General features: G+C 68.3%; 52 protein-coding genes (2 of these 52 only partly in view). 32 read left to right on the top strand and 20 right to left on the bottom strand.

Annotated features, from left to right (window positions below):
- Window positions 1-995, bottom strand: the 5' portion of a protein-coding gene (gene nirK / locus AC1RHV_RS29660) for a copper-containing nitrite reductase (protein ID WP_125473100.1). Its footprint begins 88 nt before the window's first position; 995 of the gene's 1,083 nt are visible here — the first part of the coding sequence; the start codon lies at window positions 993-995; its stop codon lies off the left edge, out of view.
- A 156-nt stretch (window positions 996-1,151) separates the two neighbouring features.
- Between nirK and AC1RHV_RS29655 the strand changes: the two genes are divergently transcribed.
- Window positions 1,152-1,976: a Crp/Fnr family transcriptional regulator gene (locus AC1RHV_RS29655; RefSeq protein ID WP_054458157.1), complete on the top strand. Its 825-nt coding sequence runs from the start codon at window positions 1,152-1,154 to the stop codon at window positions 1,974-1,976.
- Window positions 1,977-1,993: 17 nt separating this feature from the next.
- Here AC1RHV_RS29655 and AC1RHV_RS29650 read toward each other — a convergent pair whose 3' ends face one another.
- Both AC1RHV_RS29650 and AC1RHV_RS29645 read right to left on the bottom strand, forming a co-directional pair.
- Window positions 1,994-2,875: a formylglycine-generating enzyme family protein gene (locus AC1RHV_RS29650; protein WP_119452058.1), complete on the bottom strand. Its 882-nt coding sequence runs from the start codon at window positions 2,873-2,875 to the stop codon at window positions 1,994-1,996.
- A gap of 79 nt (window positions 2,876-2,954) precedes the next feature.
- Window positions 2,955-5,240 carry a nitric-oxide reductase large subunit gene (locus tag AC1RHV_RS29645; RefSeq protein WP_492302539.1) on the bottom strand — a complete coding sequence of 762 codons (2,286 nt, stop codon included), beginning with the start codon at window positions 5,238-5,240 and terminating at the stop codon, window positions 2,955-2,957.
- A 239-nt stretch (window positions 5,241-5,479) separates the two neighbouring features.
- Here AC1RHV_RS29645 and AC1RHV_RS29640 point away from each other — a divergent pair, with 239 nt between their 5' ends.
- Both AC1RHV_RS29640 and AC1RHV_RS29635 read left to right on the top strand, forming a co-directional pair.
- Window positions 5,480-5,938, top strand: a complete 459-nt coding sequence (locus AC1RHV_RS29640; RefSeq protein WP_119452062.1) for a MarR family winged helix-turn-helix transcriptional regulator — start codon at window positions 5,480-5,482, stop codon at window positions 5,936-5,938.
- Window positions 5,935-6,639 carry an aspartate/glutamate racemase family protein gene (locus AC1RHV_RS29635; RefSeq protein ID WP_175182302.1) on the top strand — a complete coding sequence of 235 codons (705 nt, stop codon included), beginning with the start codon at window positions 5,935-5,937 and terminating at the stop codon, window positions 6,637-6,639. The genes AC1RHV_RS29640 and AC1RHV_RS29635 overlap by 4 nt, the downstream gene beginning before the upstream one ends.
- Before the next feature lie 10 nt (window positions 6,640-6,649).
- On the opposite strand, the gene AC1RHV_RS29630 is transcribed toward AC1RHV_RS29635, so the two are convergent.
- Complete coding sequence (locus AC1RHV_RS29630; RefSeq protein WP_054458159.1) at window positions 6,650-7,360, bottom strand: Crp/Fnr family transcriptional regulator; 711 nt, start codon at window positions 7,358-7,360, stop codon at window positions 6,650-6,652.
- Window positions 7,361-7,522: 162 nt separating this feature from the next.
- Here AC1RHV_RS29630 and AC1RHV_RS29625 point away from each other — a divergent pair, with 162 nt between their 5' ends.
- Both AC1RHV_RS29625 and AC1RHV_RS29620 read left to right on the top strand, forming a co-directional pair.
- On the top strand, window positions 7,523-9,178 hold the full coding sequence (locus tag AC1RHV_RS29625) for an acyl-CoA synthetase (RefSeq protein ID WP_492302532.1): 1,656 nt from the start codon (window positions 7,523-7,525) through the stop codon (window positions 9,176-9,178).
- Window positions 9,179-9,215: 37 nt separating this feature from the next.
- Window positions 9,216-10,985, top strand: a complete 1,770-nt coding sequence (locus AC1RHV_RS29620; RefSeq protein ID WP_125473105.1) for an acyl-CoA dehydrogenase — start codon at window positions 9,216-9,218, stop codon at window positions 10,983-10,985.
- Between the two features lie 980 nt (window positions 10,986-11,965).
- Here the strand turns inward: AC1RHV_RS29620 and AC1RHV_RS29615 are convergent.
- Window positions 11,966-13,213: an MFS transporter gene (locus tag AC1RHV_RS29615; protein ID WP_492302530.1), complete on the bottom strand. Its 1,248-nt coding sequence runs from the start codon at window positions 13,211-13,213 to the stop codon at window positions 11,966-11,968.
- Window positions 13,214-13,330: 117 nt separating this feature from the next.
- Here AC1RHV_RS29615 and AC1RHV_RS29610 point away from each other — a divergent pair, with 117 nt between their 5' ends.
- Window positions 13,331-13,786 (top strand): winged helix-turn-helix transcriptional regulator, encoded by a 456-nt coding sequence (locus AC1RHV_RS29610; protein WP_054458163.1) that lies wholly within the window; start codon window positions 13,331-13,333, stop codon window positions 13,784-13,786.
- 7 nt (window positions 13,787-13,793) lie between these two features.
- Here the strand turns inward: AC1RHV_RS29610 and AC1RHV_RS29605 are convergent, their stop codons facing one another.
- The 4 genes from AC1RHV_RS29605 to AC1RHV_RS29590 all read right to left on the bottom strand — a co-directional run bounded on the left by AC1RHV_RS29605 (window position 13,794) and on the right by AC1RHV_RS29590 (window position 17,489).
- On the bottom strand, window positions 13,794-14,765 hold the full coding sequence (locus tag AC1RHV_RS29605; protein WP_492302528.1) for a pyridoxamine 5'-phosphate oxidase family protein: 972 nt from the start codon (window positions 14,763-14,765) through the stop codon (window positions 13,794-13,796).
- A 29-nt stretch (window positions 14,766-14,794) separates the two neighbouring features.
- Window positions 14,795-15,433, bottom strand: coding sequence for a glutathione S-transferase family protein (locus tag AC1RHV_RS29600; RefSeq protein WP_492302526.1), 639 nt, complete (start codon window positions 15,431-15,433; stop codon window positions 14,795-14,797).
- 159 nt (window positions 15,434-15,592) lie between these two features.
- Window positions 15,593-16,498: a LysR family transcriptional regulator gene (locus tag AC1RHV_RS29595; protein WP_492302524.1), complete on the bottom strand. Its 906-nt coding sequence runs from the start codon at window positions 16,496-16,498 to the stop codon at window positions 15,593-15,595.
- A gap of 100 nt (window positions 16,499-16,598) precedes the next feature.
- Complete coding sequence (locus AC1RHV_RS29590; protein WP_054458167.1) at window positions 16,599-17,489, bottom strand: LysR substrate-binding domain-containing protein; 891 nt, start codon at window positions 17,487-17,489, stop codon at window positions 16,599-16,601.
- A gap of 128 nt (window positions 17,490-17,617) precedes the next feature.
- On the opposite strand from AC1RHV_RS29590, the gene AC1RHV_RS29585 reads away from it, so the two are divergent.
- On the top strand, window positions 17,618-18,289 hold the full coding sequence (locus tag AC1RHV_RS29585; protein WP_119451668.1) for a flavodoxin family protein: 672 nt from the start codon (window positions 17,618-17,620) through the stop codon (window positions 18,287-18,289).
- Here the strand turns inward: AC1RHV_RS29585 and AC1RHV_RS29580 are convergent.
- From AC1RHV_RS29580 to AC1RHV_RS29550, 7 genes are all read right to left on the bottom strand, one after another.
- On the bottom strand, window positions 18,208-19,041 hold the full coding sequence (locus AC1RHV_RS29580) for a helix-turn-helix transcriptional regulator (protein WP_054458292.1): 834 nt from the start codon (window positions 19,039-19,041) through the stop codon (window positions 18,208-18,210). The two genes, AC1RHV_RS29585 and AC1RHV_RS29580, sit on opposite strands and share 82 nt — an antisense overlap.
- A 21-nt stretch (window positions 19,042-19,062) precedes the next feature.
- Entirely contained in the window at window positions 19,063-20,022 is a 960-nt protein-coding gene (locus tag AC1RHV_RS29575; RefSeq protein WP_054458169.1) for a proline dehydrogenase family protein, read from the bottom strand.
- A gap of 72 nt (window positions 20,023-20,094) precedes the next feature.
- The gene (locus AC1RHV_RS29570; protein ID WP_054458170.1) at window positions 20,095-20,997 is read right to left on the bottom strand and encodes a DMT family transporter; all 903 of its coding nucleotides are present in this window, start codon (window positions 20,995-20,997) and stop codon (window positions 20,095-20,097) included.
- A gap of 154 nt (window positions 20,998-21,151) precedes the next feature.
- The gene (locus AC1RHV_RS29565; protein ID WP_054458171.1) at window positions 21,152-22,402 is read right to left on the bottom strand and encodes a D-amino acid dehydrogenase; all 1,251 of its coding nucleotides are present in this window, start codon (window positions 22,400-22,402) and stop codon (window positions 21,152-21,154) included.
- Between the two features lie 108 nt (window positions 22,403-22,510).
- On the bottom strand, window positions 22,511-22,948 hold the full coding sequence (locus AC1RHV_RS29560; RefSeq protein ID WP_054458172.1) for an Rrf2 family transcriptional regulator: 438 nt from the start codon (window positions 22,946-22,948) through the stop codon (window positions 22,511-22,513).
- A 61-nt stretch (window positions 22,949-23,009) separates the two neighbouring features.
- The gene (gene hmpA / locus AC1RHV_RS29555; protein WP_492302520.1) at window positions 23,010-24,227 is read right to left on the bottom strand and encodes an NO-inducible flavohemoprotein; all 1,218 of its coding nucleotides are present in this window, start codon (window positions 24,225-24,227) and stop codon (window positions 23,010-23,012) included.
- Window positions 24,228-24,315: 88 nt separating this feature from the next.
- Window positions 24,316-24,801 carry a 4'-phosphopantetheinyl transferase family protein gene (locus AC1RHV_RS29550; RefSeq protein WP_492302518.1) on the bottom strand — a complete coding sequence of 162 codons (486 nt, stop codon included), beginning with the start codon at window positions 24,799-24,801 and terminating at the stop codon, window positions 24,316-24,318.
- Window positions 24,802-25,084: 283 nt separating this feature from the next.
- Here AC1RHV_RS29550 and AC1RHV_RS29545 point away from each other — a divergent pair, with 283 nt between their 5' ends.
- The 19 genes from AC1RHV_RS29545 (at window position 25,085) to AC1RHV_RS29455 (ending at window position 40,996) form a co-directional block, all read left to right on the top strand.
- Window positions 25,085-25,810, top strand: coding sequence for a beta-ketoacyl synthase chain length factor (locus AC1RHV_RS29545; protein WP_492302516.1), 726 nt, complete (start codon window positions 25,085-25,087; stop codon window positions 25,808-25,810).
- A complete protein-coding gene (locus AC1RHV_RS29540; protein ID WP_119451677.1) occupies window positions 25,807-26,646 on the top strand; it encodes a lysophospholipid acyltransferase family protein in 840 nt (279 codons plus the stop codon). Before AC1RHV_RS29545 ends, AC1RHV_RS29540 begins: the two co-directional genes overlap by 4 nt.
- A 4-nt stretch (window positions 26,647-26,650) precedes the next feature.
- A complete protein-coding gene (locus AC1RHV_RS29535) occupies window positions 26,651-26,911 on the top strand; it encodes a phosphopantetheine-binding protein (RefSeq protein ID WP_054458177.1) in 261 nt (86 codons plus the stop codon).
- A 17-nt stretch (window positions 26,912-26,928) separates the two neighbouring features.
- Window positions 26,929-27,183, top strand: a complete 255-nt coding sequence (locus AC1RHV_RS29530; protein WP_013392999.1) for an acyl carrier protein — start codon at window positions 26,929-26,931, stop codon at window positions 27,181-27,183.
- The gene (locus AC1RHV_RS29525) at window positions 27,180-27,728 is read left to right on the top strand and encodes a COG4648 family protein (RefSeq protein WP_175162726.1); all 549 of its coding nucleotides are present in this window, start codon (window positions 27,180-27,182) and stop codon (window positions 27,726-27,728) included. Before AC1RHV_RS29530 ends, AC1RHV_RS29525 begins: the two co-directional genes overlap by 4 nt.
- A gap of 3 nt (window positions 27,729-27,731) precedes the next feature.
- Complete coding sequence (locus AC1RHV_RS29520; RefSeq protein WP_492302513.1) at window positions 27,732-29,432, top strand: ApeI family dehydratase; 1,701 nt, start codon at window positions 27,732-27,734, stop codon at window positions 29,430-29,432.
- Window positions 29,419-30,171 carry a glycosyltransferase family 2 protein gene (locus tag AC1RHV_RS29515; protein ID WP_119451660.1) on the top strand — a complete coding sequence of 251 codons (753 nt, stop codon included), beginning with the start codon at window positions 29,419-29,421 and terminating at the stop codon, window positions 30,169-30,171. The genes AC1RHV_RS29520 and AC1RHV_RS29515 overlap by 14 nt, the downstream gene beginning before the upstream one ends.
- The gene (locus tag AC1RHV_RS29510; protein WP_175162731.1) at window positions 30,168-31,091 is read left to right on the top strand and encodes a lysophospholipid acyltransferase family protein; all 924 of its coding nucleotides are present in this window, start codon (window positions 30,168-30,170) and stop codon (window positions 31,089-31,091) included. Before AC1RHV_RS29515 ends, AC1RHV_RS29510 begins: the two co-directional genes overlap by 4 nt.
- Window positions 31,084-31,527: an acyl-CoA thioesterase gene (locus AC1RHV_RS29505; RefSeq protein ID WP_054458182.1), complete on the top strand. Its 444-nt coding sequence runs from the start codon at window positions 31,084-31,086 to the stop codon at window positions 31,525-31,527. Before AC1RHV_RS29510 ends, AC1RHV_RS29505 begins: the two co-directional genes overlap by 8 nt.
- Window positions 31,524-32,141: an outer membrane lipoprotein carrier protein LolA gene (locus tag AC1RHV_RS29500; RefSeq protein ID WP_175182315.1), complete on the top strand. Its 618-nt coding sequence runs from the start codon at window positions 31,524-31,526 to the stop codon at window positions 32,139-32,141. The genes AC1RHV_RS29505 and AC1RHV_RS29500 overlap by 4 nt, the downstream gene beginning before the upstream one ends.
- Window positions 32,125-34,485: an MMPL family transporter gene (locus tag AC1RHV_RS29495; RefSeq protein WP_054458184.1), complete on the top strand. Its 2,361-nt coding sequence runs from the start codon at window positions 32,125-32,127 to the stop codon at window positions 34,483-34,485. Before AC1RHV_RS29500 ends, AC1RHV_RS29495 begins: the two co-directional genes overlap by 17 nt.
- A gap of 15 nt (window positions 34,486-34,500) precedes the next feature.
- Window positions 34,501-35,748, top strand: coding sequence for an NAD(P)/FAD-dependent oxidoreductase (locus tag AC1RHV_RS29490; protein WP_175162733.1), 1,248 nt, complete (start codon window positions 34,501-34,503; stop codon window positions 35,746-35,748).
- An 8-nt stretch (window positions 35,749-35,756) separates the two neighbouring features.
- Window positions 35,757-36,314 (top strand): DUF3261 domain-containing protein, encoded by a 558-nt coding sequence (locus AC1RHV_RS29485; RefSeq protein WP_492302510.1) that lies wholly within the window; start codon window positions 35,757-35,759, stop codon window positions 36,312-36,314.
- Complete coding sequence (locus AC1RHV_RS29480; RefSeq protein ID WP_492302508.1) at window positions 36,311-37,510, top strand: beta-ketoacyl-ACP synthase; 1,200 nt, start codon at window positions 36,311-36,313, stop codon at window positions 37,508-37,510. The genes AC1RHV_RS29485 and AC1RHV_RS29480 overlap by 4 nt, the downstream gene beginning before the upstream one ends.
- Window positions 37,507-37,962 (top strand): hotdog family protein, encoded by a 456-nt coding sequence (locus tag AC1RHV_RS29475; protein ID WP_054458187.1) that lies wholly within the window; start codon window positions 37,507-37,509, stop codon window positions 37,960-37,962. Before AC1RHV_RS29480 ends, AC1RHV_RS29475 begins: the two co-directional genes overlap by 4 nt.
- Entirely contained in the window at window positions 37,959-38,690 is a 732-nt protein-coding gene (gene fabG / locus AC1RHV_RS29470) for a 3-oxoacyl-ACP reductase FabG (protein ID WP_119451654.1), read from the top strand. Before AC1RHV_RS29475 ends, fabG begins: the two co-directional genes overlap by 4 nt.
- Window positions 38,690-39,913, top strand: coding sequence for a beta-ketoacyl-ACP synthase (locus AC1RHV_RS29465; RefSeq protein WP_054458189.1), 1,224 nt, complete (start codon window positions 38,690-38,692; stop codon window positions 39,911-39,913). The genes fabG and AC1RHV_RS29465 overlap by 1 nt, the downstream gene beginning before the upstream one ends.
- Window positions 39,914-39,960: 47 nt before the next feature.
- Window positions 39,961-40,401: an excinuclease gene (locus AC1RHV_RS29460; RefSeq protein ID WP_119451653.1), complete on the top strand. Its 441-nt coding sequence runs from the start codon at window positions 39,961-39,963 to the stop codon at window positions 40,399-40,401.
- A gap of 133 nt (window positions 40,402-40,534) precedes the next feature.
- Window positions 40,535-40,996, top strand: a complete 462-nt coding sequence (locus AC1RHV_RS29455) for a GatB/YqeY domain-containing protein (RefSeq protein WP_054458191.1) — start codon at window positions 40,535-40,537, stop codon at window positions 40,994-40,996.
- A gap of 65 nt (window positions 40,997-41,061) precedes the next feature.
- Here AC1RHV_RS29455 and dinB read toward each other — a convergent pair whose 3' ends face one another.
- Window positions 41,062-42,141 carry a DNA polymerase IV gene (gene dinB, locus AC1RHV_RS29450; RefSeq protein ID WP_492302504.1) on the bottom strand — a complete coding sequence of 360 codons (1,080 nt, stop codon included), beginning with the start codon at window positions 42,139-42,141 and terminating at the stop codon, window positions 41,062-41,064.
- A 102-nt stretch (window positions 42,142-42,243) separates the two neighbouring features.
- On the opposite strand from dinB, the gene AC1RHV_RS29445 reads away from it, so the two are divergent.
- Entirely contained in the window at window positions 42,244-42,666 is a 423-nt protein-coding gene (locus AC1RHV_RS29445) for a PaaI family thioesterase (protein ID WP_054458193.1), read from the top strand.
- Between the two features lie 36 nt (window positions 42,667-42,702).
- Here AC1RHV_RS29445 and AC1RHV_RS29440 read toward each other — a convergent pair whose 3' ends face one another.
- Entirely contained in the window at window positions 42,703-43,155 is a 453-nt protein-coding gene (locus AC1RHV_RS29440; protein ID WP_054458194.1) for a BPTD_2524 family lipoprotein, read from the bottom strand.
- A 67-nt stretch (window positions 43,156-43,222) separates the two neighbouring features.
- The gene (locus tag AC1RHV_RS29435; RefSeq protein ID WP_054458195.1) at window positions 43,223-44,038 is read right to left on the bottom strand and encodes an IclR family transcriptional regulator; all 816 of its coding nucleotides are present in this window, start codon (window positions 44,036-44,038) and stop codon (window positions 43,223-43,225) included.
- A gap of 108 nt (window positions 44,039-44,146) precedes the next feature.
- Here AC1RHV_RS29435 and AC1RHV_RS29430 point away from each other — a divergent pair, with 108 nt between their 5' ends.
- The 3 genes from AC1RHV_RS29430 (at window position 44,147) to AC1RHV_RS29420 (ending at window position 49,254) form a co-directional block, all read left to right on the top strand.
- Window positions 44,147-46,219, top strand: a complete 2,073-nt coding sequence (locus AC1RHV_RS29430) for a metallophosphoesterase (protein ID WP_492302501.1) — start codon at window positions 44,147-44,149, stop codon at window positions 46,217-46,219.
- A 29-nt stretch (window positions 46,220-46,248) separates the two neighbouring features.
- Window positions 46,249-47,214, top strand: a complete 966-nt coding sequence (locus AC1RHV_RS29425; protein WP_492302499.1) for a Bug family tripartite tricarboxylate transporter substrate binding protein — start codon at window positions 46,249-46,251, stop codon at window positions 47,212-47,214.
- A gap of 123 nt (window positions 47,215-47,337) precedes the next feature.
- Window positions 47,338-49,254, top strand: coding sequence for a S9 family peptidase (locus AC1RHV_RS29420; protein WP_492302498.1), 1,917 nt, complete (start codon window positions 47,338-47,340; stop codon window positions 49,252-49,254).
- Here AC1RHV_RS29420 and AC1RHV_RS29415 read toward each other — a convergent pair.
- Complete coding sequence (locus tag AC1RHV_RS29415) at window positions 49,244-50,455, bottom strand: GGDEF domain-containing protein (RefSeq protein WP_310535115.1); 1,212 nt, start codon at window positions 50,453-50,455, stop codon at window positions 49,244-49,246. The genes AC1RHV_RS29420 and AC1RHV_RS29415 overlap by 11 nt on opposite strands.
- Before the next feature lie 555 nt (window positions 50,456-51,010).
- On the opposite strand from AC1RHV_RS29415, the gene pgaA reads away from it, so the two are divergent.
- The gene (pgaA, locus tag AC1RHV_RS29410) at window positions 51,011-53,482 is read left to right on the top strand and encodes a poly-beta-1,6 N-acetyl-D-glucosamine export porin PgaA (protein ID WP_054458200.1); all 2,472 of its coding nucleotides are present in this window, start codon (window positions 51,011-51,013) and stop codon (window positions 53,480-53,482) included.
- Window positions 53,483-53,502: 20 nt separating this feature from the next.
- On the top strand, window positions 53,503-55,225 hold the 5' portion of the coding sequence (gene pgaB / locus AC1RHV_RS29405; protein WP_310535111.1) for a poly-beta-1,6-N-acetyl-D-glucosamine N-deacetylase PgaB. The gene runs 311 nt beyond the window's last position; the window shows 1,723 of its 2,034 coding nt (coding positions 1-1,723); the start codon lies at window positions 53,503-53,505; its stop codon lies beyond the right edge, outside the window.

Genomic DNA, 55,225 nt, shown 5'->3' with positions numbered 1-55,225 from the left:
AGTTCGAAGGCTTCGATCAGGTTGTGGTTCAGGTAGGCGTACACGCCGGGCTGCTTGAAGGTGTAGAGCGCCGCGCCCGCCGAACCGCCGCGGATGAACCAGGTCTCCAGGTCCTTCTGCGGCGGGTTGGCGAACTTGCCGGTTTCCCAGACCCAGTCGCCATGGCCGCCGATCAGATGCGGGCGCGTATCGCGATTGGCCTGCGAATGGATCAGGAGCACCGTCTCGCCGACCTTGGCCGTGAGCGCGTTCGCCCCCGTCAAGGCCCCGACCTTGCCATTGAAGACGATGTGCGACGGCGTCAGCGTGCGCATGACTTCGACCGTGTCGCCATAGCTTTCCGCCAGGGTCGCGTAGTCCCTGTATTTGCCGTTCGCGTCCTTGGGGATGTACAGGTCGAACTCGCCTATGGTGTAGGCACGGTCGTAGCGCAGCGGCTTGCCCTGCGGATCCTTCAGGCCTTCGCGCGGCAGCACCATCAGCGTGCCGCTCATGCCCGCCACCACGTGCCAGGGCACCATGCCTTCGGGCGCACAGTGGTAGACGAAGGTGCCGCTGCGATCCGCCTTGAAGCGCAGCGTGGCCTGCTCGCCCGGGTTCACGTTGGTGAGCTTGGCCCCGCCCAGCGCGCCGGTGGCGGCGTGGAAATCCACGTTGTGCGGCATGGCGTTGGTGGCCGGATTGACCAGGGTCAGTTCGACATAATCGCCTTCATGCACCACCAGGGTCGGACCGGGCATGGACCCGTTGAACGTCATTGCCTGCAAGGTCGTGCCCTTGTCATCGATGACCATCTTCTTCTCCTCGATGGTCATCGTGAATTCGATCACCTTGGGACCCGAACGGGCCACCTGCTCATGCGGGTGGACCATGGGCGGGGCGACCAGCGCAACCTTGGCGCGTTCCAGCTGATCGGCGTTCTGGGCGGCTGCCGGGCCGCCCGCCATCGCTGCGATCAATGCCATGGCAAGCAAGGTGGGGCGCAAAGCGTTCATGTGCAACTCCTGTTCGGGTTTCTGCAACGCCGAGTCTGTCGGCGCTTCCATTGAAGGCTCGCCACCTTTTGCGTTCTTTGCTGTAGCGCAAACTTCAGACCAGCTTGCGAGCCGCCGTGCATTGCCGCCGCGCGGCCGCGATGTCACCATCAAGGCATGGACCCTCCACACGCTTCCGGGCAGCCTGCGGCGTCGTCGCCCCTGTGCCATGCCCTGCTTCGCAACCTGGATCTGTTCAGGCCCTTGTCCGATGCGCAGCTGGACGCCGCGCTGCGCGGCGCGGTGCCTTGCCGCCTGGAGGCCGGCGCATTGGCCTATCGCCAGGGCGCCGCTGCCGCGCATTTTTTCGTGCTGCTGCATGGCTGCCTGAAGGTGGCGCAGCTGACGCCGGAGGGCGAACAGGTCGTGGTGCGCTACGTGAATCCCGGCGACATGTTCGGGCTGGCCTGCGCCATGCGGCAGCCCTGCTATCCGGCTACGGTGCAGACCGTGCAGGAAAGCGTCTGCCTGGCGTGGCCGGCCACGGCCTGGGAACGCTTCATCGCCTGCCATCCCCAGTTGGGAGCGGCCGCACTGCAAACCATGGGACAACGCCTGCAGGACGCGCACGTCCGCATCCAGGAGCTGTCCACCGATGAAGTCGAGCAACGGGTCGCGCGCGCCATCCTGAGGCTGGTGCAGCAATCCGGCCAGCCCATGCAGGACGGCATCGGCATCGGCTTTCCCATCACCCGCCAGGACATCGCCGAAATGACCGGCACCACCTTGCACACGGTCAGCCGGCTGCTCAGCGACTGGAAGCAGCGCGGCATCGTCTCGGCCGGACGCAAGCGCGTGGTGCTGCGCTCGCCCGCCGCCTTGGCCCGCCTGGGCGAGCACGCCGCGCCCGCCGTGGATTGCTCGGCCTGCCTGTCCTGTCGCCACGGGTCGCCGGCCGCGGACGAGGCCTGCGACGCGAGCGCCGAGCTGGCCGGCGCATAGCGCGCAGGCAACGCGGCCTAGCCGGGTTCCAGCACCAGCCGCAGCCCCAGGTTGGCGGGCGGCACGCCGACCGAACACGCGCCGCCCTTGGGGTCGCGGATGAAATCGGGCAGATACGCGACGTGCCTGCCGGCCGCGACGCGTATGCCGCAGTTGCGGCTTTCCTGCTCCTGCTCCTGCGCCGCATTGCCGCTTGCGCCATCGCGCAGCCCGTCCAGCACGCGCCGCGCATGGCAATCGTCGGTCCAGTCCCACACGCTGCCCGCCATGTCCATCAGGCCGGCGCGGTTGCGGCCATAGGCGCCGAAGGCGCGCACCGTGACGTCGCCCTGCGCGCCGCGCAGGCTCTGTTGTTCGTATTCCGCCAGCCAGCGCTGCGCCGGGTCGCTGCCATCGGGCAAGGCCGGCAAGACGTCCGCGCGATAGGCTTCGCCCGCCGCGTAGACCCATTCGGCATAGCTGGGCAGGCGCAGGCGCCTGCCGGTGCGTTCGGACAGCCACGCAGCATAGGCAACCGCGTCGGTCCAGCTGATGCCTACCGCGGGCAGGTCGGGCGCAACCGCCTGGCGCTGCGCGGGATCCAACGCCTTGCATGCGCCGGCCTCCACGCACGCTGCGTATTCGGCCTGGCTGACCTGTCGTGTCATGATGACCAGGCCATCCGGATAGCGCGCGACGCGCGGCGCGGGCGTGGCGGGATAGCCGTTGCGCAAGGCCTCGCCCGGCGGCACGTAGCTCACCTCGCCCGGCGGCAGCCGCGTGATTTCCGGCAACGCAAAACGGGCCCCGTCCTGGGGCCCGCAAGCGGTCAACAGCAATGAAACGATGACGGTCGGCAGGATGCGCATGCGGCGGTTCTCCGGAATGCCCGCGCCGGTCGGGCGCGGGCTGGATTCCATTGGACCGGCTGCCGCGGCCGGGCTCTTTGCGCTGAAGCAAAGAGCCCGACGCTCGCCGCGCGCCGCTCGCCGCGCGCCGCTACCCGCGCGCCGCCTTGGCCTGCAGGCGCGGCTCGGCCAGCGCGGGCTTGCCGCTCAGAAGGCCCAGGATCACCTGCATCACGATGGCCAGCGCGCCCAGCAGGAACACCACGTCGCCGAAGGTGCGGCCCCAGCGCAGGTTCTGCAGCAGCTCCTGCTGCATGAAGCCTTCGCTGCGGGCGTACCACATGCCCTCGCTGACGCTGGCGTGGAACTGGATCAGCCCCACCGGCAGCAGGCTGGTGAAGATCATCAGCGCGAGGCCCAGGTTCATGCCCCAGAACGCCAGCTTCATCAAACTGGGGCTCAGCGCGTACTGCGGACGGATGTAGCGCAGCACCAGCAGGGTGAAGCCCAGCGCCAGGAAGCCATACACGCCGAACAGGGCCGCGTGCGCGTGCACCGGCGTGGTGTTCAGGCCCTGGATGTAGTACAGCGAAACGGGCGGGTTGATCATGAAGCCGAAGACGCCCGCGCCCAGCATGTTCCAGAAGGCCACGGCGACGAAGCACATCAGCGGCCACTTCAGGTTTTCCATCCAGGGCGCGCGGGTCTTCAGGCGCCAGTTCTCCCAGGCCTCATGCCCCAGCACGATGAGCGGCACCACTTCCAGCGCTGAGAAGCTGGCGCCGATGGCCATCACGGGCGTGGTGGTGCCGGCGAAGTACAGGTGGTGGAAGGTGCCGGGTATGCCGCCCAGCATGAAGAGCGAGGCCGAGGCCAGGCTGGCCGTGGTGGCCATGCGGCGCGACACCAGGCCCAGCGTGGAGAAGATGAAGGCCAGCGCCGTGGTCGCGAAGACTTCGAAGAAGCCTTCCACCCACAGGTGCACGATCCACCAGCGCCAGTACTCCATCACCGTCAGGTGCGTGCGTTCGCCGTAGAAGAAGCCGGCGCCATAGAACAGGCCGATGGCGCCGACCGAAGCGGTCAGGAGCGCCAGCAGGTTCTTGTCCCCGCCCGGCGTGCGCAGCGCCGGCACGATGCCGCGCAGCATCAGCACCAGCCAGAAGCAGATGCCGGCGAACTTGCCGATCTGCCACAGGCGGCCCAGGTCCACGTATTCATAGCCCTGGTGGCCCAGCCAGAAGTTCAGGTCCGGCGGCATGATCTGCGCGATCGCGAGGTAGTTCCCGGTGAACGATCCGACCACCACCAGCACCAGCGCCCAGAACAGGATGTCGACGCCAAGCTTCTGGAACTTGGGATCGCGCCCGCCGTTGATCAACGGCGCCAGAAACAGGCCGGCGGCCAGGAAGCCCGTGGCGATCCAGAACAGCGCGCTCTGGATATGCCAGGTGCGCACCAGCGAATACGGGAACCACTGCGACAGGTCGACGCCATAGAACTTCTGCCCTTCGACGGTGTAGTGCGCGGTGAAGGCGCCCAGCAGCACCTGGAAGCCGAACAGCGCCACCACCAGGAACAGGTACTTGCCCAAGGCGCGCTGCGACGGCGTCAGGGCGAAAGTGGTCAGCGGGTCCTTGGCGGGCGCCAGCGGCTCGTCGTCTTCCTTGCCGCGCAGGAAAGCCCAGGCCCAGACCAGGAAGCCGATGCCGGCCAGCAGCACCACCACGCTGAGGATGGACCACATGACGTTTTCGGCGCTGGGCACGTTGTCGATCAGGGGTTCATGCGGCCAGTTGTTGGTGTAGGTGACCGCCTTGCCTTCGCGCTCGGTGGCCGCGGCCCATGCCGTCCAGAAGAAGAAATGCGTGAGCTGGGTGCGGCGCGCGGCGTCGGGCAGCGTGTTTTCCTTCATCGCGAAATTTTCGCGGCTGCGGTGCAGCGCGGGCGCGTCGGAGAACAGCTGGTCGTAATAGGCGGCGGTCTGCGCCATGGCGCGCGCGCGCCGCGGACTCACCGCCAGCGTGTCGGTGGCGGCGTCGCTGCGGTTGGCGCGGTATTCGGCCTTCAGTTCCGCGCGCAACGCTGCCTGGGCGCCCGCGTCCAGCTGCGCATAGTCCCGGCCGTGCTGCTCGCGCGCGGCCAGGTCCAGCCAGGCGGTCAGTTCACGGTGCAGCCAGTCGGCCGTCCAGTCCGGCGCCTGGTAGGCGCCGTGTCCCCAGACCGATCCCAGCTGCATGCCGCCGACCGATTGCCAGGCCGTCTGGCCGTCCAGGATGTCGTCGCGGCCGAACAGCGGTTTGCCGTCGGTCGTCACGACCTGCCCGGGAATCGGCGGCGCCTGGCGATAGACCTCGCCGCCGTAGAAGCCCAGCAATGCGAACGTGACCGCCAATACGGCGATCAAGGTGAACCATAATTTCCGATACGGACCCATGATGGGAACGCCCTCCAGTGTTGCGGTTTTGGGGTACGTACCCATATGCGAATTCCGTGCCAGGAAAAATCCCATGCAAATCATGGCATTGCAATTCACACGGTTTTTTTCACCGTGGCCAGCCAGGGTATAAATCACCAATAAAGGGTTGTTTGGACCGCGAAATGCCGGCGTCGCGCCTGGCGCCCGCCTCTTACAATCCCCGCAGCATTCCCACCTCTTTCAAAGGAACCGACCGCATGGCCACGGGCAAGCCCGATGCGTGGAGCCTCTTCCTGACCGCGCATGCGCTGGTAGTGGAAGAAATCGAAAAGCGCCTGTCAGCCGCCGGCCTGCCGCCGCTGGCCTGGTATGACGCCTTATGGGCGCTGGAGCGCGCGCCCGACGGCACGGCCAGGATGTTCGAGATCGCCGAGCGCATGGTGATCGCGCGCTACAACCTGACGCGCCTGATGGACCGAATCGAGGCCGAAGGCCTGGTCGAACGCTTCCGCTCGGACGAAGACCGCCGCGCCACCTACGCCCGCCTCACGCCCAAGGGCCGCGCGCTGCGCCGCGAGATGTGGAAGGTCTACGGCCCCGCCGTCGACGAACTGTTCCTGTCGCGGCTGCCGCAGGCGCAGCAAGACGCCATGGCGGCGAGCTTCCTGGACATCGCGCGCCACGTGCGCGCATCCAACAAGGAGTCTGCTGAATGAACGCCACGCCCCTGCACATCGGCATCGTCGCCTGCTCGGCGGAAGGCGCCGCGCTTTGCTACCGCACGCTGTGCGCGGAAGGCGCCCAGCGCCTGGGCCCGCACGCGCACCCGGAGATTTCGCTGCACACGCATTCGCTGGCGGACTATGTCGCCTGCCTGGACCAGGCCGACCTGGCCGGGGTGGGCGCGCTGATGCAGTCGTCGGCGGGCAAGCTGGCGCGCGCGGGCGCGGATTTCCTGATCTGCCCGGACAACACCATCCACCAGGCGCTGGACCATGTGCTGCCGCAGTCGCCCCTGCCCTGGCTGCATATCGCCGAAGAGGTCGCGGCCGAAGCCCAGGCGCGCGGCTTGCGCCGCATCGGCATCCTGGGCACGCGCTGGCTGGTGGACAGCAGCGTCTATCCGGACAAGCTGGAAGCGCGCGGGCTGCAATGGTTGCGGCCGGCGCAAGCGGACCGCGACACGCTGGCCCGCGTCATCATGGATGAACTGGTGTACGGCGTGTTCAAGCCGGAATCCGTGGCGAAGCTGCAAGCCGTGATCGAGCGCCTGCGCGAGGCTGGCTGCGACGCCGTGGTACTGGGCTGCACCGAGTTGCCGCTGGTGCTGAACGACGGCAATTCGGCCCTGCCCACGCTGGATTCGACCCGCATCCTGGCGCGCGCCGCGCTCACCCGCGCCTTGCGCGGCGCCTGATCCGGCGCCCTCAGATCTGGTCCAGGCCGTATTGGCGCAAGCGCTCCAGGTCCAGCACCTTGATCTGGTTGTAGGCCAGCGCCAGGATGCCCTGGTCGGCCAGCGTCTGCAGCGCCTGGTTGACCCGCTGGCGCGACAGGCCCGTCAGATAGCCTAGTTCTTCCTGCGAGATCGCCAGCGTCAGATCGGTGGACGGATACAGCTGCGGATTGAACAGCTGCGCCAGCGACTGCGCCACGCGCGCGTCCGCATCCAGCAAACGGTGGTTCTGGATGGAAGCGATGAACTCGCCCATGCGGTTGTTCAACTGGCCGATGACGAAATGCGAAAAAGGCAGGCTGGCCGACAACAGCGCATGGAAGGTGGCCGTAGGCACCAGCAACACCAGCGACGGCTGGATCGCCACCACGTCGTACTTGCGCAGTTCGCGCTTGATGACGCTGCCCTCGCCGAACCAGCCGCCCGGCGGCACGCCCGAAAAGGTGCAGCTGCGGCCCGATTCGTTGTAGATGGCCAGCTTCAACAGACCCGTGTGCACGCCCAGCCAATAGTCCGACGGCGCATTGCGCCGCGCGATCCAGGCGCCGTTGGGCACGTGTTCGGCGCGCGCGGTCGCCAGCACCAGATCCTGGTGGCGGGCCTCCAGCGCGGTAAACCAGGCACAGGATCCGAACAGGCCGGCCAGTTCCTCGGCGGAAACGATGTTTGAAACGTCGGACATGGGAATAACTGTGTAAAACTTGGGGAAGCCAGGTCGGCCGGCCGTCTGTCATGCAGGTGACAGACAGCATTTTCGGCGGCCCCGTAAGCTAGGGCAAGCGACGGGGATCAAACTCCCCGCACACGGATAAGGGACGCCTGCGCGTCCCAACTGGAGACAAGCATGAGCGGTATGTTCGACCGCGGCCTTGAGCGCCGCGACGCCAACTACGAAGCCCTGACCCCGGTGGATTTCATCGCGCGCGCAGCCCAGGTCTATGGCCAGCGGCTGGCCATCGTCCACGGCGAGGTGCGGCGCAACTGGGCCCAGACCTACGAGCGCGCGCAGCGCCTGGCCGGCGCGCTGGCGCAAGCCGGCATCAAGCGCGGCGACACCGTGGCCGTGATGCTGCCCAACATTCCCGCCATGGTCGAAGCCCATTTCGGCGTGCCCATGCTGGGCGCGGTGCTCAATACCCTGAATACCCGCCTGGACACCCCCAGCGTGCTGTTCATGCTGGGCCACGGCGAAGCGCAGGCGCTGATCGTGGACACGGAGTACGCCGAACTCGCCCAGCGCGCCCGGGCCGAGTTCCCGCACCTGAAGCTCATTTCGGTGCACGACCTGGAAACCGCCCCGGCGGAGCTGCCCGGCGCGGTCGATTACGAAGCCTTCCTGGCCGGCGCCCCTGCCCGCTACGACTGGAAGCCCCCCGCGGACGAATGGGACGCCATCGCACTGAATTACACGTCCGGCACCACCGGCGATCCCAAGGGTGTGGTCTACCACTACCGCGGCGCCTACCTGAACGCCATCAGCAACATCCTCGAATGGGACATGCCCAAGCATCCGGTCTATCTGTGGACCCTGCCGCTGTTCCACTGCAACGGCTGGTGCTTTGCCTGGACGGTCGCCGCGCGCGCCGGCGTCAACGTGTGCCTGCGCAAGTTCGATCCGCAGACCGTGTTCGACCTGATCCGCAATGAAGGCGTCACCCATTATTGCGGCGCGCCCATCGTGCAGAGCGCGCTGGCCAACGCGCCGGCCGAACTGCGCGCCGGCATCGACCACACAGTGCGCACCATGGTGGCGGGCGCCGCGCCCGCGCCCGCCGTCATCGCCAAGATGCGCGACATCGGTTTCGAATTGACCCATGTGTACGGTCTGACCGAAGTCTATGGACCCGCAGCCGTGTGCGCCCGCCAGGAAGCCTGGGACGCGCTGGACGAGGAAGAGCGCGCGCTGCGCAATGCGCGCCAGGGCGTGCGCTACCACCTGCAGGCGGGCGTATCCGTGCGCGATCCCGACACCATGGAAGAGGTGCCGGCCGACGAGCAGACCGTGGGCGAAGTCATGTTCCGCGGCAACATCTGCATGAAGGGCTACCTGAAGAACGAACGCGCCACCGACCAGGCCTTTGCCGGCGGCTGGTTCCGCACCGGCGACCTGGGCGTGATGACGGCCGACGGCTACGTCCGCATCAAGGACCGCAGCAAGGACATCATCATTTCCGGCGGCGAGAACATCTCCAGCATCGAAGTGGAAGACGCGCTCTACCGCCATCCCGCGGTGGCGGCGGTGGCCGTGGTGGCGATGCCCGATCCCAAGTGGGGCGAAACCCCTTGCGCCTTCGTCGAACTCAAACCCGGCTGCAGCGCCACCGCCGAAGAGATCATCGCGCACTGCAAGCTGCTGCTGCCCGGCTTCAAGGTGCCGCGCGCGGTGCGCTTCGGCGAACTGCCCAAGACCTCCACCGGCAAGATCCAGAAATTCGAACTGCGCGCCGCCGTCGGCGCGACCAAGGCCATCGACGTGGCCGGCCCCGGCAAGGCCGGTTGAATCCCACGTTTCCATCCCATCCAGGAGCTCCGACGCCATGACGTACCAAGCCCCCGTGAAAGACATGCTGTTCGTGCTGAACCACCTTGCGGGCCTGCCGCAAGTTGCCGCGCTGCCCGGCTTCGAGGAAGCCACGCCCGACACCACCCAGGCCGTGCTGGAAGAATCCGCGCGCTATGCCGGCGACGTGCTGGCGCCGCTGAACCATGCAGCCGACCGCGAGCCCAGCTCCTGGCGCGACGGCGCCGTCACCACTTCGCCTGGCTTCAAGCAAGCCTTCGACATGTACGCGGAGGCCGGCTGGCAAGGCATGACGCATCCGGTGGAATACGGCGGCCAGGGCCTGCCCGGCCTGATCGGTTCACCCTGCTCGGAAATGCTGAACGCCGCCAACCTGTCGTTCGCGTTGTGCCCGCTGCTGACCAATGGCGCGATCGAGGCGCTGCTGACGGCGGGTTCGCCTGAACTGAAGCAGCGCTTCATCGAGCCCATGATTTCCGGACGCTGGACCGGCACCATGAACCTGACCGAGCCACAGGCAGGCTCGGACCTGGCCATGGTGCGGTCACGCGCGCAACCCGTGGGGGACGGCACCTACCGCATCTCGGGCACCAAGATCTTCATCACCTACGGCGAACACGATCTGGCCGAGAACATCCTGCACCTGGTGCTGGCGCGCCTGCCCGACGCGCCCGAAGGCGTCAAAGGCATTTCGCTGTTCCTGGTGCCCAAGTTCCTGGTCAACGAAGACGGCACGCTGGGCGCGCGCAACGATGTCCATTGCGTGTCGATCGAACACAAGCTGGGCATCAAGGCCAGCCCCACCTGCACGCTGCAGTTCGGCGACGCGGGCGGCGCGCTGGGCTATCTGGTGGGACAGGAAAACCGCGGCCTGGACGCCATGTTCATCATGATGAATGCCGCGCGCTACGCGGTAGGCGTGCAGGGCGTGGCCGTCGCCGACCGCGCCCACCAGCACGCGCTGGCCTATGCCGCCGAGCGCGTGCAGAGCCGCCCGGTGGACGGTTCGTCCAAGGACGCGGTGGCCATCATCCAGCACCCCGACGTGCGCCGCATGCTGGGCACGATGCGCGCGCTGACCGAGGCCGGCCGCGCGCTGGCCTACTACACCGCGGGTCATGCGGATCTGGCGCACGCCAGCCCGGACGCCGAAGCCCGCAAGCGCCATCTGGCGGTGCAGGAATACCTGGTGCCCATCGTCAAGGGCTGGTGCACCGAGATGTCCATCGATGTGGCCAGCCTGGGCGTGCAGGTGCACGGCGGCATGGGCTTCATCGAGGAAACCGGCGCGGCGCAGTACTACCGCGACGCGCGCATCCTCACGATCTACGAGGGCACGACGGCGATCCAGGCCAATGACCTGGTGGGCCGCAAGACCCTGCGCGACGGCGGCGCAGTCGCCCGCGCCCTGCTGGCGGAAGTCGGCAAGACCGAAGCGGCGCTGGAAGCCCGCAGCGAATCCGCTGCCCGCCTGATGTTGACGCCGCTGCGCCAGGCCCGCGCGGCGCTGGCCGACGCCATCGACTTCGTGCTGGCCAACGCCGCCAGCCGCCCCAACGCGGTGTTCGCGGCCGCCGTGCCGTATCTGCTGCTGGCGGGCACCACGTTTGCCGGCTGGCAGATGGCGCGAGCGCTGCTGGCGAGCTTGGATCTGCGCGAGGAAGATCCTGTTTTCCACGATGCAAAGATCGCGACTGCGCAGTGCTATGCGTTGCATAAGCTGAGCCAGGCGCCGGGGATGGCGGCGGTGGTGCTTGGGTCTGGGGAATATGAGGTGCAGCCGTAACTGTCTATGGTGTGTTGCGGCGGGCCCTTGATACATGAGGGTCTCGTCTGAGGTCTTGTTTGTAGGCGATGGCTTCGGGGTCTCGTTCCAGTGCTTCGTAGGCCGCCCGTCGGCGCGGGCGCCTGAGTGGCGGGCGCCCACGATTGCGGTCCGGAGCGTTCGCTCCGGACTGCCCCATCCTCATCCTCGTCACCGCCTTCGGCGGTTCCTTCGGATTCCGTCGGGCGCATCGAGGTTGCCCGCCACTCAGGCGCCCGCGCCGACGAGCTACTTGAATCTTGGATTGGGGCGCTGCTAGAGCCGTGGGCAGGGACGATGCTTGTGTTGCCCGTCATTCTCGGCCGCGCGGGCGGCCGAGAATGACATACGTGATTTCTTGAATTTCGATTGTGTTCGCTTGCGCGGATGCGGTGACTGATTTGCTATTGATCCCCAGCACACGGGGGAGTGGGCGGTGATGGGTGGCGCGCGGCGAATGGCCGCTTGCGCATGCAGACCTGGACGCGCGCCACCCATCCGGCACCTGCGTTGAAATGACGATTGCTGGCCGACCCGTGCGCTTCGCCATCAACCCGAACACAGCACCCACCATATTCAAACCTGGTTCTCGCCAACCGCACGCGTCATCACGAGAACGCCCCCGTCACCCGCGCGCAGCGCCATCGCGCGACGCAAGATACAGCGTAAGCCCCAAGAGGCCGCCCGCGCGGCCGGCCTGGGGCGGGCCCCGCAAAACACACCACCCCCCACCGACCGTGGCCAGAACGCCAAGCACACCGCCCGCCCCAGCGCCCGTGGAGATTCAAGCAGCCGAGCCAGTCGCGGCGTGGGCTCGCGATGCGCGGGGCGTCGATAAGCCCGAGGGAATCTGAAGGAGTCGCCGAAGGCGAGGACGAAGATGACGAAGGGGAAGTCCGGAGCGAAGGCTCCGGACCGCAATCGCAGCCCCGCGCATCGCGAGCCCACGCCGCGACTGGCGTCTAAAGAACCCCACGACGAGCATCCTGAGAACCAACGGCCAAACGCTCACCACGCGGCAACGTCACCGCCCAGAACGCCAGCGCCACAACACTGATACCCGCCCCCAGCAAGCACACCCCAAGCCACCCCGCCTGCGCATAAACCGCCGTCGAAGCGATAGACCCCAACCCGCTCCCCACCGCGTAGAACATCATGTAGCCACCGACCAATCGACTATGCGCCTGCGGATTCACGCTGAAGATCATGGTCTGATTCGTCACGTGCAGCGCTTGCAAGGCGATATCCAAGACCAGCACACCCAACGCCAGCAACCACAGACTCTGATTCAGAAAGGCAATCGGCACCCAGGCCAGGCAGAGCAACGCCAGGCCCACGGCCGTGGTCCGCTCGCCTTGCCCGCTATCGGCCAGCCGCCCTGCCCGCGCCGCCATCAGCACGCCCGCCACGCCCACCAGCCCGAACGCGCCCACCGCGCTGTGCGTCAGCGAATGCGGCGGCGCGCTCAGGGGCAGCACCAGCGCGGTCCAGAAGGCGCTGAAGGCAGCGAACATCAGCAGCGCGATCATGCCGCGCACGCGCAGCACGCGCTCGGTAGCCAACAGGCCGTAGAGCGAGCGCAGCAAGGCCCAGTAACCCATGTCCACCGCGGGCAGCCGGCGTTGCGGCAAACGCCGCGCCAGCACCACCGCCAGCACGGCGGCCAGCGCAGCGGACACGACGTAGACCGCGCGCCAGCCCCACAGGTCCGCCACGGCCCCGGCCAGCGTGCGCGCCAACAGCAGGCCGATCACCACCCCGCCTTGCGCGGCGCCGACCACCCGGCCGCGCTCGCCCGGCGCGGCCAGCGCCGCGGACAAGGCCAGCAGGCCCTGCGTCATGGCCGTTCCCAGCAAGCCCAGCGCCACCATGCCCATCAACAGCCAGGGCGTGCTGGCCGACAGCGCCACGGCCGCCAAAGACAGGACCAGCAGCGCCAGCTGCCCCAGCATCAGGCGCCGGCGGTCCAGCAGGTCGCCCAGCGGCACCACGAACAGAAGCGCCAGCGCGCAGCCCAGTTGGGTGGCCGTGACCACGATGCCTACCGCGCCTTCGGCGATGCCGAACTCTCGGCCGATGGCGTCCAGCAGGGGCTGGGCGTAATACACGTTGGCCACGCTCAGGGCGCAGGCCACCGCCAGCAGCATCACCAGGGACCTGGGCATCGGACTTGGGGGTGCGGAATCGGCGGGTTCTGGTCGGGCTGACATCTCTTGCTCCATTCTGGTTGCTTTATAAAACCAGAATAATAGTTTTCGAGGTTTTATAATGCAACCGAAATTGCGATACGCCAGCCATCACCGCCTTTCCCTCAGCAAGGATCCGACATGGTCAAACGCACTAGTCTCGAAGGCGCCGCCTGCCCGGTGGCACGCTCCCTGGACGCGATCGGCGACTGGTGGTCGCTATTGATCGTGCGCGACGCCTTCGATGGATTGCGGCGGTTTGGCGAATTGCAGAAAAGCCTGGGCGTGGCCAAGAACATCCTCAGCGACCGGCTGCGCACGCTGGTGGCGCACGGCATCCTCGAAGTGGCGCCGGCCTCGGACGGCAGCGCCTACCAGGAATACGTGCTGACCGACAAAGGCCGGGCGCTCTTTCCAGTAATCGTGGGCTTGCGCCAATGGGGCGAAGACCACTACTACGGCGCGGCCGAACCCCATTCCACGCTGATCGACCGCAAGCGCGGCCAGCCCGTGCGCAAGCTGGAAATCCGCGCGCAGGACGGCCGCCTGCTCGGGCCGGACGATGCCGTGGTGCAGAAGACCGCCCTCCCGGGCTAGGTCGGGGCTATGCAGCCCCCGCGGCCGGCCATTGCCCGGTCGCCAGCGCGGTGGGCGAGTACGAGTCGAAGCGCCAGCGCAAGGCCAGCGCGCCGGGCCGGCGCACCACGCGCCGCACATGCACCCGCCACAGCCGTTCGGCGCCCTCGAACTGCGCGATCTCCGGGCTGTCCAGGATGACTTCAGCAGCGCCCGTCAACTGCAGCACGTCGCCGCGCTCGAAGTCGATGAACAGCAGTCCGGCGCGCGGGTTGAGCACCATGTTGCCCAGGGTGTTGAAAAAGCGGTTCCCGGAAAAATCCGGAATGGTCAGCACGTCGCCGTCCACCCGCACGAAGCCCGGCTTGCCGCCGCGGTGCGAGACGTCGACCTTGCGGCCGCCCTCGTCCGCGTAGGTCGCCACGAAGAACGTGTCGGACCGGGCGATCAGCGCCCGCGCCGCAACGTCCAGCGCGCTGCGCTCATTCGGCGCGCCCGGAAAGCGCAGCGCCGGCGAACGCGAAAACTGGAATTCCCGCGCCTGGATGTATTGCGGGCAATTGCCGAAGGACTGCGTCACCGCCACCTCGAAGCGCTTGCCGTCCCAGGTGGCGATGCGGCCGTTGGCGCGGTTGCGTCGGCGCGTGTGCAGCTCGATTCCCAGCAGGCCCATCTGCTGGTCCATCCCCAGGCCGGCCAGCAGCGGATCGTCGGCATCCGGCACGGCGGACACGCGCAGGCTGCGTGGATCGGGCGAGGACACGAAGCCGGGCAGGCCCTCCAGCACGCCGGCCCAGGGATCGCCCTGCCCGTCCACCGCGCCGGCAACCAGAAACGGCAGCTGCTCGAAAAACAGGCGGTGCTGGTCCGGCATGTAGTCGCGGATGACTTTGGGTCCGGTCACCGCCATGCGCTCGGCGATCCCGACGTGGTGTTGCAACAGGCGTTCGCCCGCGTGCCAGGGCGACGGCGGGAGGGCGGCAGGTTCTGCGATGGCCATGGCGTACTCCTTGAGGGCGGCGCCTGTCCTCAGGCGGCCAGCAGGCCCACCGGCGACGAGGCCATGGGCACGAAACGCGGCAGGCTTTCGATGCGGCCCAGCCAGGCGCGGACGTGCGGATAGGCCTCCAGCGACACATTGCCTTCGGGGGCATGCGCCACATAGGCGTAGCAGGCCACGTCCGCAATGGTCGGCGTCGTGCCCGCGAGGAAATCGCGTGCGGCCAGTTCGCCGTCCATGACCTTGAGCAAGGCATGGGCGCGGGCCAGCGTGCTGTCCACGTCATAGGCCGCGCCGAACAGGGTCACCAGGCGCGCAGCCGCCGGGCCGATCGCCAGCGGGCCGGACGCCGCCGACAGCCAGCGCTGTACCGCCGCCGCCCCGGCCGGGTCTTCCGGCAGCCAGGCCTGGCCGCCGTAACGCTTGGCCAGGTAGACCAGGATGGCGGTCGAATCCGCGACCACCACCCCGTCATCGTCGATGACCGGCACCTGGCCGAAGGCGTTCAAAGCCAGGAACGGCGGGCGCTTCTGCTCGCCGCCGCGCAGGTCCACATCGACCTTGCGGTGGGGCACATCCAGCAGGGACAGCATCAGGGCGACGCGATGGGCGTGGCCGGACAAGGGAAAACTGTAGAAGGTCAGCTTAGGGGTATGGGCGGTTTGCATGAGCGGGCTCCAAGTCGGATTCAGACTCCATCTTGGGCCGGCGCCGGGCTCGCGTGAACGGCCAGCGCCGGCAAGACACTCTTGCAGCGGATGAAAGAAAGAGGACGGCCGCCCCGTCCCTTCAAGGCCTGCGTGCGGGCGCGTCCGAGGAACGGGTCGCTACGCCGGCAGCGTCGCCAGGTCGCGCCGCAAGGCCTCGACGCAGAACTCCACGAAGCTGCGCACCTTGGCCGAACTCTTGCGGCCTTCTGGGTACACCAGGTGGACCGGCAGCGGCGGCAGTTCGAAGTCGCGCAGCACCACATCCAGGGCGCCGCTGGCCAGGTGCCGCGCCACCTGGTAGGACACCACCTGCGTCAGCCCCCAACCCTCGCAGGCCGCGAGCACCGCGGCCTGGAAGGACGTGACCGTCAGTTGCGAATCGACGCGCAGGCTGCGGGGCTGGCCATCCTGCTGGAAGCGCCATTGCGGCGTGCGGCCTTCCATGGCGGCGGTGACCGTGCAAAAGCGCGGCAGCGACTCCAGGTCCTGCGGCACGCCGTGTTCGCGCAGGAACGCGGGCGCGGCGCAGACCACGCGGCGTACCTGCCCCACCGGCACCGCCGTCAGCGTCGAATCCGGCAAGGCGCCGATGCGCACCGCCACGTCCACGCGTTCGTCCAGCAGGTTCACCACGCGGTCCACCAGCAGCGTGCGCACGGAGACTTCGCGATGCGCGCGCAGATAAGCCAGCACGGCCGGCATCACGTGCAATTCGCCAAAGAACGCCGGCGCCGTGATGCTGAGCGCGCCCCGCGGCGCGGCCATCGCGCCGGCCACGGCATCGTCGGCCTGTTCGACTTCGTCGAGGATGCGGCGGCAGTCGTCGGCATAGCGCTGGCCGGCCTCGGTCAGTCGCAGGCTGCGCGTGGTGCGCACCAGCAGCAACGCGCCCAACCGCCGCTCCAGCGCCGACACGCTGCGCGTGACGGTCGGCGCCGACATCTCCAGCCGGCGCGCGGCCGCGGCGAAACTCTGTGCCTCGGCCACCGCCAGGAACACGCTCATTTCATGGAATCGATTCACGCCTCGCGGCCTCCGCGCTGATTTTCGGGAAGAGAGTGGAAGCGCGTGCAGGGGCGCGTCAATCCAGTAACAGAGGATATGAGCCGCATGCTTCCCGGCCTCATGCTTGAGCCTCGAACTCCTTGCGCAACCACCCCAGGAAAGCCTTGACCGGCGGATGGCGTTCGCGGCCCGGCGCGCACAGCGCGGTGTAGGCCGCCCCCGCCACCCGCACCTCAGGACGATACGCCACCAGGGTACCCGCCGCCACGCTGTCCGACACCATGACGGAGCTGGCCAGCACCAGTCCCTGGCCGGCAATGGCGGCCTGAAGGGCGTAGTGCTCTTCCTCGTAGGCATGCAGCGCCGCCGGCTTGCGCCAGGACGGCAGGCCGGCGGCCTCGCACCAGTCCTGCCAGCCCTGCTCGTACAGCTGCGAATCGCGCCAGCGCACGGTCACCAGCGACGGCGCGCGCCTGCCCGGACGGGCGGCCAGCGTCGGCGCGCCATAGACGCCGAACCATTCCTGCAACGAGCAGGCGGCGTGCAGCCCGGGCCAGCGCGCCCGGCTGTAGCGGATGGCCAGGTCCACGCTGGCGTCGCGCAACAGGTCCACCGCTTCGGCGCTGGTGTTCAGGTTCAGTTGATATTGAGGAAACGCCGCGTAGAAGCGGCCCAGCCGCGGCACCAGCCACAGGGCCGCGAACGAATGTGTGGTGGACAGGGTCAGCGCGCCCGAGGCCGGCGCGGCGCGCAAGGCGTCCAGGGTCTGCGCCACATCGAGCAAGGCGCCGTGCACGCCGGCAAAAAGGCGCGCGCCCTTCTCCGTCAGGCGCACGCCGCGCGGCACGCGTTCAAAAAGCGCGTAGCCCACGTGCCGCTCGAGCGCCTTGACCTGATGGGACACGGCCGTGGCAGTGACCGCCAGTTCGGCCGCGGCCAGTTTGAAGCTGAGCAATCTGGCAGCCGCCTCGAAGGTGCGCAGCGCGGTCACCGGTAGCGTGGCAAACATGGATTCCTGGCCCTATGGATGAAATCAATTCATCATATTCAAGGATTCATCATTTGTCGCCTTTCAGCCGCCAGGACAGAATTTTCCTCACCACATGGAAACGTCCATGCCAACAAGAGGAATCAAACATGAATTCAGATCATCCCGACAAGCGCCTGCTGATCCTGGTCGGCAGCCCGCGGCGCGACGGCAACAGCGCGGCCCTGGGCGCGGCTGCGCTGCGCGGGGCCGAGGCGGCGGGCACCCAGGCCACGCTGCTGTTCCTGGACGACTACATCGGGGCCTTTTTGCCGGACTTGCGGCGCTCGCCCCCGCCGACCGACCGCTATTCCGAGCTGTTCCTGGAACACTTCCTGCCGGCCGACGGCGTGCTGATCTGCACCCCGATCTACTGGTACGGCATGTCGGCGCAGACCAAGGCGTTCTTCGACCGTTCGTTCAGCCACTATGCCGGCCAGGGACCCGAACCGGAACGGGTCAAGCAGCGCATGACCGGCAAGCGCCTGGGCCTGGCGGTGGCATCCGAGGAAACCTACCCGGGCGCGGCGCTGGGCATCGTGCACCAGATCCAGGAATACGCGCGCTATACCCATTCGGATTTCGTCGGCTACGTGCACGGCGCCGGCAACCTGCGCGGCGAGATCGCGGCGGACCCGCGCCAGCCGCTGCAGGCGGCGGCCGAACTGGGCACCACGTTCTTTACCCGCAAGTACTCGGACTACCGGGTGGAAACGCCGCGCGCCCGCAATGTCTGGGAGCCTGCCCCTGCGCTGCGCAGCACGCCGGGCGTGCTGCCGTAGACCTGCTTGAACACGCGGGTCAGATGGGCCTGGTCGGCGAAACCCACGGCATGCGCGGCGTCGGCCAGCGCCAGGCCGTCGCGCAGCAGCGCCCGGGCCCGCGCCACCCGCCAGTTGCGCAGCCAGGCCAACGGCGGCAAGCCGTAGCGCCGGGCAAACTGCTTGACCAGCGTGGTGCGGTGGCGGTCCTGCGCCACCGCCAGGGCCTCCAGATCCGGCGCGCAGGCTGGGTCCGAGGCCATACGCGCGCGCAGCAGCGAGCAGACGTCGGACGCGTCGTCTGCCGCCGCCGTACGGGCTTGCGCATGTGCCGCCAGCAGGCCGAACAAGGCGGCGGAGAGGCGTTCGCGGCGCTGCGCGTCGGCGATGGGATCGGGCGTGAGCGCGTCCAGCCAGGCCTGGCAGAGCGCCGGATCGCGAATCACGGGACCGGCCAGGCTGGCCCCGCCCGCAAACAGGGTGAGTTCGTGATCCCTGAACCAGTCCGGATCGATATAGGCCATGCGGTACCCCAGCGGCGCGTCCGAGGTGCCCCCGGTATGGACCTGACCGGGCGCAATCACCACCAGATCGCCCTCGCCCGCGGCCTGCGGCGCGCCATGCACGGTGAAGGCGCAACGGCCCTGCGCGATGGCGCCGATGGACCAGGCGTCGTGGAAATGCGGCGCATAGCGGTAGCCGCGCAGGTCTGCGATCAAAACATCGCCGGGCAGGCCGGCGCCGCAATGCCAGATATGTTGGGAAACCGCCATGAACAAGTGAGGATGTAGCGCCTAGCCGAAGTAGCTCTGGTCCGATGTCAGCGTGCGGGCCAGCAGCCACGCGTTGCGGGGATTCTCGCCCACGCGGCGCACGGCATACGGCCACCAATCGCCGCCGAAGGGCAGATAGACCCTGACGTTATAGCCCAAACGGCGCAACGCGAGCTGCCAGTCCGGACGCACGCCATAGAGCATTTCGAATTCGAAGGCTTCTGGCGGCCAGCCGCGCTCCCGCGCCAGCTCCAGGATGGCGCCGGCCAGGCGGTCGTCATGGGTACCGAAAACGGGCTGGAAGCCGGACTCCAGCGCCTCGCGCGACAGCATGATGGCGGCGGCGTCCAGATAGGCCTGGTCGATGCGCGCGCGGCCGGCGTGGTCCAGCGCGCGCTCCGGAAACGCGCCCTTGACCAGCCGCAGCGAGGTGCGCTGACGGATCGCCCAGGCCAGGTCCAGCGGCGTGCGGCGCCGCCGCGCCTGCAGTGTCAGGCCTGCCGGCATGCCGGCTTGCAGCAGTTCGCGATGCAAGGCGCAGGTGCGGTCGCAGAGGGAGGAATCCTCCATGTCCAGCACCATCCAGTCGCGCCCCAGGCCGACCGTCCGGCGCGCCGCCAGGCCGATGCGCCGGGCATTGTCCCGGCCCAGCGCGTCGTCGCGCATATAGCCGATGGCGGTGGGATCGACTGACACGTGCACGTCCAGCCCTGCGTGCTCCAGCGCCCGGCAGGCGCCGAGCGTCTGGGCCACGTTGTGCTCGATGGCCTCGGGATCGTCCACGTACTCGCCCAGGTAGAAGAGCGAGGCGCGGATGCCGTGCGCCTCGCGCAGCCTGGCGGCCGTGCGGACCGCGGCGTCGACGTCCGCGCCGCCGACGAAACGGGCCGCCAGCGACGTGCGGGCCGCCATGGCACGCATCGCCCGCCCCACGCCCGGGCTGCGCGCCAGCGCGATCGCCGTTCTCTGGAACATGCTCATGGGCTCTCTCCCTATAAAGAGAGCCACTGTGCCGGTACGGCGCGCGCCCGTCTTGAACGCCAGTGAAACTTCCTAGTCCAGCGCCAGCGTGCGGGCGCGACCGAACAGCGGGCGCTGCACCGTCTGCGCCAGCAGCACGCCGGCCAGCGTCACCGCGCCGCCCAGCAGGTGGTACATGTGCAGTTGCTCGCGCAGCATGACGAAGGCGGCCAGCGCGGTGAACAGCGGCAGCAGGTTGATGAAGATGCTGCAGCGGTTGGGCCCCAGCCGCTGCACGCCTTCGATCCACAGGAAGGACAGCAGCACCGACGAGAAGATGCCCGCGTACAGGATCAGCGGCACCGTGTTCATGTCCAGCGCAGCCTGCGCCGCCGGCACGCGCAGGTACAGCGGCAGCATGTAGAGCAGCGCGAAGATCGATTGCACGAAGGTGGACTGCCAGGCCGGCAGCGGCACTTTCCAGTGGCGCAGCAACACTCCGTACAGCGCGTAGGACAAGGCAGCCAGCAGCATCAGGCCGTCGCCGACGTGGATGCCGTGCTGGAACACGCTAAGCATGTCGCCCTGGCCCACCAGGTACAGCAGGCCGAGGAACGACAGCGCGCCGCCAGCGGCCATGCCCAGGGTCAGCGGATCCCGCAGGATCACCACGCTGAGCAGCATGCTCAGCAAGGGAATCAGCGCGGTCAGGATGGCCATGTTGGTCGCCGTGGTGGTTTCGGCGGCGCGATAGGACAGCGCCTGGAATACCGCCGACGACAGGGCGCCGTACAGCGCCAGCTTGGGCCAATGGCGCAGGATGGTCTTGCGGTTGCGCCAGGCCGGGCCGGCCGTGAACAGGCCCATCAGGAACAGGGCCAGCACCAGCCGGTAGAAGGTGATGGCAGTGGGCGAGATGGCGCTGGCGGCCATCTTGGAGACGATGACGTTGCCCGCCCAGAACAGAATGGCGAACAACGGAAACAGGTAGGACATGGTGGTTGCGCTCGGAGGATGAGGGATGGTCTCCGGCCGCTTGCGGCGCCCGTTGGGGCTACGCAGGAGGTGGAGTATCGCTATCCTATTGAGCGCGATCCAGTCCGTCTGCCGATGAAAAGGCAGGCACTATCGCAAAATGGACATCGCCGTATCAGGGGCGGAATGGCGCCGGATCCAGCGGCAGCTCCAGCCCGCCCATCTGGGCCGTCAACAGCGCGGCGCTGCCGCAGGCCAGGGTGAAGCCCAGCGCGCCTTGCCCGATGTTCAGCCACAGGTTATCGGCGGCATGGCTGCGTCCGATCAGCGGCTTGCTGGTGGGAGTGGCCGGACGCAGCCCCGCCCAAGGCGCCGCCTGGCGCAGGTCCAGCGCCGGAAACGCCTCGTGCACCTGGCGCTTGAGCAGCCCGATGCGCGCCGTGTCGATGCCGGCATCGGCGCTGCCGATGTCGACCATGGCCGCGATCCGCAGCACGCCGCCCACGCGGGCATAGACGATGCGCCGTTCGTAGTCCGTGACGCTGATGCGCGGCGCCACCGAGTCGTCGTCCTCGGCCAGCGGCACGCTCAGGCTGTAGCCCTTCAAGGGATACAGCGGCACGTCATGGCCCAGCGGCTTGAGCAGCGCACGCGTGCCGATACCGGTGGCCAGCACGATGGCGTCAGCGCCGATGTCGCCGTCGCGCGTATTCACCGCCACGATGCGGCGGCCTTCGCGCTGCAGGCCCGATACCGGATTGGACATGACGCATTGCACGTTGGCCATGGTCTGCAGGCGGTCGAACAGCGCCTCGGTGAACTGGCGGCAGTCGCCCGCTTCTTCGCTGGGGGTGTAGATGGCGCCGGCCAGGCTTGCGCCCATGCCGGCCAGCGCGGGTTCCAGCGCCAGGGTCTGTGCCGCGTCCAGCACCTGCTGTTCAGCGCCGAGGTCGGCCTGGTACGCCACCAGCGCGCGCGCCTTGTCCAGCAAGGCCGGACTGCGGTAGGCGATGAGCTTGCCGTTCTTCAGATGGCCGAAATCCAGATCTTCCTGCTCCAGCAGCGAGTGCATGACGTCCCGGCTCAGATAGGACAGGCCAGCCAGTTGGACCGTGGAAGCCTTGGCCACCGAGGCCCGGCACGCCAGCGCAAATTGCAGGCACCAGCGCCATTGATGGGGATCCAGCCTGGGCCGGAAACGCAGCGGGGAGTCCTCGCGCAGCAGCCAGCCCGGCACGCTGGGCAGCACGCCCGGACCGGCCAAAGGCGCCACGTAGCTATAACTGAGCTGACCGCCATTGGCGTAGCTGGAGACCTCGGCCGGACGCGCCTGGCTGTCCACCAGCACCACGTCATGGCCCTGGCGCGCCAGGAAATAGGCCGACGTGACGCCCACGACGCCAGCGCCGATTACGCAAACCCGCATACTCTTAGATCCAGAAAGACAGGGACACGACGCTATTCTGGGACGCGCTCCGCCCGTCCGGCAAATGCCAAACTCCGCAGGGTCCATAACAAAACATCATGCCCCGCCTCAGGCGGCGCGATGCAGCTTGATGATGGCGGCGGCCGTGGGGTCGCGCACCAGGTCGGCCAGGGTGTAGCCGTTGAGCGCCTCGTAGAAGGCCTGCAAGGTCTGCGCCAGCACGCCGGACAGCCGGCATGCGCCGTCCAGCGCACAGGGAGGTTCGCGGCAGTCGATCAGCGGCCCCTGCTGCTCCAGCTGCCGGATCAGGTCGCCCAGCCGGTAGCGGTCGGCGGACTGCGACAGCCGCAGGCCGCCGCCCTTGCCGCGCGAGGTGCTGACCCAACCCTGCTGCGCCATGAAGTGCACCACCTTCACCAGATGATTGCGCGACACGCTGAAGCGGTCGGCGATCTCCGGAATGGTGACGGCGGCGGACCGGTCGCGGCATTGCGTCAGGTACATCAGGACGCGCAGGCCGAAATCGGTGAATCGGGTCAGTTGCATGGCTGGGACGAAAGGGATGGACGCTGGCGGCCCGAAAGTTCAGGCCGCCAGGATACACCGCTCAGGCGGGCGCGCCGCCGCTGCCGAAGGCTTCGGCATGGATGCGGTCGGCGGGCACGCCCAGGCCGGTCAAGGCTTCGCGCTGCGCGCGCATGAAGCCGGCCGGGCCACACAGGTAGTAGTCCGCGCCGGGCACGATGACTTCGTCGCGGATGGCGTTCAGATCCACCCGGCCGGCGTAGTCGTAGTCGCGGCCAGGTTGGTCGCCGTGGCCGACCTCCTCGTAGAACACCGCCTTGCGCACGTTGGCGCGTTCGGCGGCGATGCTGTTGACGTGATCGCGCATGGCGTGGACCGAGTTGTTGCGGCAGCCGTGCACGAAACGGATCAGGCGTTCGTCGTTCAACCCCACCAGATGGTTCAGGATGGAGACCATGGGCGTCAGGCCCACGCCGCCGCTCAGCAGCACCACCGGCGCGCTGCCTTCCTCGCGCAGATGGAAGTCGCCCTGGGGCGGCGCCACGTCCAGCACCCCGCCCTCTTCCAGGCGGTCATGCAGGGCGTTGGAAACCCGGCCGGCCGGCGTATCGGCGCCCGCCGCTTCGCGCTTGACCGAGATGCGCAGGCGGTCCTGGCCCGGCGCGTCCGACAGGCTGTACTGGCGCGGCTGCATCAGGCCCAGTTCGGGCACGAACACGCGCACCGACACGTACTGGCCGGGACGGTAGGCAGGCACTTCGCCGCCATCGGCCGGCGCCAGGTAGAAGGACGTGATCTCGGCGCTTTCACGCTGCTTGCCCACCACGCGGAACGCGCGCCAGCCCGTCCAGCCGCCCGGCTTGGCGGCCGACTCCGCGTACAGGCGCGCCTCTTCGGCGATCAGCAGGTCGGCCAGTTGGCCGTAGGCCGCGGCCCAGGCCGCCACCAGCTCTTCCGTGGCTGCCTCGCCCAGCACTTCGCTGATGGAGGCCAGCAGATGCTTGCCCACGATCTGGTAGTGCTCGGGCCGGATGCCCAGGCTGACATGCTTGTGCACGATGCGCGTCACCACGGGCATCAGCACGGAAGGATCGTCGATGTGCTCGGCGTAAGCCGCGACCGCGCCGGCCAGCGCCTGCTGCTGCTCGCCGCCAGCCTGGTGGCCCTGGTTGAAGACATGCTTGAGCTCGGGGTTGTGCTTGAACATGCGGGCATAGAAATGCTTGGTCAGCGCGACGCCGTGCGTCTTGAGAACGGGCGCCGTGCCCTTGACCAGGGCGCGGATTTGGGGACTCAACATCAACTGCTCCTTGTGGCGCGATCGGAATCGCCATTAAACATGCATTTATAATACATCTTTAAATGCCCACTGAAAAACCCCGGGCGATTCAATCCGGCCCGCTGGCCCATGCGCCCAGGATGGCAAGCGGCGGTAACACGCAATCGGTCCCCGCGCGCCATTGGGGACGCGTGGCGCCGCCAGCCTGTCCGAGCCACGCCACGGACGCGATCCAGTCCTCGCCCAGGCGCCATGAACAGGCGCGCCACTGCCCCGGCGGCGCACGCAGGCGCCATTCCGCCTTGCCGCCGAAGTCCAGGCCTACCGAAGCCATGTCCGCAGGGAAATCCAGTCCGGCCGCCTTGATGAAGGCTTCCTTCAGCGTCCACAAGAGATAAAAGCGTTCCAATTGGGCTGCGCCTTCCAGGCCAGCCAGCGTGGCTTGCTCGGCCGGCGCGCATACCCACTCGGCCAGGCGCAAGACCTCGCGCGGCCGCACTCGCTCCAGATCGGCGCCCAACCGCCACCCGGCCGGGGCGGACGCGCAGACCGCGTGGCCGCCGCTGTGGCTGAGCGACAGGGTCGCAGGCGGCATGGCCTGCCTGATCTCTTGCAGCAAAGCCCTGCTGACCCGCCAATCGAGCTGCGCCTTCGGGCTGCGCAGCGCTTGAGCGCGCGCGGCGTCCTCGGCTGACAGCTCCTGGCTGCGGTAACCCGCAGCCGCGCCTTTGTCCGCCCACCAGATTAAAAGTTCCTGAACGTTCACGGGAGAAAGTAACAAATAGCAAGCTGAAGTGTAAGAAACAAAGGAAATATTGTGTATTATGTAACGTTTTAAATCAAAATGGCCTGACATCGCCATAGTAGAATCGCGCGCTATGTTGACGTTTTCGATCGCGCAATGGCAGGGTTGGGCGCAAGGAATCGATGGCCCCGGCGACTGGTTGAAATGGGCCGAACATCCGTTCTGCCCGATCGGAAATCAGAATCCGCCCCGCCTGGACTTCCTGCCTCCCTTGCAACGCCGCCGCCTGAGCCCGCTGGCTCGCGGGGTGTTCGAGTGCGCGTGGCCGTTGGCCGAGGGACGCCCGCCCATGCCGCTGGTGTTTGCCTCCCGCCATGGCGAAACCACCCGCAACTTCGGCCTGCTGCAAGCGCTGGCGGCGCACGCCCCCCTGTCGCCCACGGCCTTCGGCCTGTCGGTCCACAACGCCATCGCCGCGCAGTGGTCGATCATACGCCGCGAGACCACTGAATCCGTGGCCTTGTCGGTGGAAGACGACGGCCTGGAGCACGCCTGCATCGAGGCGTCGATGCTGTTCGACGCCGGCCACCAGGACGTGCTCGTGGTGCTGGCCGAGGAACGGCCGCCCGCAGCTTACGCCCCCTGGGTGGATGACGCGCCCTACGCTTATGCGGTCGCCCTGCATCTGCAGCCCGGCGCCGACTGGACCTTGGCCCTGGCCCCGCAGGCGCCGGATGCCGCCGACAGCGCGCAGGCCTGGCCCAATCCCCTGAACCTGCTGCGCCACCTCTTGCTGCGCACGCCCGACTGGCGCCACGCCAACCGCTCCCGACTATGGACCTGGACACGCACGGCATGACTAGCGCCACGCCTCCCCGGCAGGACTTCTGGCTCTGGCGTCTGTTCGCCACCGGCATGGCCTTTACCCTTTTCGGGCTGGGCGGCGTGCTGCTGCGCGTGCTGGTGTTCCCGCCCCAGCGCTTGCTGCCCGGCGACAAGGCGGACCGCCAGCGCCGCGCGCGCGGCGCGCTGAACGGCACCTTCCGCCTGTTCATCCGCTTCATGGTCCGCACCGGCATCCTGACCGTGGAATTCAAGGGCGCCGAACGCCTCGGCAAGCCCGGACAGATGATCCTGGCCAACCACCCTTCGCTGCTGGACGTGGTGTTCCTGGTCGGCCACGTCAAGAACGCCAACTGCATCGTCAAGCACGGCCTGGCCACCAACCCGTTCACCCGCGGCCCGGTGGCCAATGCCGGCTACATCACCAACGACGAAAGCTTCGACATGTTCGACCGCGCCGCCGACGTGCTGCGCGCGGGCGAAACCCTGATCGTCTTTCCCGAAGGCACGCGCACGCCGCGCGACGCCATGCCGCGCTTTCATCGCGGCGCCTGCGCCATCGCGCTGCGCGGCGCGCGCGTGGTCACGCCCGTGGTCATCAGCATGAATCCCCGCAGCCTGACCAAGGGCGAGCCCTGGTACCGGATTCCGCCCTGCCGCATGCGCTATGTGATCCGCGTGGGCGAGGACATCGATCCCGCCTCCTGGAGCGGCGCGCATCCGCTGCCCATCGCCGGACGCAAGATGAACGATTACCTGCACGCCTATTTCGAAGCCGAGCTGGCGCCCGCCGCGCCCGCCGGCGCCATCATGAATGAACAACCGCCTCGGGCGGTGGAAGTGGAGTCCTGACCGGATGAACCAACTGGAATTTGAACTCAAGACCCTCGTCATCGACTCGCTGGGCCTGGAAGACATCGCGCCCGACGATATCGACAGCGACGCCCACCTCTTTGGCGACGGACTGGGGCTGGACTCGGTGGACGCCCTGGAGCTGGGCCTCGCGCTGCAAAAGCGGTACGGCATCACCATCGATCCCGAGACGCGCAACATGCGCGAGCATTTCGCCAGCATCGCCAAGCTGGCCGAGTTTGTCACCGCGCAACGCCGCGCCTAAAGGATACGGAGTCCAGGATGCATACCCGCGACGAAATCTTCAACACGCTGCGCGGCGCGCTGGTCGAACTGTTCGAGATCGAACCTGAACGCATCACGCCCGAAGCAAACCTGTACACGGACCTGGAGATCGACAGCATCGACGCCATCGACCTGATCGACCATGTGCGCCGCCAGACCGGCCGCAAGCTCGACGCCAACGACTTCCGCACCGTGCGCACGGTCGAGGACGTGGTGCAGGCCATGTGCCAGAAACAGGACCCCGCCGCATGAAACGCGGCGTGGCGGCAGCCCTGGCCGTGGCCGGCATCGCCTATCCCTTCGCCGTCCACGCGGCGCTGGGACGGGTAAGCGCCGCCTGGCTGGCGCTGCCGCTGGCCCTGCTGTGGCTGGCGCGCGGCCTGACCGCGGATGCCGCCCGGCCGGGCGCGCGCCTGCTGCCCGCTGTGGCGGTGGCCTTCTGCCTGGTCCTGGCCGTTTCGAATTCGCAAGACTGGCTGCGCTGGTATCCCGTGCTGGTCAACGGCATGATGCTGGCTATCTTCGGCGCCAGCCTGCGGCGCGGCCGCCCCGTGATCGAGCAACTGGCCCGGCTGCGCCACCCAGATCTGCCGCCCGAAGGCGTGCGCTATACCCGCAATGTCACCCGCGTGTGGTGCGCCTTTTTCGCCCTGAACGGCAGTGTGGCGGCGGCCCTTGCGGCCTGGGGACCCTGGAGCTGGTGGACCGTCTACAACGGCGCCGTGAGCTATGTGCTGATGGGCCTGCTGCTGGCGGGCGAATGGCTGCTGCGCCCCGCCGCCGCCAAGGCGGCGTAACGCATGGCCTGGACCGATCTCGCGCAGCTGCTGCTGCCCGCCCCGCCTGACTTGGCCGATGCGCTGGTCGCCGACGAGCCGCCACTGACGCGCGAGGCGTTTGCTCGCGCCAGCCTGCAGGCCGCGGGCGCCTTGCAAGCCAGGCAGCTGCAACGCGTCGCGATCTGGTTCGAGGACGCCGCCCGCATGGCCGTCGCGTTGTTCGCATGCTGGCGCGCCGGCGTGGTCGCGGTGCTGCCGGGCGACGCCCAGGCGCAGACCTGCGCCACGCTCGACGCCATGGTGGACGCCTGGCTGAGCGACACTGATCTGCCGCTGCCGGCCGAGCGGCTGTGCCGGCTGGCCGAGCTGCAAGGCCACGCACCGCTCGCGCCCGCCGAACTGGACCCTGCGCTGACGCTGGTGCTGTGCACTTCGGGATCCAGCGGCACGCCCAAACATATCGCCAAGCACTGGCGGCAACTGATGGACGAAGTCCGCGCGCTGCAGCAGCAATGGCCGGATGCGCGCGGCCCCGTGCTGGGCAGCGTATCGGCGCAACACATGTACGGCCTGCCCTTCAGGGTGCTGTGGCCGCTGTGCGCCGGGCGCCAGCTGGACCGGCCGCAGCGCCTTTATCCGGAAGAACTGCAGCAGGCCAGCCTGCGCCATCCGGCCTGCACCTGGATCGCCAGCCCAGCGCTGCTGCGCCGCCTGGGACAGCGGCTGGATTGGGACCAGCTGCGCGGCCGCCTGACCCGCATCCACTCGTCCGGCGGCGAATTGCCCGCCGACGCATCCGACCATATCGCACAGCACCTGGGACTGCGCCCCAGCGAGATCTACGGCAGCTCCGAAACCGGCGCCGTCGCCTGGCGCGAAGGCGACAGTCCCTGGCAGCCGCTGCCCGGCGTGGCCGTCGACCTGAACGCCGAAGGCGCGCTGCGCGTGCAATCGCCATGGGTCAACCCGGCCGAGGCGCAGACCGCCGACGGCGCGGAGCTTGCGCATGACGGTTTCCGGCTGCTCGGCCGCCTCGACCGCATCGTGAAGATCGAGGAAAAGCGCATTTCCCTGCCCATGCTGGAACAGGCGCTGGCGCGCCATTCCTACGTCGCCGAAGCGCGCCTGGGAGGTCTGGCCGGGACCTCGCGCCTTGCCGCGCTGGTCGCCCTGTCGGCCGGCGGCCTGCATGCCTTGCGCAACCAGGGCCGCAAGGCGCTAGTGGATGCGCTGCGCGCGCATCTGGCCCCAGGCTTCGAATCGCTGGCCATTCCGCGCACCTGGCGCTTCTTCGCGCAACTGCCTGCCAACGCCCAGGGCAAGCTGCCGCGCAGCGTGTTCGAAGCGGCCGCGGGCCCCCGACCGCTAGCGCCCGAGGCGCTGGAACTGCCGCGCCTGGCGGATCACGAACGTCGCTACCGGCTGGAAATCCCCTGCGACCTGGCGCATTTCAGCGGCCACTTCCCCACTGCTCCCGTTGTGCCCGGGGTTGTCCAGATCGGCTGGGCCATGTCGCTGGCACAACGCGACCTCCATCCCGAGCTGCGTTTCGCCGGCATGGAAGCCCTGAAATTCCAGCGCCTGCTGCGTCCGGGCGATACCGCCATGCTGGCGCTCAAATGGGACGCCTCGAAGCAGAAGCTGTATTTCGCCTACACGGTCAACGGCGCGCCCTGCTCTTCCGGCCGCATTCTGCAGGCAGGCGGCCATGGCCCCGCATAAGCTCTGCGCGCTCATTCCCGTGTACAACCACGGCGCCACGGTCGCCGCGGTGCACGCGCAGCTTGTGGCGCAAGGCTTGCCCTGCGTGCTGGTGGATGACGGCTCCGAACCGTCTTGCGCCGCCGCGCTGGATGCGCTGGCCGCCCAACCGCATACGCATCTGCTGCGGCGCGCGGTCAACGGCGGCAAAGGCGCGGCGGTGCAGGACGGGCTGCGCGCGGCGGCGGCGCTGGGCTATACCCATGCCTTGCAGGTCGACGCCGACGGTCAGCACGCCCTGACGGACGCGGCGGCCTTCGCCGCGGCCTCCCGTGCTCGCCCCGAAGCCCTCGTCTGCGGCGCGCCGCTGTATGGCGACGACGTGCCACGCAGCCGTCTCTATGGCCGCTGGCTGACGCGCGTGTGGGTCTGGATCAATACGCTTTCGCTCGACATCCCCGACGCCATGTGCGGTTTCCGCGTCTACCCGCTGGCCGCGGCGCTGCCCGTGATCGACGGCGCGCGCGTGGGCCGGCGCATGGATTTCGACATCGCCGTCCTGGTGCGCCTGCACTGGCGCGGCGTCGCGATGGTCTGGCTGCCGACGCGCGTGGCCTACCCGGAAGGCGGCATTTCCCACTTCCAGGGCCTGCGCGACAACCTGCTGATCAGCCGCATGCACGCGCGCCTCTTCTTCGGCATGCTGGCGCGCTCGCCGGCGCTGCTGTGGCGCCGGCTTGCCGGAGGTCAGCGTCCATGAGCGCCACAGATCAGCATTGGGCCGATCAGCCCGAGCGCGGCAGCGCCCTGCTGATGCGCCTGACCGCCTGGGCCGCGCGCACCCTGGGCCGCCGTTTGGTCGCGCCCGTGGTCTGGCTGGTCGTGCTGTATTTCTATGTCAGCGGCGCCCGCGCCCGGCGTTCGATCGCGGCCTACCAGCGCCGTCTGGCGCAATCCGGCACGCTGGCCGAGCCGCTGCCGCGCCGCATGCCGGTCTACCGCCAGTACCTCGCGTTCGCCAACGCCATCCTGGACAAGCTGGACGTCTGGCAGGGCAAGATCACGATGGCCCATCTGGACATCTCCGACCCTGACGGCCTGCACGCGCAAATGGGCAGCAACCGCGGCCAGATCCTGGTGGGCTCGCACCTGGGCAATATCGAGGTCTGCCGCGCGCTGGCGGAGCAAAGCGGCACCTTGAAACTCAATGTGCTGGTCCACGACAAGCACGCGGTTCACTTCAGCCGGCTGCTGCACGAGGCCGGCGGCGGGCTGCGCATGATCCAGGTCAGCGAACTGGATGCTCCGGCCATGCTGGACCTGGCGCAGCGCCTGGACCGCGGCGAATGGCTCGCCATCGCCGGCGACCGCGTGCCGCTGCAGGGCGACCGTTGCACGCCGGTGGACTTTCTGGGCGCCAGCGCGCTGTTCCCGCAAGGGCCCTGGCTGCTGGCGGGCCTGTTGCGCTGCCCGGTCAACCTGCTGTTCTGCACGCGCCACGGCGCACGCTACCGCGTCGCGATGGAACGCCTGTCGGACGGCATCGAATGGACGCGCGCCACGCGCCAGGCCCGGATCGCCGAGCTGGCCCAGCGCTACGCCGACCGTCTGGCCGCACACTGCCGCCTGGCGCCGCTGCAATGGTTCAACTTCTACCCTTTCTGGAAAGACGATGCGTAAACGGGGCGCCATTGGCGCTGAAGTCGAAATCCGTGTGCCCTTCTTCGACGTGGATCCGCTAAACGTCGTCTGGCACGGACACTACGTCAAGTATCTGGAACAGGCCCGCTGCGAACTGCTGGACCTGCTGGGACACAACTACGACGCCATGCGCGCCAGCGGCTACGCCTGGCCGGTGATCGACCTGCATCTGCGCTACGCGCAGCCCGCACAATTCGGCCAGCGCCTGAAGGTGCGCGCCGAACTGGTGGAATGGGAGCACCGGCTGAAGATCAACTACCTGATCCTGGACGCCGCCAGCGGCCAGCGCCTGACGCGGGCCACGTCCGAACAGGTGGCGGTCTGCATCCAGACCCGCGAGATGCAGCTGACCTCGCCCGCCGCGCTGGTCGATGCCGTGCAACGCAAGCTGCAATCGATGGAGACGCCCGCATGACGCGCCGCCTGGTTTTCATACGCCGCCTGTGCGCCCTGCTGGCCTTGGCCCTGCTGCCGCTGGCCGCCCGCGCCTTCGACCTGGCCGACCTGCAAACGCAGCTGAACGCCACGCCGGTGGTGCGCGGCCATTTCGTGCAACAGAAGTTCCTGCGCTCGCTGCCGCAGCCGCTGACCAGCCGCGGCGATTTCACGCTGGCGGCGGGCAAGGGCCTGCTGTGGCTGCTGCGCACGCCGATCGCGCAGGACCTGCGCATCGACGCCCGCGGCATCTCCCGGCGCGACGAAGCCGGCAAATGGCAGGCTCTGCCGCAGCATTCCGGCGCCGGCCGCGAGAACCGGCTGTTCCTGTCCGTGCTGGCAGGCGACACCGCCGGGCTGCGCGAAAACTTCGACCTGGCGCTCACTGGCGACGCCGATGCCTGGCAGCTGCTGCTGACGCCGCGCTCGGTCCTGCTGCGCCAGATCTTCGACAACATCCAGATCAACGGCGGCAAGCTGGTGGACCGCATCGAACTGCGCGAGACGCAGGGCGACCGCAGCGTGCTGCAAATGACGGATGCGCAGGCCGCCCAGGCCCTGACCGCCGAGGAGCAACGTGCGTTCGCCGATTGAGCGCTGGCTGCCGCGGCTGTTCAAGCTGGGGCTGCTGCTGATTCTCTGCGCCGGCGCCTGGCAAAGCCGCCACGGCTGGCCGGTGTCGGCCAACCTGATGGAGCTGGTGCCCCAGGCCGGCGCCGACGCCACGCGCCAATTGGCCGAGGCCCGCATCCAGGAGCCCCTGTCGCGCCAGCTCATCGCGCTGGTCGCGACTCAAAGCGCAAACGCCGGCGCGGATGCCGCGGCCCCCGCGCGCCTGCTTGCGCAGCGCTGGACCGACAGCGGCCTGTTTTCTTCCGTGCAGGTGGAACTGCAAATCGACGTGCCCGCGCTGCGCGCGCAACTGCTGGCGGGCCGGCTGGCCATGCTGCCGGCGGCCGACCGGCATCAGCTCGAGACCGATCCCGCGGCCTACGCCCAGCGCCGCGCACGCGAGCTGTCCGATCCATTTTCATCTTCGGGCCTGGTGCCGGCGGACCAGGACTGGCTGGGCCTGACGCGCCGTGCCGAACAGGCGCTGCGCCCAGGCGGCGCGGTGCAGTACGACATGGGCACGGGCACCCTGCAGGCCGAACACGCCGGCAGACGCTGGATGCTGGTGCGCGCAGAAACCCGCGGCGATGCGTTCGACGCGGCCGCGCCCCAACAAATCGCCGCGCAGCTCGAACAGGACCGCGCGGCGCTCGGCGCGGCCGGCGCCGAGCTGCTGGTGGCCGGCGGCCCCCTGTACGCCGCCGCGGGCCGGGCGCAAGCGGTTGCCGAAAGCAGCTGGATCGGTACCGGCGCCACCATCGGCATCGTGCTGGTCCTGCTGCTGGCGCTGCGGCGCGTGCGCGCGCTGCTGGCTTTCGTGCCGGTCGCCGTCGGGCTGCTGACCGGCGCGGTGGCCTGCGTGGCAGTGTTCGGCTCCATCCACGTCCTGACCCTGGTGATCGGCGCGAGCCTGATCGGCGTAGCGGTGGATTTCCCCATGCATTGGCTCGGCAAGAGCTATGGCATGGCCGACTGGCAGGCCTGGCCCGCGCTGCGGCGCGTCCTGCCCGGGCTGACCATCAGCCTGGCAGCCAGCCTGGTCGGCTACGTCGCGCTGGCGTTCACCCCGTTCCCCGCGCTGACGCAGACCGCGGTGTTCTCGGCCGCCGGCCTGCTGGGCGCCTACGCCTGCACCGTGTGCCAGTTGCCGGCCTGGATGGACGGCTGGCGGCCCCGCCCCTGGCAGCCGCTGCTGCGTTTTGCCGAGGCCGCGCTGCACGCGCGTCAGCGCCTGGCCGGACGCCGCGCCGCGCTGTGGCTGGGCGCCCTGGCCCTTATCGCCGCCACTGCCGGCGGCATCAGCCGGCTGAGCATCCAGGACGATCTGCGGCAATGGCTGAGCCTGCCCGCGCCCTTGCTGCAGCAGGCCCGGCAGATCGGCGAAATCACCGGCTTCATGCCGACCAGCCAGTTCTTCCTGGTGCGCGCGCCCGACGCCGACGAGCTGCTGCGCAGGCAGGCGCGGGTGTCGCAGGCGCTGGATGCGCTGGTCGCGCGCGGCGATCTCGCCGCCTACAACGCCTTGAGCCAGCTGGTCTCGCCGGCCGCCGACCAGAAGGCGCTGGGCGCGACGCTGGCCAGCCTGGCCGGGCAGCCCGACGCCTGGAAGCCGCTTACCGACATCGGCATCCCCTACGCCGCCTTGCGCCTGGAACTGCAATCCATGGCCGCGCTGCCGCCGCAGGCCATCGAAGACGCGCTGCAAGGCCCGCTGGCCGAACGCTGGCGGCCGCTGTGGCTGGGCGTGCGTGAAGGGCAGGCCGCAGGCATGGTGACCTTGCTGGGCCTGCGCGACGCGTCCGCGCTCGAGGCCATCGCCCGGGTTGCCCCGGACGTCACGCTGGTGGACCGCAGCGGCGAACTGAATCGCATGTTCGCGGCCACGCGCATCGAAGCCGCCGAGCTCAAGCTGCTGTCCTATGGGGTCGCGGCGCTGTTGCTGCTGCTGACTCTGGGCCGCGCCGCCGCCTGGCGCATCCTGGCCGTGCCGCTCGCGGCCACCGCATGCAGCCTGGCCGCGCTGGGCTATCTGGGCCAGCCGCTCACCCTGTTCAGCCTGTTCGGTTTGCTGCTGGTGTCGGCCATCGGCGTGGATTACGCCATCTTCATGTACGAGCGGGTCGCGGGCGCGGCCGCCAGCCTGGTCGGCATCCTGCTGGGCGCCGCCACCACGCTGCTGTCCTTCGGCCTGCTCGCCGTCAGCCAGACGCCCGCCATCGCCAACTTCGGGCTGGCGGTCGCGCTGGGCGTGGCCTTCTCGCTGCTGTGGGCGCCATGGATCAATCCGCCGCGCGCCGCCGCGCCGCATCCTGCTTTCAATAACTAAAAGGAAATACCCGGCATGGAACATCGCGAAGTCGTAGTCATAGGAGCGGGGCCGGCAGGCGCGGTTGCCGCCGCCCTGTTGAAGCGCCAAGGACATGACGTCCTGATGCTGGAACGCCAGCAGTTTCCGCGTTTTTCCATCGGTGAAAGCCTGCTCGCCCATTGCCTGGAATTCGTGGAAGAAGCGGGCATGCTGCCGGCGGTGCAGGCCGCCGGCTTCCAGGTGAAGAACGGCGCGGCGTTTGCCTGCGGCGAGCGCTATACCCACTTCGATTTCCGCGACAAGTTCAGCCCCGGCCCCGGCACCACGTTCCAGGTGCAGCGCGCGCACTTCGACAAAGTGCTGGCGGACGATGCCGCCCGCCAGGGCGTGGAAGTGCGCTACCTGCAGGAAGTGACGGCGGCCGATTTCGACGGCGACGCCCCCTTGCTGGATGTGCGCGGCGCCGATGGCGCGTCCTACCAGGTGCAGAGCCGGTTCGTGCTCGATGCCAGCGGCTACGGCCGCGTGCTGGCGCGCCTGCTGGACCTGGAGCGCCCGTCGTCGATGCCGCCGCGCAAGGCCATCTTCACCCATATCGAGGACCGCATCGACGACCCCGGCTTCGACCGCGAGAAGATCCTGATCAGCGTGCACCCGGAAGAACGCGGCATCTGGTACTGGCTGATCCCCTTCTCCAACGGCCGCTGCTCGTTCGGCGTCGTGGGCGGCGAAAACCTCTTCGGCGGCCCCGGCCAGGACCTGATGGCCACGCTGCGCGAGATGGCCGACGCCGCGCCCAATCTCAGGCGCGTCCTGAAGAACGCCGTCTGGGACACGCCCGCCAATACCATCGGCGGCTATTCGGCCAGCGTGACGCAGCTGCACGGCCCCGGCTACGCGCTGCTGGGCAACGCGGCGGAATTCCTGGACCCCGTGTTTTCCTCGGGCGTCACCATCGCCCTGCGCTCGTCCAAGCTGGCGGCCGACGCGCTGCACCGCCAACTGACCGGTGCGCAGGTCGACTGGCAGGCCGAATTCGCCGATCCGCTGATGGTGGGCGTGGAGACCTTCCGCGCCTATGTCCAGGGCTGGTACAGCGGGGAATTCCAGGATGTGGTCTTCTACGAGAACGCGCAGCCCGAGATCCGGCGCATGATCAGCTCCATCCTGGCGGGCTACGCCTGGGACCGGAACAACCCCTTCGTCGCCAACCCGCAGCGCCGCCTGCGCATGCTGAGCGAACTTTGCCGCGGCGCCGAAGCGCAGCCGCTGCCCGCCTGATTCCGACCATGGCCGCTACCCGCTCCTCCTTCCTGTCCGCCGCGCGCACCCTGGGCGCGCTGCTGGCGCTTGCCCTGTTGGCGGGCTGCGCGGGCGCGCCGCCATTGCCGGCGCGCAACGCGGACTTCACGCTGCCGCGGCAGCTGCATGTGGTGCAGGCCGTCGCCGGCCAGCCGCCGCTGGACGCGCTGCTGGTGGTGCAGCGCGAAGGCGCCGCCTTGCGCTGGTCCCTGTTCGATCCCATGGGCGTGCCGCAGGCGCGCCAGATGCTGGAACGCGGCCAATGGCGCAACGACGGCTTCCTGCGGCCCAATGCCGGGGCGCGCGATCTGTTCGCCGCCCTGATGTTTGCGTGGACGCCCGAAACGGAACTGGATGCGGCCTACGGCGCGGGCAACTGGCGCGCCAGCCGCGAGGACGATGGCGCAGCGCAACGCGAACTGCTGGACCGCGGCGGTTCGCGCTGGAGCGTGCGCTGGCCGCAGGCCGCGCAGACCGGCACGTTCATCATCACCACTGCCGACCAGGTCACCTGGCGGATCTCGCCCTTGAAGGAGCAGCCATGAACACCTGGTTGGGTACGCCCGGCGTGGTGTGCGCGCTGGGCGCCGGCATCGACGCGGTAGCCCGCGCCGCCTTCGCCGGCGACACCTCGGGCATGCGCCCGCAGCCGGATTGGGTCCATGGCCGCACGCTGACGCTGGGCGGCCATGCGGACGCGCTGCCGCCCATCCCCGACACGCTGCCCGCCCATCACCACAGCCGCAACAACCAATTGCTGCTGGCCGCCGCTTTGCAGATCGAACCGCAACTGCGCGCCGCCGTGGCCCGCCATGGCGCCAGCCGCGTCGCCGTCGTGCTGGGCACCAGCACTTCCGGCGTCAACGACAACGCGCCGGCCTTCCGCCAACTGGCGGCGCTGGGCGCATGGCCGGACGGCTACGACTACCGCCGCCAGGCGCTGTCGTCCCCCGCCGCCTTTTTCGCGGACTGGCTGGGCGCCACCGGCCCCGCCTACACGCTGTCCACGGCCTGCACCTCCAGCGCCCGCGCCCTGCTGTCCGCGCGCCGCCTGCTCGCCTCGGGCCTGTGCGACGCCGTGGTCTGCGGCGGCGCGGACACCCTGTGCCGCCTGACCATCAACGGCTTCGCCACGCTGGAAGCCATCGACGACACGCTGTGCCTGCCCTTCTCTGCCAACCGCCGCGGCATCAACATCGGCGAAGCCGGCGTGCTGTTCCTGATGGAACGCGAGCCCGCAGGGGAGCGCTCCGTGGCGCTGCTGGGCGGCGGCGCCAGCTCCGACGCCTGGCACATGTCCGCGCCCGAACCCAGCGGCGCCGGCGCGCGGGCAGCCATGCAGGCCGCGCTGCAATCCGCCGGCGTGGACGCGGCCAGCATAGGCTGGGTCAATCTGCACGGCACCGGCACCCTCCACAACGACGCCATGGAAAGCCAGGCCATGCACGCCGTCTTTCCGCAGGGCGTGCCCTGTGCCTCGACCAAGGCGCTTACCGGCCACGCGCTGGGCGCGGCGGGCGCGCTGGAAGCGGCGCTGGCCTGGGCCACGCTGTCGGCCGGCAATGCCGAAGGACGGCTGATGCCCCACGTCTGGGACGGGCAGCCCGATCCAGCCCTGCCGGCGCTGGATTTCAGCACCGCGCAGCACCGCTACGCGCAAGGCCGGCCGCGCCTGGCCATGAGCAATTCCTTCGCCTTCGGCGGCAACAACGCCAGCCTGATCCTGGGAGCCCAAGCATGACGACCTGGCCGGTATCCAGCCTGCTGCCGCATGCCGGCGACATGATCCTGATCGACGAGGTCTGCAGCCACGACGCCGACAGCCTGACCGCGCGCGCCGTGGTCAGGCCCGGCCCCTACTCGCTGCCCGACGGCTCATTGCCGCCATGGCTGGGCATGGAGCTGATGGCGCAGGCCGTGGGCGCCTGGGCCGGCTGCCAGGCGCGCCAGGCAGGCGAACCCGTCAAACTGGGCTTTCTGCTCGGCACCCGGCGCTACGAAAGCCACGCCGACGCGCTGCCCGCCGGCGCCCGCCTGACCATACATGCGCGCCGCGGGCTGATCGACGCCAGCGGCATGAGCGTCTTCGAATGCGAACTGCGCGACGACGCGCGCCTGCTGGCCGAGGCCAGGCTGAACGTCTATCAGCCCAAGGACCCCGCCGCTTTTATCCAGGAAGAATCACCCGAATGAGCACCGCCCCCATACTCGTAACCGGCTCGAGCCGCGGCATCGGCCGCGCCATCGCGCTGGCCCTGGCCGACGCCGGCCACGACCTGGTGCTGCACTGCCGCCAGCGGCTCGACCAGGCGCAAGCCGTGCAGGCCGAAGTCCAGGCGCGCGGACGCCAGGCGCGCGTGCTGCAATTCGATGTGGCGGACCGCCAGCAATGCGCCGCCGCCCTGCAGGCCGACATCGACGCGCACGGCGCCTATTACGGCGTGGTCCTCAACGCCGGCCTGACCCGCGACGGCGCGTTTCCCGCTTTGACAGGCGACGATTGGGACCAGGTGCTGCGCACCAATCTCGACGGCTTCTACAACGTGCTCAGTCCGCTCGCCATGCCCATGATCCGCCGCCGCGCGCCTGGCCGCGTGGTCTGCATGGCGTCCGTGTCCGGCCTGATCGGCAACCGCGGCCAGGTGAACTACAGCGCCTCCAAGGCCGGCCTCATCGGCGCCGCGAAAGCTCTGGCCGTGGAACTGGCCAAGCGCCAGATCACCGTCAACTGCGTGGCGCCGGGCCTGATCGACACCGACATGATCGACGAACACGTGCCAGTCGAGGAAATCCTGAAGGCCGTGCCCGCGCAACGCATGGGGCGGCCCGAGGAAGTGGCCGCCGCCGTCGTATTCCTGATGTCTCCCGGCGCCGCCTACATCACGCGCCAGGTCATCGCCGTCAACGGAGGGCTGTGCTGATGAAACGCGTCGTCATCACCGGCATGGGCGGCATCAGCGCGCTCGGCAACGACTGGTCCAGCGTGCAGCAGGCGTTCCAGGCGGGGCGCAGCGCGATCCGCGTCATGCCCGACTGGTCGCGCTACGCCGAACTGAACACCCGCCTGGCCGGCCCCATCGAAGGCTTCCAGACGCCCGCGCACTGGACCCGCAAGCAGTTGCGCAGCATGGGACGGGTTTCCCAGCTGGCGGTGCGCGCCGCGGAACTGGCGCTGGACGACGCGGCGCTGCTGGGCGACCCATGCATCGCCGACGGGCGCATGGGCGTGGCCTGCGGCTCCTCGGTGGGCAGCACGGCGGAAATCCGCGCCTTCGGCAACATGCTGCTCAACGGCGTCACGGATGATCTCAACGCCAATTCCTACGTCCGCATGATGCCCCACACCACCGCGGCCAACGTCGGCATCTTCTTCGAGCTGAAGGGCCGCATCATCCCGACCTCCAGCGCCTGCACCTCGGGCAGCCAGGGCATAGGCTACGCCTACGAAGCCATCCGCTACGGCCGCCAGGAGCTGATGCTGGCGGGCGGCGCGGAAGAGCTCTGCGCCAGCGAAGCCCTGGTGTTCGACGCGCTCTACGCGACCAGCCAGAAAAACGACACGCCCGAACTCACGCCCCGCCCCTACGACCGCGACCGCGACGGCCTGGTGATCGGCGAAGGCGGCGGCATGCTGGTGCTGGAATCGCTGGACCACGCACTGGCGCGCGGCGCGCGCATCCACGCGGAAATCGTCGGCTTCGGCAGCAATTCGGACGGCACGCACATCACCCGCCCCGAGGCCGGCACCATGCGCATCGCCATGGAAATGGCGCTGGCCGACGCGGGCCTGCCGCCGCAAGCCATCGGCTACGTCAACGGCCACGGCACCGCCACGGAACAGGGCGACATCGCCGAAACGCAGGCCACGCACGGCCTGTTCGGCAGCCGCATGCCCATCAGCTCGCAAAAGAGCTACCTGGGCCACACCCTGGGCGCCTGCGGCGTGCTGGAGTCGTGGTTCAGCATTGAAATGCTCAACCGCGACTGGTATGCGCCCACGCTCAATCTGCGCAACGTCGACCCGCGCTGCGGCGAACTCGACTACCTGACCGAGGGCCGCAACATGAGCAACGAATATGTCATGAACAACAACTTCGCCTTTGGCGGCATCAACACCTCGTTGATCTTCCGCCGCTGGCGCTGAAGTTCGCAATATCCGCGTTTTTCCCTCTCAAGAATGGAATGCCTGTCATGAACGTTTCTTACAAGCTGTCCGCCGCCCTGCTTTTGTCGCTGGCATGCTCGGCGCAAGCCCTGGCGGCGGATCGTACCGTCCATCTGCCCATGCAGGCCGCAGTCGAAGCCGCCCAGGCCGCCGGCAAGATCGACGGCAGCGTCAAGTTCTACCTTGCCGGCACCGGCCCCAAGGGCACGGTGCTGGAATCCGGCGTCGTCACCAACCGCAAGACCAACGCCTTCGCCAAGAAGGACGAGGACGCCTGCCTGTGGGTGGCCCAATCCGCCATCATCGCCCTTCACGAAGCGGCCAAGAAGGCCGGTGCGAACGCGGTGACCAATATCATCAGCTACTACCGCAAGAACGAATACAGCAGCAAGACCGACTATGAATGCCATGCCGGCGCGATGGTGGCCGGCGTCGCCCTGCGTGGCGACCTGGCCAAGGTAAAGTAAGTAAGGGGAACCGGCGGCCGCGGGAACACGCCCGCCGCGGGAAATCGCCCGCCGCCGGAAATCGCCCGCTGCCGGGAAACGCCGGCCGCCGGTTTAAACTGCTTGTTTGTCGCAACACCACAAAGGTTTACCCATGAGCACTGCTACGCTCAAGACCCGCCTCTCCGATGCCGTCAAGGACGCGATGCGCGCCAAGGCCGCCGAACGCCTGACCACGCTGCGCTTCCTGCTGGCTGCCGTCAAGCAGAAGGAAGTGGACGAACGCCGCGACCTGAACGACGCCGAGATCACGGCCATCATCGAAAAGCAGGTCAAACAGCGCCGCGAGTCCATCGCCGCGTTCGAACAGGCCGGCCGCACCGAAACCGCCGAACAGGAAAAGGCCGAACTGCTGGTGCTGCAGGAATTCCTGCCGCAAGCCGCCACGCCCGAGGAAGTCTCGGCCGCCATCGACGCCGCGCTGGCGGAAGTGGCCGCGCAGGGCGTGACCGGCGCGCCCGCCATGGGCAAGGTCATGGCGCTGCTGAAGCAGGCCCTGGCCGGCCGCGCCGACATGACGGCGCTGTCACAGCAAGTGAAGGCCCGCCTGGCCTGAGTCCGCACATGCCTGGCTGCCGTTCGGCTTCCAGCCAGACACGGTAGCCAGCCGCCCCGCTCGGCTCAGAACGCGCCCCCGAACAGATCGGGCTGGCGCGACTGCTCCTGCGGGTCGGCGAAATTGCTCATCCCCACCCCCGCCAGCCGGTACAGCGTTTCCGGCGGCAAGTCCACGCGCTCGCACAGCAGCCTGGCGACGGCGGCCAGCTCCACCGCCGATCCGGGCGGGTTCAGGCTGGTCTGGCTGCGCGTCAGGATGCGGAAACGGTCCGTCTTCAACTTGAGCACCACGGTACGGCCCAGGGCGCCCTTCTTCAACGCCTGGTCCCACACCCGTTCCGCCATGCGGTCGATGGCCTCGCCCACCGCGTCCAGGCGGATATCCTGCGAGAACGTCGTCTCCGACGATACCTGCTGCAAAGGCTGATCCGTCTGCACCTCGCGCTCGTCGATGCCGCGCGCCAATTCGTACAGGCGCCGGCCATAGCGGCCGAAGTAATGCTCCAGCTCCTGGGCGCTGTGCGTGGCCAGGTCTCCCACGGTATGGATGCCCAGTTGCTCCAGGCGCGCCTGCGTCACCTTGCCCACGCCCGGCACTTTGCGCACCGGCAAGGGCTCCAGAAAGGCCAGCACCTTGGCGGGCCGGACCACGAACAGGCCGTCCGGCTTGTTCCAGTCGGACGCGATCTTGGCCAGGAATTTATTGGGCGCGACTCCCGCCGAGGCCGTCAGCCCGGTTTCCTCGCGGATCTGCTGCCGGATGACTTGCGCGACCTCGGTGGCCGAGGACAGACCCAGCTTGTTGACGGTAACGTCGAGGTAGGCCTCGTCCAGCGACAAGGGTTCGATCATGTCGGTATGGCGGGCAAAGATCTGCCTGACCTGGCGCGAGACCTCGCGGTAGCGGTTGAAATCCGGCGGCACGTAGATCGCATGGGGACACAGGCGCTCCGCGCGGGCGGCGGACATGGCCGAATGGATGCCGAACCGCCGCGCCTCGTAGGACGCGGCGCACACCACCGAGCGCGGTCCGGTCCAGGCCACGACCACGGGCTTGCCGCGCAGTTCGGGGTTGTCGCGCTGTTCCACGGAGGCATAGAACGCGTCCATGTCCACGTGCACGATCTTCCGTAATTCAATCATGGTGGTGATGCCCCCATGAGCCGTTCATCGCCTGAAACCCCGTGGCAAAACATATATTATGACCGCCGACAACCGACTTTCCATTCCTGCCCGCAACGGTCCATGACTGCAGCCTCCACGCCTCAAACCGACTACTTCGGCCTGACCATCCCCTTCATGCATTTCATCGGCCTGGTGCCCGAGAGCATCGCGCCGGCCTATGCCCGCACCTCGCTGCCCTGGCGCGCCGACCTGACCAACAGCCGCGGCGACGTGCATGGAGGCACGCTGATGAGCGTGCTGGACTTCACGCTCAGCGCCGCCGCCCGCGGCTCGGCCGACGGCACGGAAGGCATGGCCACCATCGACATGAACACCTCGTTCCTGTCGCCCGGCACGGGCGACCTGGTGATCGAGGCGCGCTGCCTGCGCAAAGGGGCGTCGATCGCCTTCTGCGAAGGCGAGGTCCGGCGCGCCGACGGCGAGCTGGTGGCGCGCGCCACCGCCACCTTCAAGATCATCCGCCGCCGCCCGGGCGGGGACTGAGCGCGCCGGCGGCGGCAAGCCGCCAGCGCCCGCGCATCAGTTGGGCAGGTCGCGCGAAGGCTTGACCGGCGGGCGCGGATCCAGCGGCATATAGCTGCTGCACGACACCAGGCTGTAATAGACGGCGTCCTGCATCGCGCGCATGGCGGCCGCGTCCCAGGTGCCCTTGCCCCACACCGCGATGCGCACATCGGTGGTCTTGGGGCCGGCCGCCTTCAATTCGACCCGCGTCATCTCATTGTCGCTATAGGGCGCCAGCACCTGCACCACGCCGGACTGCGCGCTTTCGTTCATGGTGTCCACCACGCGATAGGCGTTGTCGGTGCTGCGCAGGCACGCATTGGCCTGCCGGATCGCCGCGTCGTAGGCGTCCTTGAAGGCCACCGGGGCCTTGAATTCGCTGTGCGGCGACGTGCCGGGCGAAATGCCCATCGAGCAGCCCGCCAGGCCCAGGGCCAGCGCCGAAGCCGCGACCAGTTTCCAGTACATGTGTATCTCCAGATCAGTGCCCGCGATTATCCCGCATATCGGCTGCGCGCGATAAGCGCAGCCGCGTTCACATGATCCCGATGCGGTACTCCAGGTTCTTCACCAGGGTCCGCAGGCGCGGCCCCAGGGTCTCGTACACGTGCTTTTCGTCCAGGTTGTCAGCCGGGATCGTCACGTTGAAGGCCAGCGGCAAGTCATTGGAGCGATAGCGCATCGGCGTGGCGATGCCGCACAGCTCGGCCCGCCAGTCCTTGCTGACCACGCAGAAGCCGTGCTCGGCGATGGCATCGAACGCGGGTTGCAGCGATGGGCCGAAGCGTTCCCAGTCCTCCGGGAACTCCTCGGCCAGCCGGGCGCAGATGAGCTCACGCTCGTCCGGCGTCTGCGCATACAGCAGCGCGCGCCCGGTGGCGGTGCGCAGCAAGGGGCGGGCCGACCCGATGTCCGGGCGCGAGGCATTGGACGCGCCGTCGTGCACCGTTTCCACGTAGACCACCTGCAGGCGGTCGCGGATGGCCATGGACACCGGCCCCTTGGCATAGCGCGCCAGTTCGATCATGTCGTGCGCCGCCAGCTGCCGCAGCGTCAGGTGCACCAGCAAGGGATAGCCCAGCGTCAGCACCGCCGGACCCAGCGAATATTTGCCGGTGCGTTCGTCGCGCCGCAGATAGCCCAGCCCCACCAGCGTGAACGTCAGCCTGGACACCGTCGGGCGCGTCAGGCCGAGCATTTCGGCGATTTCCTTGTTGCCCAGCTGCGGCTCGGCCGCCGAAAAGCACTTGAGCACGTCGAGCCCGTTGGAAAGCGTGGAGGCAAAGCGCGGGTGCGCTTCCAGCGAGGCGCGGGATTCGAGTTCGTAGTTGAGCGGCGTTTTCGAGTGCATGGCGGCCTAGGGATTCGGAGCATTGACAGTATATCGCCTGCCGAAATACAAACATTCCGTTCACTATAAACACTTTAATTCCATTTATTGAAATTGAAAGGGTAGTTGATGACGAATTCCCGCTTTTCCCGCCAGCCGCTGGGCGCCCGCCTGTTCAGCTTTGCCGTGGTGGCCGACACCCACGTCAATGAATCCGAAGACACCTGCGCGTCGCCCTTCGCCACCAATGCCCGCGCCAATGCCCGGGCGCGGCACGTCTTCGCCGACATCGCCAACCTGGACCCCGCGCCCGCCTTCACCATCCACCTGGGAGACATCGTCCACCCGGTGCCCAGCATGCCTTCGTTCGAGGTGGCGGCCGACCGCTTCAAGGCCATCGCCGGCCAGATCGACATGCCGCTGCACCTGGTGCCCGGCAACCACGACGTCGGCGACAAGCGCATCGACTGGATGCCCGCCGACATCGTCTGCGACGACTACCTGGACAAGTACCGCCAGGTGTTCGGGCCGGACTATTACGCGGTGGACCATGGCGGCGTGCGCTTCCTGTTCCTGAACGCGCTGCTGTTCAACTCCGGACTGGCGGCGGATGACGCGCAGCGCGCCTGGATCGACGAGCAATTGGCAGGCGCCAGCGGCCGCGTCTTCGTGTCGCTGCATTACCCGCCCTATCTGCATGACGCCAACGAACGCGGGTCCTACGACAACATCGACGAGCCCGGCCGCGGCTGGCTGCTGTCGCGCCTGGCCGATCCGCGCGTCGAAGGCGTGTTCGCCGGCCACGTCCACAATTTCTGGTACGACGTCATCGGCGTCGCGGAGGTCTACATGCTGCCGTCGACCGCCTTCCTGCGGCATGACTTTTCCGAGTTCTACCGGGTGCCGCCGGCGGACGAATTCGGCCGCGGCGACGTGGAAAAATTCGGCTATTTCATCGTCGACGTGCATGAGCAGGGGCATGTCGCCAAGCTGATCCGCACGCACGGCGCCATGCGCGGCGAGGCCGAACCGGGCCGGGCGGCGGCGCGCACCCTGCCTACCGTCCATACCAAGACCGCCGCCTGCGACGGCATCGCGGTCGAGATGCGGCATCCCTGGGCCGAGATCGTCGAAATCCCCTGCACCGGCGGCGTACAGGAGTTCGGCCGCAAGCTGGCGCGCAACGACTACCCGCTGATGTCCATGTGGGAAATGGGGCTGCGCACGCTCAAGATTCCCGTGCAGGACCTGCGCGACGACAAGACCTTGCGCCGTGCGCGCCTCATGTCCGACGTCGGCCACCGCTTCGTGCTGACCTCGCTGGGGCTGCCGGACGCCAGGCTGCTGCAACAGGCGCGCGAGCATGGCGTGGCCATCGCCGCCATCGAGATCAACCTGAACGCCCAGGCGCTGGAAGAGGCGGGCGCAGCCTTGCAGCGCCTGCGCGCGCACACCGACGCCCGCCTTGTCTATTGCAAGATCCGCACGGGCGCGGACGATGCCCACTTCGACGGCAAGCACTACAGCCATTTCGTCAACACCGGCCTGCGCGCGTCCGAGCTCGAAGCGGCGCAATCCGCGCTGCTGCCGCACTTCGCGCAGAAGAACCTGGACGGTTTCACCGTGCGCCTGGACTGGGGCGCCGACCTGATCGCCACGCACCAGCAACTGGCCGCGCAGGCGCGCGACTGGGGCGCGACGGTGAACGTGGGCGTCAAGCTGGCCGACCGCCTGGCGGCGGCCAACACCGACGACACCGCCATCGCCGCGCTGGTGGCCGAAGCCTTCCTGGCGGCCCGGACCACGGACGCGGTGAGCTATTCCTTCGACACCTTCATGGACGTGGATCGCGGCTACTTTCCGCGCAACGGCCTGATCGACCGCCGCTACGATCCGCGCCCCGCCGGACTGGCGCTGGCCGCGCTGAACGCGGTCTTTGCAGGCCAGGCCGCGGGCGCCGGATCGGTCGAACGCATCGACGGCGAAGCCGGTCTGCGTCTGTGCCGCTACCGCTGCGGCGAGCAGACCTATGAACTGGCCTACGGCCCCGGACCGGCCTTCAAGCGTCAGATCGAGGCCGGCGCGTTCAAGCGCGTCGTCGACCTGACGGCCCAGCGCGCGCTGCAGACCGGGGACGATTGGGCCGAGTACGCGCGCCTGCATCTGCCCGGCCAGGCCGTGCTGTTGATCCAGCGCAGTTGAACCCTCATTCCCCGCACAGGAGCCACCCCATGTTTCGATACGCAATCAAACTCGCGGGACTGCTGGCCGCCGCCTGCCTTCCCATGTATGCGCAGGCGCAGCCCTATCCCGACAAGCCGGTGCGCCTGATCGTTGCCTACACGCCCGGCGGCGCCACCGACGTGATCGCCCGCATCCTCGCGGCAAAGCTCAGCACCAGTTGGGGCCAACAAGTCATCGTGGAGAACAAGTCCGGCGCCAGCGGCATGATAGGCGCCGAACAGGTCGCGCGCGCCACACCCGACGGCTACACCCTGCTGCTGGCCTACACGCCCGAGGTCTCCATCAACAAGCTGGTCTACAAGCAGATGCGCTACGACCCGTTGAAGGACCTGCAGCCCATCGCCCTGGTGGCGGATGCGCCGCTGGTGCTGGTCAGCGGTCCCAAGCTGCCCGCCACCACCTACGCCGATCTCAAGCAACAAGGCGCAAAGGCTCCGCTGGTGTACGGTTCGCCGGGCATGGGCGGCCAGCAGCATCTGGCCGGCGAACTGCTGCGGGTGCGCTCCGGCATGAACCTGACCCACGTGCCCTACCGCGGCACGGCGCTGGCCGTGGCCGATCTGGTGGGCGGCCAGATCGATATCTTCTTCGCCACGGCGCCAGCCATCATCGGCCAGATCGGCGCCGGCAAGCTGCACCCGCTGTTCATCGCCGGTCCCCAGCGTCAGGACATCCTGCCTTCGACCCCGACGGCCAAGGAGGCCGGCCTGGACGACTTCGACATTTCCAACTGGTTCGGCCTGTTCGGCCCCGCCGGCATGCCGCCGGCCCTGGTGGAACGCATTTCCAAGGACACGGCCCAGGCGCTGCAGGCCGCCGACGTGAAGGAAAAACTGCAGGGCCAGGGGCTGGCCATTTCCTACAAGCCGCCCCAGGAATTCAAAACCTTCATCGGCGCCGAAATGGCCAAGTACGGCGCCATCGTCAAGGCCACGGGGCTGGAGCCGCAATAAGGCCGGCGCAGGCCCGGCAGCGTCCGCGGGCGGTTCGACACCGCCCGCGCCGCTATGGCATTATCGGCGGACCACCCGGCGGCCGGCCTCAAGCGCCCGCCGCGGCAACTTCGGAGGTCCCCCTTGTTCTCATTCCTCAAGCGCACCGTCCTGGCCGCCAGCATCATCGGCGTCTCGCTGGGCGCCAGCGCCGCGCAACCGCCGCGCGTCTATCCCCTCAAGGATTTCTTCCGCAACCCCGAACGGGGCTTCTTCCGCCTGGCCGACGACGGCCGCACATTGGGCTTCATGCAGCCCACCAGCGTGGACGGCAATCCCGCCCGCATGAACATCTACGTGCAGCCGCTGCAAGGCAGCACGCCTGTCGGCGACCCGCGGCAACTGACCAGCGAGACCGCGCGCGACATCAGCAACTTCTTCTGGAAAGGCGCCGACGTGGTGCTCTACCAGAAGGATTTCGGCGGCGACGAGAACTTCCACGTGCTGGCCGTCAACGCCAAGACCGGCAAGATCACCGACCTGACGCCGTATGAAGGCGTGCGCGCCGGCATCGAGGACGATCTGGAAGACGATCCCGACCACGTCCTCATCAGCCACAACCAGCGCAATCCGGAAGTCTTCGACGTCTACCGCGTCAACGTCCACACGGGCGCCGCGGAGCTGGTGGCGCAGAACCCGGGCAACATCGTCGGCTGGCAGACCGACCACGCCGGCAAGGTGCGCGCCGCCGTCGCCAGCGACGGCCTGAACACCACCCTGCTCTACCGCGACGACGAATCTTCCGAATTCCGTCCGCTCATCACCACCGACTACCGCACCAGCGTCAGTCCGGCGTTCTTCACCTTCGACGACAAGAAGTTCTACGCCCTGTCCAACCGCGGGCGCGACAAGCTATCGCTGGTGGTGATCGACCCCGCCCAGCCCGAGGCCGAGGAAGAAATCTTCACGCCCGACACCGTCGACCTGGATTCCGCCGGCTACTCGCGCAAGCGCCGCGTGCTGACGGTAGCCGCCTACCAGACCGACAAGCCGCAATACAAGTTCTTCGACGCGCAGAGCGAGACGCTCTTCAAGAAACTGTCGGCCAAGCTCACTGGCTACGACTTCGCCATCCAGGGATCCAACCGCGACGAAGACAAGTTCATCGTCGCCGCCTACAACGACCGCACGCCCGGCTCGCGCTACATCTACGACGCCGCCGCCGATACGCTGACCAAGCTGGCCGACATCAATCCCGCCATTCCCGAGGCGGACATGTCGCGCGTGCAGCCCATCAGCTACCAGACCCGCGACGGCCTGACGGTCCACGGCTACCTGACGCTGCCCGCCGGCCGCGATCCCAGGAACCTGCCTTGCATCGTGAATCCTCACGGCGGTCCGTGGGCGCGCGACGGCTGGGGCTACAACCCTGAAGTCCAGTTCCTGGCCAACCGCGGCTTCTGCGTGCTGCAGATGAACTTCCGCGGATCGACCGGCTATGGCCGCGCCTTCTGGGAAGCCAGCTTCGGCCAATGGGGCCTGAAGATGCAGGACGACATCACCGATGGCGTGCAGTGGCTCATCGGGCAAGGCATCGCCGATCCCAAGCGCATCGGCATCTACGGCGCCAGCTATGGCGGCTACGCCACGCTGGCCGGCGTGGCGTTCACGCCCGACCTGTATGCCGCCGCGGTGGACTACGTGGGGGTGTCCAACCTGTTCACGTTCATGAAGTCCATTCCGCCATACTGGAAGCCCATGCTGGACAAGATGCAGGACATGGTGGGCGACCCCGAACGCGACCGCGAACGCCTGGCCGCCACCTCGCCCGCGCTGCACGCGGACAGGATCAAGACGCCGCTGTTCGTGGCGCAGGGCGCCAAGGATCCGCGCGTGAACAAGGACGAAAGCAACCAGATGGTCAAGGCGCTGCGCGCCCGCGGCGTCGAGGTCGAGTACATGGTCAAGGACAACGAAGGCCACGGCTTCCACAACGACGAGAACAAATTCGAGTTCTACGAAGCCATGGAGAAGTTCCTGACGGAACATCTCAAGCCCTGACCTCCTCCTCCACCACCGCCGGGCCGCGCTCCTGCGCGCGGCCCGCGGGACGGCCGATCCAGGCCATCTCGACGCGGTCGCGCCCATGTTCCTTGGCGCGGTACAGCGCATCGTCGGCGCGCGCCAGGATGCCGTCCGCGCCGTCTCCCGACTGATACGAAGCCAGGCCGCCGCTGGTGGTCATCCGTACTTCGCGCCCTTGCAGGTGGAAGGGCGTGTCGCGCAGGGCGTCGCAGACGCGCTGCGCCTGCACCAGCGCGCGGGCCGGATCGCAGTCGTACATCAGCAGCACGAATTCCTCGCCGCCCAACCGGCCGAAGCGGTCGCTGGCGCGCACCGCCCGCTGCACCACCTTTGAAAAATGGCGCAGCGCCGCGTCGCCCGCGGCATGGCCGTAACGGTCGTTGATGGACTTGAAGTGGTCGATGTCCAGCACCAACACCGCCAGCTTGCCGCCGGCGCGCTGGCAGCGCTGCAACTCGCGCTCCAGCTCGTCCAGGATGCTGCGGCGCGAATAGGCGCCTGTAAGGCCGTCGAAGGTCAGCGCAGCTTCCATCTGTTCGGACAGGCTGGTCTGGATCAGGAGCAGCAGCGCCAGGAACAGCCCGGGCACGGTCACCGTCCCGCAGACAATGAAGAACAGGCCCCAGGGACTGGGCTCGAGCAGCGACGAGGGTTCTTGTCCGCCCACGCTGTAGACCGCCAGGCGCAGGGCATGCAGCGCGGCCAGGCCGAAGCTCGCCAGCATCATGTACAGCATCACGCCGCGCGTGTGCAGCCGCTTGCGCTGGCGGAAGAACACCATGCCCGTCGCCATCATGGCCACGAAGGTGTAGGCGGAAAACAGCAGCATGCGCGCCCGCAGGTCATCCGCCACGTACAGCAGCAGCGCGAACGCAGCGATACTGAGCGCGCCCAGCGCCGCCGTGCGCCGCGCCAGCGGACGCAGGCCGAAGAACTGCCGCACGCCGACGTAGACCAGGCTGACCGCGCAGACCCAGGCGGCGTTCGAGGCCATCACATAGACGGCGGACGGCAGGATGGGCGAGGCCGCATAGGCCAGCAGCGACAGCACGGCCAGCGCGTTGCCCGCCGTGAACGCGGCGACGCCGCCCACGTCGCGGGCGCGCAATGGCGCCAGCAACGGCAATGCCAGAGCCGTGGCCAGGCCCCACATCAGAAAGAAAAGAGAAGTCGTCATGGTGTTTGCCGGCTTGCGCCCCGCGGGCGTTCGCCGTCGCTCGTCATTGCTGTTGCACTGGGTTCATGCCTCATGAGGCGGCGTTACATCCCACCACCCCTGACGCTTTTTGTTACCCGTACAGCGACAGACCGGCACAACCTGGCGCCCGTCCGTCGCCGCACGCCGTTTCGCCCTGAACCTTTACCGCCCGCGCCAAGACGATTGCGCGGCAAGCGACGAAGAATACGCCACGGCCGCACTTTCGCCATGGCCCTTTGCACTAATTGACAGTTGACTGACAGTTAACACACTTATAATTCGGGCCATTGACGGTGCCATCAAGAGCGCCGCAATCACGCCCTACGGGCGTGGCGCGTACTAGCCATGCACTCCCATAGCGCGAGTGCGAAGGTCCCCGCAGCGGGCGCCGCGCAGTCCTAACCAAAAAGTGTTCCTTCCCGCCGCCGCCGGCGCCTTTGTGCTGCGCGTCGCCTCGGCTCGCGCCGAAAAAAGGCACGCCCACGGCCGGCCGGACCAGGAACGCCCCGAGTCGCAACTGCGGAAGTATTACAGATGCAAAACAGAGGATCGACACCCCTGGGTGCCGTTGGACCGAGACTGAGCCTGCTGGCGGCTTGCGCCATCCTGGCTCCAGCCATGGCGCTGGCCGGCCCCGGCAACGACTACGACGCCTTGATCGCCAGAGCGCGCGCCGGCGACTACGAGCCCGCGCTGGCGATGCTGCGCCAGCAAGGTCCGGCCGGCGGCAGCCGCGCCATCTACGACCACATCATCATCGCCGGATGGGCCGGCAAGCCCGCCGAAGCCGTCGCCGCCTACGAGCAATTGCCGCAAGGCGCGGCGCTGCCCGGCGACATCCAGCTTTCCGTCGCGCGCGCCTACCGCGACCTGCAGCGCTGGCCCGAGGCGCTGGCCGCGTACCAGGAGGGCGCGCGCCGCCATCCCGGCCAGTCCGCTTTTCGCGCCGGCGAAATCATGACCCTGGCCGATGCCGGCCGCTACCCCGAGGCGCGCGAGGCTGCGGCGCGCTGGCTCAAGCGGCATCCCCGCGATGTCGACGCCCGCCTTGCCCTGAGCTACGTCCACGCCCGCCAGGGCGAGCCTTATGAAGCGCTGCACCAGGCCGACCTGGCCCTGGCCGCCGCGCCCGGCACCCCTTACGTGTTGCGCGAGTACATCTGGGCGCTGCAGCGCGCGCGCATGGCGGACGTGGCGCTGGAGCTGGCGCGCCGTCACCAGGATCTGTTCGACGCTGGCCAGATGCGCGGCTTCGAGGCCGACGCGCTGGCCCAACAGGTGCGGCTGGCGGCCATGCCCACGCGGTCGGAAGCTGAACGTTTCGTGTTGGCCGACAAGGCTTTGGCGCGTTACGACGAACTGATCCCCGTCTGGCAGCAGCAGGAAGACGCCCGCGCCGACGCGCTGCGCGCCCGTATCGACCGCTTGCACGCCCTGCACGTCCGCGTGCGCATGGCCGATCTGGTCCGCGAATACGAAGCCCTACTGGCCGAGGGCGTCACGGTGCCGCGTTACGCCTTGAACGACGTGGCATCGGCCTACCTGTACGTGCGCCAGCCCGAACGCGCCCGCGACATCTATCGGCAGGTCGCGGCCGACGACGCCCTGCGCGGCGACGATGCCGAGCAGCGCCTGGCGACCGAGACCGGCCTGTACTACTCGCTGGCCGAGGGCGAACAGTTCAACGAGACCAGCGCCGTCACCGAAGGCGTCGAATCGGGCTACGCCCCCTGGCTGTACTACAAGGGCCAGGCCACCCGCATGCCCAACGACCTGAACCTGGAAAGCCGCCAGACCCTGGCGTCGGCTCGCCTGCAGGCCAACGACACCGTCGCCGCCCGGCAGCGCCTCGAAGAGATGGTCGAGAACGCGCCCAACAACTCCGGACTGCGCAGCGACCTGGCCACCGTCTACCGCGCCCAATCGCTCCCCCGCGCCTCGGAGGTCGAATTGAAGATGGCCGAGACCCTGGCGCCGCGCAGCCTGGGCGTGGAGAACGGCCAGGGCTTCACCGCCCTGGACTTGCAGGAATGGCGCCAGGCCGAAGCGCTGTCGCAGGACACCATGGCCCGCTCGCCCGAAAACCTGACCAGCCGCCGCCTGGCGCGCGAATGGGAAGTGCACAACAAGGCCGAGCTGCGCATCAACGGTTACCGCGGCCTGGCATCCGACAGCCCGGTCACCGGCAGCGGCGACTTCGGCATCGACGCCGTGCTGTACTCCGCGCCGCTGGACTACAACTGGCGAGTCTTCGGCGGCGGCGGCTACGCCTCCGGCGACTTCGAGGAAGGCCGCGGCAACTACCGCTGGCTGCGCACCGGCGTGGAATGGCGCGGCCGCGACCTCACGATCGAAGGCGAAGTCTCCACCCACGACTATGGCCACGGCGTGAAGCCGGGCGCGCGCCTGTCGGCCGCCTACGACCTGGACGACCATTGGCAGGTGGGCGGCTCGGGCGAAATCATGTCGCGCGAAACGCCGCTGCGCGCGCTGACCAGCGGCATCTATTCCAACAGCCTGTCGGCCTACGTGCGCTGGCGAGCCGACGAGCGCCGCGAATGGACGCTGGCGCTGTCGCCTTCGCACTTCAGCGACGGCAACAACCGTTGGGCGCTGGGCCTGGCCGGGCGCGAGCGCGTCTACACCTCGCCGCACCTGCTGGCGGACCTGGAGTTCGAGGCGTCCACCCAGCGCAACAGCCACGACAGCAACGTGCCCTATTTCAATCCGCGGTCGGACCTGATGCTGCTGCCCGGCGTGCGCCTGACGCACACCCTGTACCGCCGCTACGAAACCGCCTGGGAGCAGATCGGCACCCTGGGCGCAGGCGCTTACACCCAGCAAGGCTACGGCACCGGCGGCGTGATCGCGCTGGGCTACGGCCAGCGATACCGCGCCAACGACGTCCTCGACATGGGCGCCATGATCACCGGCACCAGCCGCCCGTACGACGGCGAACGCGAGCGCGAACTGCGCATCGTGTTCGACCTGACGTACCGCTTCTGAACCCGGATCCGAGTAACGCCATGATGCTTAAAACCCATACCCGCCTGATTCTCGCCGGCCTGCTGTTGCTCGCGATCCTGGCGCTGACCGCCTGCGCCAAGGACATCCCGGTCTACACGCCGCCGGACCAGCGCCCGCTCGCCCCCGCCGAACAGCCCTGGGTGCAGGGCCAGTTCCTGGCCCTGGCCTACCACGACGTGGAAGACGAAGACCCCGACCAGGGCTTTCTCAGCGTGCGCACCGACCGTCTGGTCGAACAGCTGGCCTGGCTGCGCGCCAATGGCTACCAGGCCGTCACCGTGGATCAGATCCTGGCCGCGCGCCAGGGCGGCAAGCCGCTGCCCGAGCGCGCCGTGCTGCTGTCCTTTGACGACGGCTACCGCAGCTTCTACACCCGCGTGCTTCCCATCCTGAAAGCCTATCAATGGCCCGCGCTGCTGGCGCCGGTCGGCGTCTGGATGGACACGCCGGCCAACCAGCGCGTGGACTTCGGCGGCAGCCCCGAAGACCGCAAGCGCTTCCTGAACTGGGACGAGATCCGCGAGATCTCGCGCTCGGGGCTGGTCGAGATTGCCGCGCACACCAATGCCTCGCACTACGGCGCGCTGGCCAATCCCCAGGGCAATACCGAGCCCGCCGCCGCCATCCGAGCCTACGATGCGCAGACCCGCCGCTACGAGACCGAAGCGGAGTTCGACGCGCGCATGGGCGGCGACGTCGCCGCCATCACCGAAAAGATCCGCCGCGCCACCGGCAAGAAGCCGCGCGTCTGGGTCTGGCCTTATGGCGCCGAAGGCGGCTCCACCCTGCGCATTACCGCCGAGCACGGTTATCAGCTGGCGCTGACGCTGGAGGACGGCCCGGGCCGCGTCGGCCGCCTGATGTCCACGCCGCGCCTGCTGCTGTCCAGCGACCCGACGCTCAAGCCCTTCGCCAACAGCGTGGTCGGCATGGAAGCCCAGCCCTTCATGCGCGTGGCGCACGTGGACCTGGACTACGTCTACGACCCGGACCCGGCGCAGACCGACCGCAACCTGGGCGAGCTGGTGCAGCGCATCCTCGACATGCAGATCAACACGGTGTTCCTGCAGGCCTACTCGGACCCCGTGGGCGACGGCCTGGTGAAGTCCGTCTACTTCCCCAACCGCTGGCTGCCTATGCGCGCCGATCTCTTCAACCGCGCCGCATGGCAGCTGCACAACCGCGCCAACGTGATGGTCTACGCCTGGATGCCGGTGCTGTCCTTCGACCTGGATCCCGCCCTGCCCCGCGTCACGCGCTGGCAGGAAGGCCAGGCGCAGCCAGAGCCGGATCCCGACCAGTACCGCCGCCTGTCGCCGTTCGACCCGACCGTGCGTGCGCGCATCGGCGATCTGTACGAGGACCTGTCCCGCTACGCGATCTTCGACGGCATCCTGTTCCATGACGACGCGCTGCTGTCGGACTTCGAAGACGCCAGCCCCGGCGCGCTGGCCGCCTACCGGGCCGCGGGCCTGCCGGGCAGCATCGCCGAACTGCGCGCGGATCCGGACACCCTGCAACGCTGGACCCGCTACAAGAGCCGCGCGCTGGTGGACTTCACCGCCGAACTCACGCAGCGGGTGCGCGCGGTGCGCGGCCCGCAGATCAAGACGGCGCGCAACATCTTTGCCGAACCCATCCTGAACCCCGGCAGCGAAACCTGGTTCGCGCAGAACCTGGACGACTTCCTCGGCGCCTACGACTGGACCGCGCCGATGGCGA

It is taken from the genome of Achromobacter sp. GW823-FHT04E03 (assembly GCF_058796095.1).
This window is presented reverse-complemented; position numbering and strand designations above follow the sequence as displayed.

What these genes read in the sequence shown, in the direction of transcription:
- AC1RHV_RS29655 (WP_054458157.1), top strand. Translation starts at nt 1,152, where the DNA reads ATGGACCCTCCACACGCTTCCGGGCAGCCTGCGGCGTCGTCGCCCCTG.
- AC1RHV_RS29650 (WP_119452058.1), bottom strand. Translation starts at nt 2,875, where the DNA reads ATGGAATCCAGCCCGCGCCCGACCGGCGCGGGCATTCCGGAGAACCGC.
- AC1RHV_RS29645 (WP_492302539.1), bottom strand. Translation starts at nt 5,240, where the DNA reads ATGGGTCCGTATCGGAAATTATGGTTCACCTTGATCGCCGTATTGGCG.
- AC1RHV_RS29640 (WP_119452062.1), top strand. Translation starts at nt 5,480, where the DNA reads ATGGCCACGGGCAAGCCCGATGCGTGGAGCCTCTTCCTGACCGCGCAT.
- AC1RHV_RS29635 (WP_175182302.1), top strand. Translation starts at nt 5,935, where the DNA reads ATGAACGCCACGCCCCTGCACATCGGCATCGTCGCCTGCTCGGCGGAA.
- AC1RHV_RS29630 (WP_054458159.1), bottom strand. Translation starts at nt 7,360, where the DNA reads ATGTCCGACGTTTCAAACATCGTTTCCGCCGAGGAACTGGCCGGCCTG.
- AC1RHV_RS29625 (WP_492302532.1), top strand. Translation starts at nt 7,523, where the DNA reads ATGAGCGGTATGTTCGACCGCGGCCTTGAGCGCCGCGACGCCAACTAC.
- AC1RHV_RS29620 (WP_125473105.1), top strand. Translation starts at nt 9,216, where the DNA reads ATGACGTACCAAGCCCCCGTGAAAGACATGCTGTTCGTGCTGAACCAC.
- AC1RHV_RS29615 (WP_492302530.1), bottom strand. Translation starts at nt 13,213, where the DNA reads ATGTCAGCCCGACCAGAACCCGCCGATTCCGCACCCCCAAGTCCGATG.
- AC1RHV_RS29610 (WP_054458163.1), top strand. Translation starts at nt 13,331, where the DNA reads ATGGTCAAACGCACTAGTCTCGAAGGCGCCGCCTGCCCGGTGGCACGC.
- AC1RHV_RS29605 (WP_492302528.1), bottom strand. Translation starts at nt 14,765, where the DNA reads ATGGCCATCGCAGAACCTGCCGCCCTCCCGCCGTCGCCCTGGCACGCG.
- AC1RHV_RS29600 (WP_492302526.1), bottom strand. Translation starts at nt 15,433, where the DNA reads ATGCAAACCGCCCATACCCCTAAGCTGACCTTCTACAGTTTTCCCTTG.
- AC1RHV_RS29590 (WP_054458167.1), bottom strand. Translation starts at nt 17,489, where the DNA reads ATGTTTGCCACGCTACCGGTGACCGCGCTGCGCACCTTCGAGGCGGCT.
- AC1RHV_RS29585 (WP_119451668.1), top strand. Translation starts at nt 17,618, where the DNA reads ATGAATTCAGATCATCCCGACAAGCGCCTGCTGATCCTGGTCGGCAGC.
- AC1RHV_RS29580 (WP_054458292.1), bottom strand. Translation starts at nt 19,041, where the DNA reads ATGGCGGTTTCCCAACATATCTGGCATTGCGGCGCCGGCCTGCCCGGC.
- AC1RHV_RS29575 (WP_054458169.1), bottom strand. Translation starts at nt 20,022, where the DNA reads ATGAGCATGTTCCAGAGAACGGCGATCGCGCTGGCGCGCAGCCCGGGC.
- AC1RHV_RS29570 (WP_054458170.1), bottom strand. Translation starts at nt 20,997, where the DNA reads ATGTCCTACCTGTTTCCGTTGTTCGCCATTCTGTTCTGGGCGGGCAAC.
- AC1RHV_RS29565 (WP_054458171.1), bottom strand. Translation starts at nt 22,402, where the DNA reads ATGCGGGTTTGCGTAATCGGCGCTGGCGTCGTGGGCGTCACGTCGGCC.
- AC1RHV_RS29560 (WP_054458172.1), bottom strand. Translation starts at nt 22,948, where the DNA reads ATGCAACTGACCCGATTCACCGATTTCGGCCTGCGCGTCCTGATGTAC.
- hmpA (WP_492302520.1), bottom strand. Translation starts at nt 24,227, where the DNA reads ATGTTGAGTCCCCAAATCCGCGCCCTGGTCAAGGGCACGGCGCCCGTT.
- AC1RHV_RS29550 (WP_492302518.1), bottom strand. Translation starts at nt 24,801, where the DNA reads ATGCCGCCTGCGACCCTGTCGCTCAGCCACAGCGGCGGCCACGCGGTC.
- AC1RHV_RS29545 (WP_492302516.1), top strand. Translation starts at nt 25,085, where the DNA reads ATGTTGACGTTTTCGATCGCGCAATGGCAGGGTTGGGCGCAAGGAATC.
- AC1RHV_RS29540 (WP_119451677.1), top strand. Translation starts at nt 25,807, where the DNA reads ATGACTAGCGCCACGCCTCCCCGGCAGGACTTCTGGCTCTGGCGTCTG.
- AC1RHV_RS29535 (WP_054458177.1), top strand. Translation starts at nt 26,651, where the DNA reads ATGAACCAACTGGAATTTGAACTCAAGACCCTCGTCATCGACTCGCTG.
- AC1RHV_RS29530 (WP_013392999.1), top strand. Translation starts at nt 26,929, where the DNA reads ATGCATACCCGCGACGAAATCTTCAACACGCTGCGCGGCGCGCTGGTC.
- AC1RHV_RS29525 (WP_175162726.1), top strand. Translation starts at nt 27,180, where the DNA reads ATGAAACGCGGCGTGGCGGCAGCCCTGGCCGTGGCCGGCATCGCCTAT.
- AC1RHV_RS29520 (WP_492302513.1), top strand. Translation starts at nt 27,732, where the DNA reads ATGGCCTGGACCGATCTCGCGCAGCTGCTGCTGCCCGCCCCGCCTGAC.
- AC1RHV_RS29515 (WP_119451660.1), top strand. Translation starts at nt 29,419, where the DNA reads ATGGCCCCGCATAAGCTCTGCGCGCTCATTCCCGTGTACAACCACGGC.
- AC1RHV_RS29510 (WP_175162731.1), top strand. Translation starts at nt 30,168, where the DNA reads ATGAGCGCCACAGATCAGCATTGGGCCGATCAGCCCGAGCGCGGCAGC.
- AC1RHV_RS29505 (WP_054458182.1), top strand. Translation starts at nt 31,084, where the DNA reads ATGCGTAAACGGGGCGCCATTGGCGCTGAAGTCGAAATCCGTGTGCCC.
- AC1RHV_RS29500 (WP_175182315.1), top strand. Translation starts at nt 31,524, where the DNA reads ATGACGCGCCGCCTGGTTTTCATACGCCGCCTGTGCGCCCTGCTGGCC.
- AC1RHV_RS29490 (WP_175162733.1), top strand. Translation starts at nt 34,501, where the DNA reads ATGGAACATCGCGAAGTCGTAGTCATAGGAGCGGGGCCGGCAGGCGCG.
- AC1RHV_RS29485 (WP_492302510.1), top strand. Translation starts at nt 35,757, where the DNA reads ATGGCCGCTACCCGCTCCTCCTTCCTGTCCGCCGCGCGCACCCTGGGC.
- AC1RHV_RS29480 (WP_492302508.1), top strand. Translation starts at nt 36,311, where the DNA reads ATGAACACCTGGTTGGGTACGCCCGGCGTGGTGTGCGCGCTGGGCGCC.
- AC1RHV_RS29475 (WP_054458187.1), top strand. Translation starts at nt 37,507, where the DNA reads ATGACGACCTGGCCGGTATCCAGCCTGCTGCCGCATGCCGGCGACATG.
- fabG (WP_119451654.1), top strand. Translation starts at nt 37,959, where the DNA reads ATGAGCACCGCCCCCATACTCGTAACCGGCTCGAGCCGCGGCATCGGC.
- AC1RHV_RS29465 (WP_054458189.1), top strand. Translation starts at nt 38,690, where the DNA reads ATGAAACGCGTCGTCATCACCGGCATGGGCGGCATCAGCGCGCTCGGC.
- AC1RHV_RS29460 (WP_119451653.1), top strand. Translation starts at nt 39,961, where the DNA reads ATGAACGTTTCTTACAAGCTGTCCGCCGCCCTGCTTTTGTCGCTGGCA.
- AC1RHV_RS29455 (WP_054458191.1), top strand. Translation starts at nt 40,535, where the DNA reads ATGAGCACTGCTACGCTCAAGACCCGCCTCTCCGATGCCGTCAAGGAC.
- dinB (WP_492302504.1), bottom strand. Translation starts at nt 42,141, where the DNA reads ATGATTGAATTACGGAAGATCGTGCACGTGGACATGGACGCGTTCTAT.
- AC1RHV_RS29445 (WP_054458193.1), top strand. Translation starts at nt 42,244, where the DNA reads ATGACTGCAGCCTCCACGCCTCAAACCGACTACTTCGGCCTGACCATC.
- AC1RHV_RS29440 (WP_054458194.1), bottom strand. Translation starts at nt 43,155, where the DNA reads ATGTACTGGAAACTGGTCGCGGCTTCGGCGCTGGCCCTGGGCCTGGCG.
- AC1RHV_RS29435 (WP_054458195.1), bottom strand. Translation starts at nt 44,038, where the DNA reads ATGCACTCGAAAACGCCGCTCAACTACGAACTCGAATCCCGCGCCTCG.
- AC1RHV_RS29430 (WP_492302501.1), top strand. Translation starts at nt 44,147, where the DNA reads ATGACGAATTCCCGCTTTTCCCGCCAGCCGCTGGGCGCCCGCCTGTTC.
- AC1RHV_RS29425 (WP_492302499.1), top strand. Translation starts at nt 46,249, where the DNA reads ATGTTTCGATACGCAATCAAACTCGCGGGACTGCTGGCCGCCGCCTGC.
- AC1RHV_RS29415 (WP_310535115.1), bottom strand. Translation starts at nt 50,455, where the DNA reads ATGACGACTTCTCTTTTCTTTCTGATGTGGGGCCTGGCCACGGCTCTG.
- pgaA (WP_054458200.1), top strand. Translation starts at nt 51,011, where the DNA reads ATGCAAAACAGAGGATCGACACCCCTGGGTGCCGTTGGACCGAGACTG.